Origin of the sequence: Streptomyces griseus subsp. griseus (assembly GCF_003610995.1) — a bacterium.
GTDB lineage: Bacteria > Actinomycetota > Actinomycetes > Streptomycetales > Streptomycetaceae > Streptomyces.
This window is the reverse complement of sequence record NZ_CP032543.1, coordinates 4358636-4413985: the sequence shown is the minus strand read 5'-3', so window position 1 is coordinate 4413985 and position 55350 is coordinate 4358636. Positions and strand designations below refer to the sequence as shown.

Genomic DNA, 55350 nt, shown 5'->3' with positions numbered 1-55350 from the left:
CCCGGCTCGTGCGGATCGGGTCCAGCGCGGCCGTCCAGAGCTCGGCCTCCACCGCCGGCATGCCCTGCGCGACCAGCCCGTCCCGGAAGGCGGCCTCCTCGACCGGGACGTAGGAGGCGGGCGTGCCGCCGGCCACCTTCGCGATCTCGTCCAGGACGTCGGTGACGCCCAGCGCGCGGGGGCCCGACAGCTCGTACACCTCGCCGTCGTGGCCGTCCTCGGTGAGCGCCGCCACCGCCACCGCGGCGATGTCCTCCACATCGACATACGCGGCCCTGCCGTCCCCGACCGGAAGGGCCAGCTCCCCGGCGCGTACGCCGTCGAGGAAGACGCCCTCGCTGAAGTTCTGGGCGAACCAGCCGGGCCGCAGGATCGTCCAGGCCAGGCCGGAGTCGCGCACGGCCTGCTCGCCCTTCAGGTGGGGGCCGCCGTCGAGGACGGAGTCGCCGAAGTAGCCAGGTACGTCGACACCCCGGGCGGAGAGCAGCACCAGCCGCCGCACCCCGGCGACGACGGCCCGCTCCACGAAGGCGGGTGTCGGGGAGGGCTCGGTGTCCAGCGGGACGATGTAGACGGCCTCGGCCCCCTCCAGGGCGGGCCCCCAGGTGTCCGGGGACTCCCAGTCGAACCGGGTCCCGCCGGACCGGGAGGCCGCCCGGGTCTCCACCCCCAGCTCACGGAGGCGGGCCACCACCCGGCGGCCGGTCTTGCCGGTGCCGCCGGTCACGAGGACCGGGGACGAGGGCCGGGTCGGGGACTGTGCGGGCGTCGTGTCTTCTGTCTGCGTCATGGGTCAAGCCTCACCGCAGGCCCCTGGCCCCGCCATGGCTCAGCGTCCGGGAGGGATGTCCGACCGTCCGGCACCCGGGGCGGAAACGGCCGAGGCCCGGATCCAGGGGATCCGGGCCTCGGCCGTGTGCCTTCAGTAGCGGGGACAGGATTTGAACCTGCGACCTCTGGGTTATGAGCCCAGCGAGCTACCGAGCTGCTCCACCCCGCGTCGGTGAACCCAACCCTACGCCACTTCGCACCCCTCCGTGACCAGCGGCGGCCCCCACCCCCGTACCCCCGGGAGCCTTTGCCTGCACGACCATTCCTGACGGGCCGTCAGTTCAGTAACCTGACAGTGCGTCAGCCAAATGCGCCTGCCCCACACGGACACCGGGCCGGCGGACCACGAGCAGGACCTTCGAGCAGGAGTGGCGGAACGATGCTTGGATCGACTCACGGCACCCTCACCACCGACTTCCGCGCCCGGGTGGTGGCCTGCGGCGAGGAGCCGCACGCCTCCGTCGTCAGCCTGCCCACCGCCACCCGGCAGGGCGGCCTCGACGTCAGCGGCCGGCCGTTGCAGCTGGCCGTGCCCGACCTGGACCGCTTCTTCCGGCCGCGCTCGGTGGCCGTCGTCGGCGCATCCGACACCGAGGGGCGCCCCAACACCGGCATCACCCGGCAGCTCATCGCCTGGGCCGAGCGGGTCGGGGCGCGGCTGCAACCGGTGCACCCGGCCCGCGACACCGTCTTCGGGCTGCCCTGCCTCCCCTCGGTCGCCGCCCTGCCCGAGCCGGCCGACCTCGCGGTCCTGCTGGTCGCCGACCCGCTCCCGGTGATCGAGGAGCTCGGCGAGGCCAAGATCCCCTTCGCCGTGGCCTTCGCCTCCGGGTTCGCCGAGACCGGGGAGGCGGGCGCCGTGGCGCAGGCCCGGCTGGCGGCGGCCGTGGAGCGGTCCGGCGTACGGCTGCTGGGGCCGAACACCAACCTGAACGCCTTCGAGGAGTTCCGGGACGACCTGGAGGGGCCCGCGATCGCCCTGATCACCCAGTCCGGGCACCAGGGCCGCCCCCTCCACGCCCTCCAGGAGCTGGGCATCCGGCTCTCGCACTGGGCGCCCACCGGCAACGAGGCCGACCTGGAGACTGCGGACTTCCTCGCGTACTTCGCCCAGCGCCCCGAGGTGGGGGCCATCGCCTGTTACGTGGAGGGGCTCAAGGACGGCCGTTCGTTCCTGCTCGCCGCCGACCGGGCCGCCCGCGCGGGGGTGCCGGTGGTGGCGGTGAAGGTGGGGCGTACGGAGGCCGGGGCCGAGGCCGCCGCCTCGCACACCGGGAAGCTGACCGGGGCGGACCAGGTGGTGGACGCGGCGATGCGGCAGTTCGGGGTGGTCCGGGTGGACGGCCTCGACGAACTCCAGGACACCGCAGCCCTGTTGGCCCGGGCCCGGCCGCCCCGGGCGGAGGGCGTCGCCGTGTACTCCATCTCCGGCGGCACCGGCGCCCACTTCGCCGACCTGGCCACGGCCGCCGGGCTGTCGCTGCCCGGCCTCTCCCCCGCCAAGCAGGACGAGCTGCACACCTGGATACCCGGCTACCTCAACGTGTCCAACCCCATCGACAACGGCGGCCACCCTGTCGGCGACCACCGCGGCCGGAAGATCATCGACGCCCTCCTCGCCGACCCGTCCGTGGGGGTCCTCATCTGCCCGATCACCGGACCGTTCCCGCCCATGAGCGACCGCCTCGCCCAGGACCTGGTGGAGGCGGCCGAAGCCACGGACAAGCTGGTCTGTGTGATCTGGGGCTCCCCCGTGGGCACCGAGGACGCCTACCGCACCACGCTCCTCGGCTCCTCCCGCGTCGCCACCTTCCGTACGTTCTCCAACTGCGTCACCGCCGTGAAGGCCTACCTGGACCACCACCGCTTCGCCAACGGCTACCGCTCCCCCTTCGACGAGGCCCCCCGCACCCCCTCCCCCTCCTTCCGCAAGGCGCGGGGCCTGATGCGGCCGGGCCAGCAGCTCAGCGAGCACGCGGCGAAGCAGCTGCTGCGCGCGTACGGGATCCGGGTGCCGCGCGAGCAGCTGGTGACCAGCGCGGCGGGCGCGGTCCGGGCGGCGGGCCCGGTCGGCTACCCCGTGGTGATGAAGGCCTCCGGCCCCCACCTCGCCCACAAGACGGAGCTGGGCCTGGTCAAGGTCGGGCTCACATCGGCCAGTCAAGTACGCGACGCATACCGCGAGTTGACCGACATCGCCCGCTTCGAATCGGTCGACCTGGACGGCATCCTGGTCTGCCAGATGATCGACCGGGGCGTCGAGATGATGGTCGGCGTCACCCACGACCCCCTCTTCGGGCCGACCGTCACGGTCGGGCTCGGCGGGGTCCTGGTGGAGGTGCTGCACGACACGGCGGTACGGGTGCCTCCCTTCGGCGAGAAGGACGCCCGGGACATGCTCGGCGAGCTGCGCGGCCGGGCCCTGCTGACCGGTGTGCGCGGCGGGGCGCCCGTCGACGTGGACGCGCTGGTGGAGGTGGTGCTCCGGGTCCAGCGGATGGCCCTGGAGCTGGGCGACGACCTGACCGAGCTGGACATCAACCCGCTGGTGGTGCTGGGGCGCGGCCAGGGCGCGGTGGCACTGGACGCGCTGGCGGTGTGCCGGTGAGCGCCGATCCCGTGGACGCGTCTCCGCGGTCCACCGTCCTCCACCGCACCACCGCCGACGGGGTCTCCTGGATCACCCTCAACCGGCCGGAGGCCATGAACGCCGTCACCTGGGAGCAGCGCGAGCGTGTCATCGCGCTGCTGGCCGACGCCTCCGCCGACCCCGCCGTACGGGCCGTCGTGCTCACCGCCACCGGGCGCGGCTTCTGCGCGGGCGCCGACCTGCGCGGCTCCCCCGCACCGACCCGGGGGCGGGTCCCCGGGGACGTCGCCCGGACCATCCGGCTCGGCGCGCAACGGCTCATCGCCGCCGTACTGGACTGCGAGAAGCCGGTGATCGCCGCCGTCAACGGGACCGCCGCCGGGATCGGCGCGCACCTGGCGCTCGCCTGCGATCTGGTGCTGGCGGCCGACACGGCCACGTTCATCGAAGTCTTCGTACGCCGGGGGCTCGTCCCGGACGGCGGCGGCGCCTATCTGCTGCCCCGGCTGGTGGGGCCGCAGCGAGCGAAGGAGCTGATGTTCTTCGGGGACGCCCTGACGGCGGCGGACGCGGAACGGATCGGGCTCGTCAACCGTACGGTGGGGGCCGGCGAGTTGGCCGGCCTCGCCGCCGAGTGGGCCGGGCGGCTGGCCTGCGGGCCCACCCGTGCCATCGCCCTGACCAAGCAGCTCGTGAACGACTCGCTCACCGCCGACCGGGCGACGGCGTTCGCCGCAGAGGCGGCCGCCCAGGAGATCAACATGACCACCCGGGACGCCGACGAGGGCGTCGCCTCCTTCGTGGAGCGGCGGACACCGGAGTACCGGGGGCGCTGAACGTCGTGCTCAGCGGCGCCCGACGGCGTACTGGGCCAACGTCCGCCGGTAGGGCGCCAGCCGGGAGGTCCGGCCGATCGTCAGGGCGCCGGTCAGGCGGCCCTCCCGGTGGTAGCTGACCTCCAGGCGCCGGGCCGCACGGTCGCACTCGTGGACCTTGGCCGTGTCGGCGAGCGCCGGGAGGCCCACCGAGCGGAGCCGGACCCCGTGGACGTCGGACCAGAAGGAGGGGACCTCGGCGAAGGGTGGGGCCGCGTCGCCCAGCAGCAGCGTACGGGCGGCCGCGGCGGCCTGTTCCACGGCGCCGGACCAGTGGCCGAGGGCGGGGGCCGCGCCGTCCGCCAGGGGCTGCGGGACCCGGGCCGCGTCGCCCGCCGCGACCACGCCGGGCACCACGCCGCCGTCCGGGAACAGGGCTCGCAGCCGGGAGTCCGTACGCACTCCGTCGGCCGCCTCGATCCCCGACCCGGCCAGCCAGCCGGTGGCCGGGGCCGCGCCCAGGGCCAGGACCGCGACATCCGCCGCGACGAGCCGGCCGCCGGCCAGGCGGGCGGCCCCGAGCGTGCCGTCCGGGCCGGTCCGGTACTCGGCGACCGTGGTGCCGGTGCGCAGGTCGATGCCCGCCTCCCGGTGCAGCATCCCCACGAACGCCCCGGCCTCCACGCCGATCGCCCGCTCCAGCGGTACGGCCGCGGCCTCCACGAGCGTGACGTGGAGACCCAGCGCCCGGCCTGCGGCGGCGACCTCACCGCCGAGGAAGCCCGCGCCCACGACGAGCAGCCTCCGCGCGGGGAGGAGCGCGGCCCGCAGCGCCGTCACGTCGTCGCGGCCGCGCAGGGTGAACACCCCTTGCCCCCGGCCGGGTTCGCCGGCCGTCGCGCCGGACCGGGCAGTAGCCCCGGTGGCGATCAGGAGGCCGTCGTAGGGCAGGCGGGTGCCGTCGGCGAGGGTGACGATCCTGCTGTACGGGTCCAGCCGCACCGCGGCCCTCCCCAGCAGCCAGCGGGCCCCGAGACCGTCGGGGACCGGGAGCCCGGTGTCGGCGGGGGCCGGCGCCGTCAGGAACTTCTTCGAGAGCGGCGGGCGGTCGTACGGGGCGTGCGGCTCGGCCCCGACGAGGGTGAGGTTTCCGGTGAACCCCTCGGCGCGCAGGGTCGTCGCGGCCCGCAGCCCCGCCAGCGAGGCCCCGACGATCACCACGTCACGCGGATGGCCTGCGGCGCTCACGGGGCGGCGGCCACGGTGATGGCGCGGACAGGGCAGGAGGCGGCGGCCTTCTCGGCCACCTCGCGCAGCCCCTCGTCCGGGGTGGCTTCGTACAGGAGGAAATCGTCGTCGTCGAACGAGAAGATCTCGGGGGCGGCGAAGACGCAACTGCCGTGGCTCTCGCAGAGATCCAGGTCCACGGTGATCCGCATGATGACTCCGTCAGAGGTAGGGGTACGCGGCGCCCGGCCGGGCGGGGCGCCACGTCACGTACAGCGACATCAGCCGGTCGTCGGCGGGTTGAAGCGGGAGTAGGCGGGCTCGGTCCAGCGCAGCGGGGAAGCCGCCGCGATCTCCCGTACGGCGGCGATCTCGAACTCCACCAGCCGCTGCGCCCCCGGCGTACGAGCCACCTCCTCCTCGTCCCACACCGTGCGGGCCGAGCCCGTCAGGTGCAGGGAGGTGCCGGTCTTCCAGCCGGGGACCAGGAGACCGGCGGCCGGGTTGAGTTCGAGGTTGCCCAGGGTCAGGAACATGGCGTTGCCCACGTAGTCGGGCCAGCGCAGGAGCCGGGGCGAGAGCACCTGGACGAAGCCGGGGTTGCCGCCCCGGTGCGAGGCGTCGGCGTCGCCCCGGTCGGAGGCGGTGGCGACGAAGAAGGTGTCGGCGGCCCGGAGCGTCCGCTGCTGCTCGGGGCTCAGCTCCGCGCTGTCGACTGCCGTACGGGGTACCGGAGTCGACGCAGCCGGGTGGTGGTCGCGTTTCTGGATGTACTTGGGGCAGTTGGAGATGACCTGGTCGAGTTCGACGCGCAGCCCGTCGCCGTCCCGGACCGCCCGGCCGTTCATCCGCATCCGGCGCCGGGTGGCCGGTTCGATGCCGATCATGCCGATCGGGACGGCATCCGCACCGAAGCCGCTTCCGGCTCCGGCTCCGGCTCCGGCTCCGGCTCCGGCTCCGGGCCCAGCTTCGGCCTCGGCTCCGGCTCCGTCCGTAGCCGCGACCCCGGCTCCCGTCAGGACCGCCGCGAGCGGGTCCTCCGGCGGGGGCAGCATCCCGATGTTCAGGGTGTGCGGTCCGGGTACGGTCAGGAAGCCCGGCTCCCCGGTGAGCTGCGTCGCCCAGATCCGGCCCCGCTCGTCCGCGCCTCCCACGACCACGTGGGGCTGGTCCGCCAGGAAGGCCACCGCCACATCGGGGACCGTGTTGCCGATGGCGCCCCGCGCGTGTCCGGCCTGACGGGCGAAGCCCGCCCGCTCCTGCACGGCGATCTCGCCGCGGTGGTAGCCGCCCGTGCTGCCCATGCCGCCCATGGTTCTGCCTTTCGCTGAGAGTGCGCGCGGATCGTCCCTGGCCGCCGCCTAGAAGAAGCCGCAGGTGGGAGCCCCGGAGGTCGGGGCGTCGGCCGGGTCGGCGCCCGTGGAGGCGTAGATCTCCAGGCGGATGCCGTCGGGGTCGGAGAAGAAGATGCCGCCCGACGTCCCGGTCTCCCCGTGCGGCACGACCCCGTCGTAGGCGAACGTGGCGCCGAGCGACCGCAGGACCTCCTCGGTGGCCCGGATCTCCTCGACGGTGTCCACCTGGAAGGAGAGGTGGTGCAGGCCGGGCAGCGCGGGGGCGAACATGCCCTCGCTCTGCTGCCACAGGGTCACCACGAGCCGGGAGTCCCGCCCGAGGAAGGCCCAGCGGCGGTCGCCGTCCTTGCCCTCGCCCAGCAGCTCGAAGTCGAAGACCTCGCGGTAGAAGGCGATCGAACGGTCCAGGTCGGTGACGTTGAGGCCGATGTGGCCGGTCCGCAGGTTCTTCGCCTTGCTCATGGATCGGTCCCCACTCTTTCGGTCGGGGCCGCGAGGCCACCTCGCAACCAGTAAAAGTGAATTTAAGGGTTAGAACGAGGGCCGTCAACCGGTGAAAATCTCTTGTCCGGTTAGAATCGAGGGAGACGCAACGCGACGGAAGGAACCCCTGCCGTGCCGCAACCCCCCGGGCCCGACCCCCGGCCACTCATCGGCGAACCGCTCGCGCTGGACCTGCTCAACACCCGCTGGATCGGCGCGGACGGCCCGCGTGACCTGCTGGAATCCGAGAGCGGCCTGGCGATCTGGCTGAACAGCGAGCAGGTACGCACCCACACGGCCCCCCTCGCCCCACCCGTCGGCCGCGCCACCCTGGACCGGCTGCTGGAGACCCGTAGGGCACTCGAAGCACTGACCGCGGCCGCCACCCGGCGGGAGCCGGCCGAACCCGCAACGGCGGCGGCGCTCAACGAGGCGCTCTCCCACGGGCGCATCCGCCGCACCCTGGGGCCCGACGGGCTGCCGGAGTCGACGGTGGAGCTGGACGATCCGACCTGGGGACCCGCCTGGCTCGCGGCCGACAACTGGCTCCACCTGGTGGCCGACCGGCCCGACCGCATCCGCCCGTGCGCCAACCACACCTGCGTCCTGCACTTCTACGACATCTCCAAGAACGGGACACGCCGCTGGTGTTCGATGGCCGGCTGCGGCAACCGGGCGAAGGCGCAACGCCATTACGCGCGCCGCACCGGCGCGTGAACGGGGCCCACCCGCCTGGCACATGGGTTCACATCTGACGATGCGTCAGCTCTAATGGCCGGGTGATGGGACACGCAGGCATGGCCGCCACCGCCGTCCGGTACCTCAGGTCCGTCGGCGCCGCCACGACAGCAGACCGGCCGCAGCCGCCTTCGCAGACGCTGCCCCGGCCGGATCTCAGGGCCGTCCGGGACGACGAGCGGCTCCCCGTCGACCCGGCCGAATTCCGCCGCGTACTGGGCCACTTCGCCAGTGGCGTCACCGTCGTCACCGCGCACGACGCGGACGGGCCGACCGGCTTCGCCTGCCAGTCCTTCGCCTCGCTCTCGCTGGACCCGCCGCTGGTGGCCTTCATGGTCGCCCGTACGTCGACGACCTGGCCGCGCATCGCCCGTGCCGGGGTCTTCTGCGTCAACATCCTGGGGGTCGAACAGGGCGCGCTCTGCCGGGGGTTCGCGGTGAGCGGGGCGGACAAGTTCGCGGGGGTGGCGTACGGGGAGGCCCCGGCGACCGGGTCACCGCTCCTGGGCTCCGTACCGGCCTGGATCGACTGCCGCGTCCACGCCGTCCACACCGGTGGTGACCACCTCATCGTGGTGGGCCGGGTGGCGGCGCTGGGGGCGGCGGCGGAGGGGGAGCCGCTGCTGTTCCACCGGGGGGTGTTCGGCCGGTTCAGCCGCTGATCCCCGCCCCGGAAACCGGCCGGTTCAGCCGCCGGCGGCCCCCGAAGCCGCCCTTGCCCGCCGGATCACCAGAGACATCAGCGCCGCGACCGCGCACAGCGCCCCCGACGCGTACCAGACCACGTCGTAACTGCCGAAGACATCCCGCGCGACCCCGCCGAGGAACGCCACGGCCGCCGCACCCACCTGGTGCGAGGCCAGCACCCAGCCGAAGACGATCGCGCTGTCCTCCCCGTACTGCTCCCGGCAGAGCGCCAGCGTCGGCGGGACCGTGGCGACCCAGTCCAGACCGTAGAAGACGATGAAGAAGATCATCGGCGGCCGTACGTCGGGCGCCATCAGCATCGGCAGGAACAGCAGCGAGATCCCGCGCAGGGCGTAGTAGACGGCGAGCAGCCGGCGGGCGTCGAAGCGGTCGGTGAGCCAGCCCGAGAAGATCGTGCCGACGACGTCGAAGATCCCGATCACCGCGAGCAGCGAGGCGGCGGCCGTGATCGGCATGCCGTGGTCGTGGGCGGAGGGGACGAAGTGGGTGCGGATCAGGCCGTTGGTGGACGCCCCGCAGATCGCGAACGTGCCCGCCAGCAGCCAGAACGGGCCGGTGCGCGCCGCCTGGAACAGCACCTTCACCGTACGGCGCGCGGCGCCCGGGGCGGGGCGGGCTTCGCCGCGTACACACCGCCGTACGGGGCGAGCCCCACATCGGCCGGGTGGTCGCGCATCAGCAGCCAGACGAACGGGACCACGACCAGGGCCGCCAGCGCGACGGTGATGGAGGCGGGCCGCCAGCCGTGCTCGTCGACGATCCAGGCGCAGAGCGGGAGGAAGATGAGCTGCCCGGAGGCCCCGGCGGCGGTGAGGATGCCGGTGACCAGGCCCCGGCGGGCGACGAACCAGCGGTTGGTGACGGTGGCGGCGAAGGCCAGCGCCATGGAGCCGGTGCCGAGGCCGACGAGCAGGCCCCAGTAGATCATCAGCTGCCAGGAGGCCGTCATCCAGACGCTGGCGAGCGCCCCGGCCGCCACCATGGTCAGCGCGGTCGCCACGACCCGGCGGATGCCGAAGCGGTCCATGAGCGCGGCGGCGAACGGCGCGGTCAGGCCGTACAGCGCCATGTCGATGGAGACCGCGAGCCCGATCTCGCCGCGCGACCAGCCGAATTCGGTGTGGAGCGGGTCGATGAGCAGCCCGGGGAGCGAGTTGAAGGCCGCGCCGCCGATGATCGTCACGAAGGTGACGGCGGCGACGATCCACGCCCGGTGGACGCGGGGGCGACGGCGGTGCGTCTCGCGCGGTGGCCCCTGCTCGTCGTCCTGGGCGGCGCTTTCGATGGTCTCGGTCACGGGGAACAGCTTCTTGGCCCGGCCGTTCTCCCGCGAGTGGCCGGAAGGACATGGTTCGCAGGGATCAGGCCACTCCTGCGCGGCCCGGCGTCGGGGTCCGGCGGCCCCTGCACATGCCATCGCCGTCGATCAGCGCGCGGCCGTCCGGCCGGGCACCTCGTATCCCGGTCCCGGTGCCGGGGGCGGTAGCTGTTCGTGGCGGGTGCGGTCCGCCGGCAGGCCACCGCCCATGTCCTGGAGGTCATCGAGATGCGGCGGGCCGAGGCCCGGCAGAGGACGAAGGCGTGGCGAGCCGCCGGGCCCCCACGTGGACGCCCCAGGCCGCCGCCGCGCCCACCGCGTACCAGAACAGGTCCGGGGCGTTGAACGTCGAGCCGAGCACCAGCCGGGCAGCGGTACTGCGGGCGGAGAGTTCGGCGGGGACGCCGGTGAGCTGGAGGAGTTCGACGGCCCAGCTCAGGGCGAGCGCGGTCCCGGCCACGGCGACGGGCCGCGCACGGGGCGCGCAGAAGGCGACGAGGGCGCAGAGCAGCACCGTATAGAGCGCGCTCCCGGCGTACTTGGCGAGGGCGCCGCCGTCCGCCCCGGCGCGCACACCGAGGCCGGCGGCGACCGTGACGACGGCGGCACCGGCCGCGAGCGCGCGGGCGCGAAGGGCGGAGCGCGGCTCCGGTGAGGCGGGGCCGGGCACGGTGGAGGCGGGTACCCGCGAGGCGGGGCCCGGTGAGGCGGGGCCGGGTTCCGGTGGGCTGAGGCCGGGCGCGGTGGAGCCGGGTACCCGCGAGGCGAGGCCCGGTGAGTCGGGGCCCGACGGCAGGCCCCTCACGCGAGCCCCATCCTCTTCAGCTGCCGGATCGGCCGGGCCACCAGCAGCACCGCCACCACCCCCACGTTGATCACGGCCGCCGCCACCAGCAGCTCCGGCGCGCCCACCGCCTCGGCCACCGGGCCGGCCAGGGCACGGCCCGCCGCGACCATCAGGAGCGAACCGGCCACATCGTAGGCGTGCAGCCGGTTCAGAGCCTCCGGCGGGACGTGCGTCTGGACCGTGGTGGACCACATGACCAGCCAGAAGGCGGCGGCCGCCCCCGCCAGCAACTGCCCCGCCGCCAGCACCGGCAGCGGCATCCCGAGGGCCAGCACCACCAGGTTCACCGCGACGAGGGGCAGCGCGACGGCCCCGGCCGCGAGGGGGTGGGACGGCCGCAGCCGCAGGGCCGTGAGCCCGCCGACGACGCTGCCCGCCCCGCTGACCGCCATCAGCATGCCGTACGCCCCCGAGCCGTGCTCCTGGGTGACCAGGACGGCGGTGAGCGGGAGCATCGGGCCGAGGACCGCGAAGCCGTAGACGGTCCAGACGGCGATCACCCCCCAGAGCCAGGAACGGGCCCTGAACTCCCGCCAGCCGTCGGCGAGTTCGGCGGTGAAGGTGCCGCGTACCGCGTCGTCGTGCGGGGCGGGGGCCAGGCGCATCAGGAAGAGGCAGGCGCCGGAGACCGCGAAGGTGGCCGCGTTGGCCGCGTAGACCGCCCCGGCGCTCGCGAGGCCGACGAGCACGCCCGCGAAGGCGGGGCCGGCCATGGTCATCAGCGCCTCGGAGACCCGCAGGACGGCGTTGGCGCGCTGGACGTCGGTGGCGACGCGGGGCACGGTCGAGGCGACGCCGGGCTGGAAGAGCGCGGCGCCGACCCCGGCGACGGAGCTGAGGACGTAGACCGACCAGAGCGGCGGGTTGCCCACGGCGAACGTGACGGCCAGCACCGAGGCGCCGATCAGCCGCAGCGCATCGGCGATGATCATCATGCGGCGCGGGGTGAACCGGTCCGCGAGCACCCCGCCGAACAGCACGAACACCGCCAGCGGCCCCATCCAGGCGGCCAGCGCGAACCCGACCGACGAGGCGGGGCGGCCCGCGCCCAGCAGCCCGGCGGTGAGGGCCACGGGGATCATGCCGTCGCCGAAGAGCGCGACCGTACGGGCCACGAAGAAGTAGCGGAAGTTACGGTTCCAGAGCCCGCCGGAACCGCCGGGGCCCCCGGGACCACCGAGGCCTATCGAGGCCGGGGAGGGCAGCGGCGGGAGCGGCGGCGGGGTTGGAGTGTCACGCGAGGCGTCGGGAATGGGCTCGGTCTCTGTCGGCTTCTCCATCACGTCGCTAACCTGTACCAGCCCATGGTCTATACCAGCCAGTGAGTTTCACCCGGTAGGACCGACCGGCGCCCTTCAAGGAGGCCCGCCATGCCGCACCGCGTCACTGTCCTGGCCCTGGACGGACTGCTCCCCTTCGAACTGGGCATCCCGGACCGGATCTTCGGCCGCTCCCTGGAGCCCGTACCGGGCAACAGGGGCAGGAAGCTGTACGAGGTCGTGACCTGCTCCATCCGCCCGCCGGGGCCGGTCCGGACCGACTCCGACTACGCGATCCTGGTGGAGCACGGCCCCGAGGCGCTCGCCACCGCCGACACCGTGGTCATCCCCGCCTCCTGGGAACTGGGCCCGGTCTTCGAGGAGGGCAGGCTCACCGAGGAGCTGGCCGCCGCCCTCGCCCTGATCCGGCCGGGCACCCGCATGGTCTCCATCTGCACCGGCAGCTACGTCCTGGCCGCCGCCGGCTACCTGGACGGCCGCCCCGCCACCACCCACTGGTCCTCCGCCGACCACTTCCAGCGCACCTTCCCGCAGGTCCGCGTCGACCCGGACGTCCTGTTCATCGACGACGGCGACGTCCTCACCTCGGCCGGGGTCGCCGCCGGGATCGACCTCTGCCTCCACCTCGTACGCCGCGACCACGGGTCGGCCGTCGCCAACGAGATCGCCCGGCGCACGGTCGTCCCGCCGCACCGGGACGGCGGCCAGGCCCAGTACATCCACCGCCCGGTCCCCGAACCGCAGTTCGCGACCACCACCGCGGCCCGCGCCTGGGCGCTGGGACGCCTCGACCGGCCGATCCTGCTGCGGGACATGGCCCACCAGGAGTCGATGAGCGTACGCACCTTCACCCGCCGCTTCCGGGAGGAGGTGGGCATCAGCCCCGGCCAGTGGCTGACCCAGCAGCGGGTGGAGCGGGCCCGCCACCTGCTGGAGTCCTCGGACCTGTCGATCGACCAGGTGGCCCGCGACGCGGGCTTCGGCACGGCGACCTCCCTGCGCCAGCACCTCCAGGCGGCCCTGGGCGTGCCGCCGACGGTCTACCGCCGCACGTTCCGCCGGGCCTCGGCGGACACCCCGTAGGCAGGGTTACGCGCTCCGCCGCAGCAGACTTTCCAGCTCGGCCGCGAAGAGCTGCTCCGGGTCGAAGCGCATGCCGGTGAAGTGGCCCGCCAGCTCCAGGGAGAGGACCCCGTGCATCCGGGTCCAGAAGGTCATGGCCAGGTGCAGGGCGGCGGGCGGGGCGGGGTGGGCGCCGGCCCAGTCACGGTGGTCGGCGAGGTGGGCGGCGAACGGGGCGTCCGGGGCGTCCTGGGTGAGTGCCGCGCAGGCGGTCAGGAGGGTCGCCATGATCTCGGAGGAGATGGCGGTGGTGTCGTCGGGCGCGTGGTAGCCGGGGACCGGGGTGCCGTAGAGGAGGAAGTACCGCTGCGGGTCCTCCAGCGCCCAGCCGCGCAGCACGTGCGCCAGCCCTGACAGGTCGGCACCTTCGGCGGCCGCGGTCCGCAGGGTGTCGGCGAGGCTGCGGTACGCGTCCCGGATGAGCTCGGTGATCAGCTCGTCCCGCCCCGCGAAGTAGCGGTAGAGCGCGGGGCCGCTCACACCCATCTGTTTGGCGATCGCGTTGAGGGAGAGCGCGGAGGCGCCCGCCGTGGCGATCTGCTCCCAGGCGTGTTCCTTGATCTCCGTACGGACCTGGGCGCGGTAGCGCTCGCGCGGGGTCGCGGCGTCGGGCTTCGCCATGGGGTGTCACCTTCTCCGGCCGCAGGGCTATCTATTCAAAGTTTCGTTAGAAGGTATCACGAAACCCGTTGACCCCTTCAGTGCGCGTGCGTTACAACTTCTAACGAACGAATCAAGTGCTCACCGATGGAGGCCCGTCATGCCCCGCGCCCGTGCTGCCCGTGCCCGCACCGCCGCTCTCCTCACCGTCCCGCTCGTCGCCGCCGGGGTCCTCGCCACCGCCGCCGCGCCCGCCGGAGCGGCCACCACCACCCCGCGCCCCGGAGCGCCCCTCACCTGCCAGGGCAAGGGCGTCGACGCCGAGGCCCTGGTCCGGGCCCGGGCCGAGACCGTCATCGACGCGCCGCTGAGCGCCGTCTGGAAGCTCCAGACGGACGTGGAGCGCTGGCCCGCCTGGCAGGCCCACGTCACGGGTGTGGACCGGCTGGACCACGGGCCCTTCCGCCCGGGTTCGGCGTTCCGGTGGACGACCCCGATCCCGCCGAACCCGGCGACTCCCGCCACCAGCCTGGACATCACCTCCACCGTCAAGCAGCTGAAGCCCAACTCCTGCATCCGCTGGACCGGTCCCGCCGTCGGTGAGGGGCTGCGCATCGACGGCGTACACGTCTGGAGCTTCACCAAGGTCTGGGGCGGAGTCCTCGTGCGTACCGAGGAGACCCACACCGGCGAACAGGTCGACGCGAACGTCCCCTTCGCGACCGAGATCCTCCAGCAGGGGCTGGATGGCTGGCTGGCCGATCTGAAGACCGCCGCCGAGGCGCGGTCCGGCGGCCACCGCCCGTGCTGAACCGGTGACCGGCGGGGTCAGAAGACCAGGACTCCCCGGGCCACCCGGCCGTGGTGGGCGTCGTCGGCGGCCTTGGCGAAGTCCTCAACCGGGTAGGTCTCGGTGATGAGTTCGTCCAGGAGAAGGCGGCCCTGCCGGTAGAGGTCCGCGTACAGGGCGATGTCCCGCTGCGGGCGGGAGGAGCCGTAGCGGCAGCCGAGGATCGACTTGTCCAGGTACATCGAGGAGACGGTGAACGACGCCTCGGCGGTCGCCGCCGGTACGCCGAGCAGGACGGCCTGGCCGTGCCGGTCCAGCAGGTCGATCGCCTGGCGGATCAGCTCGGTGCGGCCGACGCACTCGAAGGCGTGGTCGGCGCCCTCGGGGAGGATCTCCCGTACGCCGTCGGCGCTCGTCAGGAAGTGCGTGGCGCCGAACCGGCGGGCCACCGCCTCCTTCGCCGGGTTGCTGTCGACGGCGACGACGGTGAGCGCGCCCGCCAGCCGGGCCCCCTGGAGCACGTTGAGGCCGATGCCGCCGGTGCCGATGACCACGACGGTGTCGCCCCGGTCGACCTTCGCCCGGTTCAGTACGGCCCCGACGCCGGTGAGGACCCCACAGCCGATCAGGGCGGCGGAGGTGAGGGGCAGGTCGGCGGGGATCTTCACGGCCTGGACGGCGCGGACCAACGTACGTTCCGCGAAGGCCGAGTTGGAGGCGAACTGGAAGAGCTCCCTGCCGCCTCGCGAGAACGGCCTCCCCGGGCGGCCGATCGCCCGCCGGCACATGGTGGGCCGGCCCCGGTCGCACTGGGCGCAGGTCCCGCAGTTGGCGAGGGTCGAGAGCGCGACGTGATCACCGGGCCGTACGTGGCCGACGCCGGGGCCGACCGCCTCCACGACGCCCGCCCCCTCGTGGCCGAGCACGACGGGGACCGGGAAGGGGATCGTGCCGTCGATCACCGACAGGTCGCTGTGGCAGAGACCGGCGGCGGCCACCGCCACCAGCACCTCGCCGGGGCCGGGGTCGCGTATCTCCAGGTCGTCGACGACCTCGGTCCGTGTGCCGTCGAAGACGACGCCTCTCATCTCGGCTCCCTCGGTAGGCCGAGCACCCGCTCGGCGATGATGTTCCGCTGGATCTCGTCGGAGCCGCCGTAGATGGTGTCGGCCCGGGTGAAGAGGAACAGGTGCTGGGTGGGGGTGAGTTCGTACGGGTGGGTCGGTGACCAGGGGTGGGGGCCGACCGCCCCCGACTCGCCCGCCACCGCCAACGCCAGCTCGCCGAGCCGCTGGTGCCAGCCGCCCCAGAGCAGCTTGGCCACGCTGGGCGCGCCCGGGCCACCGGTGGCGCCGAGAGTGCGGAGGGCGTGGCGGCGCATGGTGACGAGTTCGGCCCACTGGCGTACGAGGCGGGCTCTGATGACCGGGTCCTCAGCGGCCCCGCTCGCCCGGGCGGCGGCGATCACCCGGTCCAGCTCCTGCGCGAAGCCGATCTGTTGGGCGAGGGTGGAGACACCGCGCTCCAGGGCGAGCAGGCCCATGGCGACCTGCCAGCCGTTGCCCTCCCCGCCGACCACCTCGGCGGCCCGGGCCCCGTCGAAGAAGACCTCGTTGAACTCGCTGGTCCCCGTCAGCTGGCGGATCGGCCGCACCTCGATCCTGCCCGGCTGGTCCATCTCCACCAGGAGGAAGGAGAGGCCGTGGTGGCGGGTGGAGCCGGGTTCGGTGCGGGCGAGCACGAAGCACCAGTCGGCGTCCTGGGCGAGGGAGGTCCAGATCTTCTGGCCGGTGACGGTGTGGCCGCCGGTGGTGTCCGGGGTGGCGGTGGTCCGGATGCCGGCGAGGTCGGACCCGGCGTCCGGCTCGCTGTACCCCTGGCACCAGAAGGTCTCGCCCCGGGCGATGGGGGGCAGGTGGCGCTGGCGCTGCTCCTCGGTGCCGTAGGCGATGAGGGTGGGCGCGAGGAGGTTCTCGCCGATGTGGCCGAGACGGGGTGGGGCGGTGGAGCGGGCGTACTCCTCGGCCCAGATGACTTGTCGGGTGAGGGGGGCGGGGTGGTTGCCGTAAGTTCGGCCGTCCTTGCCGGGTGGCCAGCCGATGCCGATCCATCCCGCCTGACCGAGTGCGCGTTCCCACGCGTGGGGGGTGGGGGCGTCGGTGAGGTGGGTGTTCAGCCAGGTGCGGGCGTGGGTGCGGAAGGTGTGGTCGTCCTCGGTGAACCCGAAGTCCATGCGTGCCTCCTAGATCAACCCCGTCCGGCGGTGGAGGGCCGGGGTCCAGCTCCCGCCCCGTCCTCAATCGCCGGACGGGCCGGAGGGCGCGTTCGGGCGGGAGCCGGACCGGGCCGCCGAGGCCATCTCCTCCACCCGCGCCAGCATCGGCATCGGGTCCACCCCCACCGTCCCCGGCAGGAAGTCCGCGATGCGTTCCGGGGTCCACGAGGACTCCCCGTAGGCCGCGCGCAGCTCCCTCGGCTGGGCCCAGACCGCGATCTTGGGGCCGGCGATCGTGTACACCTGGCCGGTGATCCGCTCCGCCCGCGCCCGCTCGCTCAGCAGGTAGACCACCAGCGCCGCCACGTCCTCCGGCTCGCCGATCTCGGAGAGCTCCATCGGCACCCCGGCCGACATCCGGGTCCGGGCCACCGGTGCCACCGCGTTGGCCGTCACCCCGTACCGGTGCAGGCCCAGCGCCGCGCTGCGGACCAGCGAGATGATCCCGCCTTTCGCCGCGCTGTAGTTGGCCTGGGAGATGCTCCCCTGATGGTTGCCGCTGGTGAAGCCGATCAGCGTGCCCCCGCCCTCCTGCTTCCGCATCACCGCCGAGGCGGCCCGGAAGACCGTGAAGGTGCCCTTCAGGTGCGTCGCGAGGACCGGGTCCCACTCCTCCTCGGACATGTTGAACAGCATCCGCTCCCGCAGGATCCCGGCCACGCACACGACCCCGTCGAGTCGGCCGTACTCCGCGAGCGCCGTGTCCACGATCCGCCGCCCGCCCGCCATCGTGGAGATGTCGTCGGCCACCGCGACCGCCGAGCCGCCCGCCGCCCCGATCTCCTCGACCACGGCCCGGGCGATCTCGCTGGTGGGCTCGGCCCCCTCCACCGAGACGCCGTAGTCGTTGACGACGACCCGCGCCCCCTCCGCCGCCGCGGCGAGCGCGACCGCCCGTCCGATGCCCCGGCCGGCACCCGTGACGGCGACCACCTTGCCTGCCAAGAAGTTCCCCATGCCCGGCCCCTTCCCGCGGTTTCTGACGGTCCGTTAGATTTTACGGGCAGTCGGACACCCCGGCACAAGACCCAGGAGGCCCCCATGTCCCTGCCGGCCGAGTTCCACGAACTCGCCAAGCGCGTGAACAACTGGGGGCGCTGGGGCGAGGCCGACGAGCGCGGGACGCTCAACCTGATCACCGACGCCGTCGTACGGGAGGCCGTCACCGCCGTCCGGAGCGGTCGGCGCGTACCGCTCGCGCTGCAGCTCCGGCACGGCGGCGTACAGAGCGGGTTGATCCCGGGGCGGATCGACCCGCTGCACACGATGGTCCAGATCAACCAGGAGATGTTCGGCCCGGGGACCGTCGCCACCAGCGACGACACCGTCACCATGGGGCTCCAGGCTGCCACCCACTGGGACGCCCTGACCCATGCGTCGCACAGTGGGCGGATCTACAACGGCCGCCCCGCGGACACCATCACGGCGCACACCGGCGCGCAGTTCTCGTCGATCGCCACCGTGGAGCACGTGGTGTCACGGGGGGTGCTTCTCGATGTCGCGCGCGCCCTGGGTGTGGACCGGCTGGACGGCGCGCACGCCGTCACGCCGGAGGACCTGGAGGCCGCCGAGGAGTTCGGAGGCGTTCGCGTACGGGCCGGGGACGTCGTCCTCGTACGGACAGGGCAGGTGCAGGTCGTCCTGGCCGGGGACCGGCACGCGTACGGCTACCCGTCGCCCGGGCTGTCCGTGCGCACGCCCGAGTGGTTCCACGCCCGGGACGTGGCGGCGGTCGCCAACGACACCCTGACCTTCGAGATCTTCCCGCCGGAGATCGAGGACCTGTGGCTGCCCGTGCACGCGCTCCACCTCGTCGAGATGGGCATGCTCCAGGGCCAGAACTGGGAGCTGGAGGCGCTCTCCACGGCCTGCGCGGAGGAGCGGCGGTACGCCTTTCTCCTCACCGCCGCGCCGGAGCCGTTCACCGGGGCCACCGGATCTCCGGTCGCCCCGGTCGCGGTGCTGTGACCCCGCGAGCCCTGATCACCCGGGGGCGGACGCTCAGACCAGGCCGGTCGCGTTGGTGAAGACGCGGGAGGGCGGCTCGCACACCTCGCCGCCCTGCACGACGACCTTCGGCGGCGCCTCCCGGCCCGCCACCGGAGCGCTCCGGTCCACCTCGCACCAGATCTGCTTCCCGGCGCCCTCCGGCTGCCAGCCCCAGCGGTCCGCGAGGCCGTCCACCAGCTCCAGGCCGCGCCCGTTGGTGTCCTCGCCCTCCGCGTGGCGCTGGAGCGGCGGGCGGTCGCTGGCGTCGGCGACCTCCACCCGCACGGTCCCGGCCCCGCCGGCACCGCCGCCCCCGCCGAACAGCATCCGCAGCACGGCGGGGCAGCCCGTGTGGACGACCGCGTTGGTGACCAGCTCCGAGATCAGCAGGATGAGCGTCTCCGCGAGCGGCTCGTCATCCCCTATCCCGGAACCGACCAGACGCGACCGCGCCCATCTACGGGCCCGCCCCACCTCTGCGGGATCCGGACCGACCTCCAGCTGAACCTGAAGCACCTGCACCGCTCACACCATCCGAACCGGCGGACACATCGCCTCGCGCCTCCTCAGGGTCACGGAACGTGATTCCCTTACGCGACAGCATGGTTGACGTACAGTCACCGCAACAAGCGCTTCGGGCATATTCCAGCGCGAAGGAGTACGCGTGGTGCATACTGTGCGACGCACGCTGCGGGGAGTCGAACAGGAGCGCGCAGAGACCGCGAGAATCGCTTCCCGGGCAGGCCCGGCACAGCTCCGGCAAGAGCCCTCGCCCCGGACCGGAGCCGCCGCACAGGCCGCCCCCGGATCGCCCGGTTCCAGAACCACTCGCATCCCACGGAGCGTACCCGAGCCCGGCGCCGACTCCACCCGGTGACGAATCACGCAAAGGACACAACCCGGTATCGACGCCGACCAACTGCACTGAGTCACCCTGCGCCCTCTGCTTCACCGGCCCGTCCTCCACCTGCTGCTGAACCGCTGTACAGCGGCTGTACGGGGCCCAGATCGGCGGCCAGAAGCTCCTCCGCCTCCGCCGCCGTGAGCCAGCGGGCGGCCCTGAGCCAGGCCCGTTTCAGGTGGAGGTGAACATCTGCCTCCCAGGTGAAACCCATACCGCCGTGGATCTGGAGGCAGTCCCGTGCGTTACGTACGGCCGCCTCGTCGGCGAGCAGCTTGGCCGCCGCGATCTCCACCGGGTCGCCGGTCAGCGCGGCCGCGTACAGCGCACTGCGGGCCGGTTCGGTGCGGGTGAGCATGTCGGCGCAGAGATGTTTGACCGCCTGGAACGAACCGATGAGCGAACCGAACTGTTCGCGCGCACCGGCGTGTTGAACGGCCATTTCGGTGGTGCGCGCGGCGCTCCCGAGCTGTTCGGCAGCAGTGAGAAGCGCGCCTGCGTGGCGAAGTGCGCCGGGGTACGCCTCACCGGGGCCCGCACCCGCCGGGTGCTCCTCCACGCGGTGCAGCGGCGCGAACGCCCCCTCCGCGCGCCGGCGCGCCTCCACTCGGTGCAACGGCGTGAGCGGATCCATCGACCGTACGGGCCGAGCCCCCGCCACCAACGCCTTCAGCTCCTCCCCCGCGACCACCCCGGCACCCCCCGCCACCAGCACCGCGTCCGCGCCCACCAGGTCCGCCACCGGCCGGTCGCCGCCCTCCGCGGCCGTCACCACCGCCTCCCCCTCCGCGGCCCCCTTCACCAGCCCCGCCGCCAGGTGTGTGGCCACCAGGGGCCCGGGCAGCAGTGCCCGGCCCGCCTCCTCGAAGAGCAGCACCGCCTCCGGCAGGCCGAGCCCGACCCCGCCCGCCTCCTCCGGCAGCCGCAGCGCGAAGAGGCCCGCCGCCCCCAGCTCCCGCCACAGCCCCCGGTCCACCCCGCCACCCCGCTCCACCGCCGCCCGCAGCCGGTCCCGGTCGAACACCGCGCCGAGCAGGTCGCGCATGCCGGATCGCAGGGCCCGCTGGTCGTCCGAGAGCTGGAGGTCCATGGCGGGTCAGCGCCCTTTCGGGAGGCCGAGGATGCGCTCGGCGACGATGTTCCGCTGGATCTGCGAGGTGCCGGCGGCGATCGTGTACGAGAGGGAGGAGAGCCGGTCCAGGGCCCATTCCCGGTCCAGGTCGAAGGCGCCACCCGCCCCCAGGGCCTCCGCCGCCGCCTCGTACAGCTCCTGGCGGAGTCCGGAGTACCGCAGCTTGAAGACCGAGCCGCCGATGCCGGGCACCCCGCCCGTACGCTCCGACTCCCCCACGTTCCCCTGGGTCAGCCGCCACAGGGCCCGGAACTCGGCGTTCAGGCGGCCGAGCCTCCGCCGCAGCACCGCGTCGTCCCACCGGCCGTTGCGGCGGGCCTCGGCGGCCACGGCCGCCAGGGTGCGGCGGCAGGCGACGACCTCGCCGACGAAGGCCGTACCGCGCTCGAAGGAGAGGGTGACCATGGTGACCCGCCAGCCGTCGTTCTCGGCCCCGACCCGGTTCCGTACCGGCACCCGGACCTCGTCGAGGAACACCTCGGCGAACTCGGTGGACCCGGCCAGCGTCCGCAGCGGCCGGACCGTGATCCCGGGCGCGTCCATCGGCATCGCCAGCCAGCTGATCCCCCGGTGCTTCGGCGCCCCCGGGTCCGTCCGCACCAGCAGTTCGCACCAGTCGGCCACCTCCGCGTGCGAGGTCCAGATCTTCTGGCCGCTCACCACGTAGTCGTCCCCGTCGCGCACCGCCCGCGTCCGCAGCGCGGCCAGGTCCGATCCCGCCTCCGGCTCGCTGAACCCCTGGCACCAGATCTCGTCCCCGCGCAGCACCGGCGGCAGCCAGCGGGCCCGCTGCTCGGCCGTGCCCTCGGCCGCGATGGTCGGGCCCGCGTGCAGCAGCCCGACGAAGTTCGCCCCGACATAGGGCGCCCCGGCCTTCTCCGTCTCCTCCAGGAAGATCAGGTGCTGCGTCGGGGTGGCGCCCCGCCCGCCCGCGTCCACCGGCCAGTGCAGGCCCGCGTACCCGGCGTCGTACAGCATCCGCTGCCAGGACGTGTCGTGGGCCCGGCGCGCGGGCCAGTCGTCGGGCGAGGGCTTCGGGGGCAGGCCGGGGAGGACCGCGGCCAGCCACTCCCGCAGCCGGCCCCGGAACTCCTCCTCGGCCTCCGTGTACACGAGATCCACGGGCCCGCCGCCTACTTGTCCAGGTCCAGGCCGAGCATCCGGATCGCGTTCCCGCGCATCAGTTTGTGGACCGTCTCCTCGTCCAGGCCCTTGACGTGGTCGAGGGCGACCTCCTTGGTGTGCGGGAAGGTCGAGTCCACGTGCGGGTAGTCCGTCTCGAAGGTGGCGTTGTCGCGGCCGACGACGTCCAGCGAGGCGATGCCGTGCTTGTCCCGGAAGAAGCAGCAGAACATCTGCCGGTAGTAGTACGTGGACGGCGGCTCGGGGATCAGATCGCGCACCCCGCCCCACGCCCGGTGCTCCTCCCACACGTCGTCGGCGCGCTCCAGGGCATACGGGATCCAGCCCATCTGCCCTTCGCTGTACGCCAGTTTGAGCTTCGGGAACTTCACCAGCACCCCGCTGAAGAGGAAGTCCATCATCGAGGCCATCGCGTTGTTGAAGGAGAGCGAGGCCTGCACGGCGGGGGGCGCGTCCGGGGAGGCGGCGGGCATCTGGGAGCTGGAGCCGATGTGCATGTTGACGACCGTGCCGGTCTCCTGGCAGACCGCGAAGAACGGGTCCCAGTGACCGGTGTGGATGGACGGGAGCCCGAGGTGGGTGGGGATCTCGGAGAAGGTGACCGCGCGGACCCCCCGCGCCGCGTTCCGCCTGATCTCGGCGACGGCCAGGCCGATGTCCCAGAGCGGGATGATGCAGAGCGGGATGAGGCGTCCGCCGCTGTCGCCGCACCACTCCTCGACCATCCAGTCGTTGTAGGCGCGTACGCAGGCGAGAGCGACCTCCTTGTCGTGGGCCTCGGCGAAGGTCTGGCCGCAGAAACGCGGGAAGGTCGGGAAGCAGAGCGAGGCCTCGACATGGTTGAGATCCATGTCCTTGAGGCGCTCGGCCGGGTCCCAGCAGCCGGGCCGCATCTCGGCCCGCGTGATCCCCTCCAGCGTCATGTCGTCGCGGTCGAAGCCGACGGCGGCGATGTTCCGCTTGTACGGGAACTTCAGGTCCTCGTAGATCCACCAGTCGGTCGGCGGCCCCTCCGGGTCCATCGTGATGACGTACTTCCCGCCCGTGTACGCCAGCTCGCCGATGCCCGCCGTCAGCGGCTGCGGGCCGCGCTCGCGGTACTTCGCGGGGAGCCAGGTGGAGAAGAGGTGCGCGGGCTCGATGACATGGTCGTCGACGCTGACGATCCGAGGCAGTTCCGTGTCCGTCATGGTGGGTCGTCCCCTCCGGCGCACCTGCCGACTACCCGCCCCCAGGTGCTTTCTGATGGTCCGTCAGATGCAGTTGCGGCACTCAGGCTAGCTCCGCACCCCTGGACCGACAAGGCGCGGAGCCCTACGCTCTGCGCAATATCTGACTGGCCGTCAGTTCGGAGGGATCCCTGTGACCGCCGTGAACGACGTGACCGAGACCGCCCATGCGCTGGGTGCCTCCCGCACCTTCTGGGAGCTGATCGAAGCCCGCGCCGCCCTCACCCCCGACCGCCCGGTCCTGCGCCAGGGCGACCGGGTCCTGACCTTCGGGGAGCTGCGGGACCGGGCCGAACGGGTCGCCGCCGGGCTGTACGGGATGGGTGTGCGGGCGGGCAGCGTGGTGGCCTGGCAGCTGCCGACCCGGCTGGAGAGCGCCCTGCTCTCCTTCGCCCTGACCCGGCTCGGGGCCGTACAGACACCGGTCATCCCGTTCTACCGGGACCGTGAAGTGCGGTTCGCCCTGAGGGAGTCGGGGGCCGCGTTCTTCGCCGTGCCGGGCGTGTGGCGCGGCTTCGACCACACCGCGATGGCCGAGCGGCTCGCGGCCGGGCTCGCCGACCCGCCGCGCGTCTTCCAGGCGTACGAGGACCACGACCTCCCCGACGGCGACCCGGCCGTCCTGCCGCCTCCGCCCGGCCCGGAGACCGGTGAGGAGGTGCGGTGGATCTACTGGACCTCCGGCACCACCTCCGACCCCAAGGGCGTGCTGCACACCGACCGCTCCCTGATCGCGGGCGGCTCCTGCCTCGCGCACGCGCTGCGGCTCTCGGCGGACGACGTGGGGTCGATGGCGTTCCCGTACGCGCATGTCGCCGGGCCCGACTACACGGTGATGCTGCTGCTGTACGGGTTCCCGGCGGTGATGTTCGAGCAGTTCGCGCTGCCGGAGGCCCTGGACGGGTACCGCAGGCACGGGGTGACCGTGGCGGGCGGGTCGACGGCGTTCTACGCGATGTTCCTGGCCGAGCAGCGCAAGGAGCCGGGCCGCCCGCTGATCCCCTCCCTGCGGCTGCTCGCGGGCGGCGGGGCGCCGAAGCCGCCGGAGGTGTACCACGCGGTGGTGCGGGAGATGGGGGTCCAGCTCACCCATGGGTACGGGATGACCGAGGTCCCGATGATCACCATGGGGGCGCCGGACGACACCCCGGAGAACCTGGCCCTGACCGAGGGGCGGCCGCCGGAGGGGATGGAGATCCGGATCACCGACGAGCACGGCAAGCCGCTCCCGTACGGCGTGGAGGGCGAGGTACGGCTGCGCGGGGAGGCGGTCTGCCGGGGGTATCTGGACACCGGGGCCACGGCCGCCGCCTTCGACGGGGACGGGTTCCTGATCACCGGGGATCTGGGCCGGCTCCAGGAGAGCGGGCACCTCACGCTCACCGGACGGCTCAAGGACATCATCATCCGCAAGGGCGAGAACATCTCCGCCAAGGAGATCGAGGACCTGCTGCACACCCACCCGGGCGTGGCGGACGTGGCGGTGATCGGGCTCCCGGACGCCGAGCGCGGTGAACGGGTCTGCGCGGTGGTGGAGCGGGCCCCCGGCGTGCCGGCGCCGACCCTGGCCGAGCTCTCCGCCCAGCTGCGGGGCGCCGGGCTCTCGGTCCACAAGGTGCCGGAGCAACTGGAGGTGCTGGACGCCCTTCCGCGCAACGAGACGCTGCGCAAGGTGCTCAAGTACCGGCTGCGGGAGCGGTTCGGCGGGAGCGCCTGAGCGGGGCTCCGGTGGGGCTGCCCGGGCAGGGCTCCGGCGGGGGCGCCTGAAGGAGGGGTTACGGAGGTGGCTGACCCAGCTCCGTAACCCTGTCGGCGGCTACTTGTCGTCCGGCTCGATCACCGTGAAGTACACGGCGAGCGCGGCCACCACATCGTTCTCGGCGATCAGCCCGTCCCGGTCGGTGTCCAGGCTCTGGGCCGCGATGCCCGCGATCTCGGCGCTGGCCCCGAGCACCTTGAGCGCCCGCTCCACGGAGGCCACCGAGGCCCGGCCGCCGCCGTTCTCGCTGTCGGCCACCGCGATCGCCGCTCGCAGGAAGGGGCGGGCGATCTCCGCGAACCGCTCGGGATTGTCCCGGAGCCGCTTCACCGCCCCGCCGACGAACTCCTCGCGGGTGACGCGCTGGTCCCCGTCCACATCGGCGATCCCCGCCATGCCCTGCCAGAAGGCCTCGGCCCCGGTGTAGAGGGCCTGGCCCTTGTCGCAGCGGGCCGTCGTACCGAACTCGGTGAGCAGACGGGCGGCTGCGGCGTTGAAATCGGCGCGATCGATGGTGCCGTTGCCGTCCTGGTCGAAGGCGGCGAAGCGGTGCGCGATCTTTCGCTCGTACTCTGCGCTGTCCATGCGGGGAGCGTACGTCGCCCGGAGCCTCCACGTGTCACCGAGCGACGCCTCCTGTGTGACAACCTCGCTTCAGCACCGAACGCTTTCGGCCGGTCACGCTGACGTCACCTGCTCGCCACCAGGGCGCTCAGGCCGTCAGCGGCTCGGACGTCTCGTCGATCGCCGACGCCGTGTCCGGGTAGACGTCGAAGAGCCTGCGCACGCCCAGCGCCCCCAGCACCTTGTTGACATGGGAGCCGTCCTCGGCGCCCCGGGCGGGGAGGATCAGCCGCAGCCGGCCGCCGCAGGACTTCATCAGGCGGCGGGAGGCGATCAGCACACCCACCCCGCTGGAGTCGCAGAAGAAGACGTCGGAGAGGTCCAGCACCACATCGTGCTGCCCCTCCGCCACCGCGTCGTGTACGGACTGACGCACGACGGGTGAGCTCACGAGGTCGAGTTCACCGTGTATGCGCAGCACGGTCCAGTCGCCCTGCTCGGTCTCGTCCACCTTCAGCGTCACGCGACTGGACCTCTCGTTCCGGGGCTCCCGGCAATCCGGAAGTTTCCGTTCCTCCTCGCGGCTGCCCAACCGCACATCCATGAAACACCGTGCCGGCCTCCGGGGCCCAGGGGGTTTCCGGTGGAAATGATCACTTCGGCCGGTTTCCCCTGCTCAGGGAAGCCGGGCCGGTGAGAACGGCCGAAATCGATTGGTGGGATTCCGGGAGTCCTTACATCGGACAGTTGCGGCAAAGGCAGGTGCGGGGCCCGCGCGGACGACTACATTCGGACAGCAAGGGCAGAGGCCGGATCACGAGGCATCGCAGAACATCACGGAGCTGGGCGACAGCGCCGGGGGCTGGGGGTTTCATGGCGAAGGACGCACCGCCCCGCTGGGACCGCAGGATGCAGCAGAGGCTGGCCCGCGGTGAGGCGGCGGCGCTCGGTGAGCTGTACGACCGGTTCGCCTCGCTCGTCCACAGCCAGGCGCACCGGATGCTGGACGACGAGGACGCCGCCGACCTGGTCACCCGCGAGGTCTTCGCCCAGGTCTGGGAGAACCCCGAGGCGTACGACCCGAAGCAGGGCTCCATGCGCTCCTGGGTCGCCAAGCTCACCCACCGCCACTCCGTGCAGCGGCTGCGGCGGACGGCCGCCGCCGCATACGCCCAGGAGCACGGCGAGGATGCCGTGCCGGACCCGGAGGAGCTGGAGCGGCGGGTGCGCAGCGCCACGGCGGCGGCCCGGGCCGACTACATCGTCTCCTCGATGCCCGTCTCCCTGCGGCAGGCGCTGGAGCTGGCGTACATCCAGCGCCGGGACTACCGGCAGGCCGCGGCCGACCTCGGGGTCACCGAGGACGAGGCCCGCCGCCGGCTCCGGCTGGGGCTCCAACTGCTCTCCACCGCCAACATCCGGCCGCTCGAAGGGTCCTCCCCACCCGGTTACGGACGCGTCCGGTGAGCGGCGACGGGCGCGAGGGCGACCGCCGCGACGACGAGGTGCGGGGCGCACGGCGCATACCGGGCCCGCGCGGTGCGGTGGACGACCTCGACCTGGAGGCGATGGCGCGCCCTGTGCTGCCGCCGCCGGGATCCCCCGCACCGGACGGAGCCGTACCGGGACAGGGGGCTACGGAGGCGGACGGGGGCACCGAGGCTGTGCCCGACGCCGTGACTGAGGGCGCCGCGCCCGGCGCCGGGCCCGGGAGCGTCGAGGCCGGGACCGAGGACGCCGTGACCGGGCGTGAGGACGAGGCCGGGCCCGGGGACGCCGTGGCCGAACCCGATGAGCCCGACGAGCCCGATGAACCTGCCGGCCCCGTGCCGTCCCTCCCCGTGACCGCCGCCTCCGCCCCGGTCCTCTCCCATCAGGTCCTCAAGGCCCTCCTCGGTGCCTGGGCGCTCTCCGCCTGCTCGGCCGAGGAGACCGCTGCCGTCGAGGAGCACCTCACCGAGTGCGCGCCCTGTGCGGACGAGGCGTTGCGGTTGCGGGACGCGGTGGGGCTGCTGCACACCGACGGCTCGCTGGACCTCGATCCGACGCTGCGGACCAGGGTGCTGGACGGCTGTCTGGGGCGCCGCCCGGCCCGCATCCCGATCCCGGAGTGGGCCACGGCGTACGACGCCGAGACCGCCCGGCTGGACGCACTGCTCCGCGACATCGGCGACTCCGAGTGGCACGCACCGGTGCGGCTCCAGTGGTTCGAGGAGGAGCGCGCGGTCACCCGCCGGACCACGGTCGCCGGGGTGATCGGCCACCTGATGGCCGTCGACGGGCTGGTCTCCGCCGCGCTCGGCCTGGAGGACCCGCTCGGCGCGGACGGGGTGACCGGCGGGGCCGAGGTGCCGCTCTCGCCGACCCGGCGCACCGAGACGTTCTGGGCGGCCACGTACCCGCCCGCCACCCGGGCGGTCCGCGAGCCCTGGCGCGACCTCACCCACGAGCTGATCCGTACGGCGTCGCTGGCCGCGCCGAACGTGGCCGAGCGCTCCGTCTCGTACGGCGATTTCGCCCTGCCGCTCCAGGACGCGCTGCTGGACCGGGCCTTCGAGTGCTGGGTGCACGGCACGGACATCGCGGAGGCGGTGGACTACCCGTACGGACCGCCGTCCGCCGCCCATCTGCACCGGATGATCGACCTGGCCGCCCGGATGCTCCCGGCCGCCCTCGCGGGGCGCCGCCGCGCCGGGCTCGCCGGACCGGCCAGGGACCTGGTGGCGCCCGGTGAGCCGGGCCGCTCGCTCCATCTGGAGGTCGAGGGGCACGGCGGCGGTGACTGGTACATCGCCCTCGACTCACCGGCCGCCGTCGGCTCGCCCGACCGCGCGGTGGCGCAGGTGGCCCTGGACGGGGTGGAGTTCTGCCAGCTGGTCGCGGGCCACATCTCGCCGGTGGAAGCGGCGGCGGGCCAGGAGGGCGACCGCGAGGCCATCCGCGACGTCCTGTTCGCGTCGGCCTCGCTCAGCAGGCTGTAGGCCGCGCGCGACCGGCGGGGCCGGCCGGAGCGGGCGCTTGTGACCCCGCACCGCCCCCGGGCTCGTACGCTTGCGCGATGCCCCACGCCTCCGGCCCGAACGGCCGCTCAGAACCGCCGACGACAGAACCGTCGCCGAAAGAACCGCTGACCGCCGACGCGGTGACACGCATCGTGCTCCGCCCGATCGCCAGCCCGCTGCCGCTGGGCTTCTTCGCCCTCGGCATGGGCAGTACGGTCCTGTCCTCCCTCCAGCTCGGCTGGGTGCCGACCGCGCAGAGCGGCATCCTGCTGCTCCTGGTGCTCATCTTCGTCGTCCCGCTCCAGCTCGTCGGCGGCATCTTCGCCTTCCTGGCCCGCGACGCGGGGGCCGGGACCGCGCTGCTGCTCCTCGGTGCCGCCTGGGCCGGGACGAGCGTGACCTCCCTGGACTCCCCGGCCGGTGAACCGGTGGTCGCCCAGGCCGTCTTCCTGCTGGCACTCGTCCCGTTCGTGCTGGCGCTCGCCGGGGCGGCGGTGCAGTCGAAGCCCCTGTTCGCCGTCCTGCTCACCCTGACCGCCGTGCGCTTCGCCCTGACGGGTCTCTATGAGGCGGGGCTCGGCAACGCCCTCCAGGTCGCCGCGGGCTGGACCGGCCTCGGCATCGGTGTCTACGCGCTCTACGGCGGCCTGGCGCTCCTGGTCGAGGACAACAAACAGCGCACCGTGCTGCCGCTCTTCCGCCGGGGCAAGGCCCGCGAGTCCATCGAGGGCGACCTGCGCGAACAGCTCACCGAGGCGCAGCAGGAAGCGGGGGTCCGCCACCAGCTGTGAACCACGGGGTGTCCGGCGGATCCTGGCCGGGTCCGTCCCGCCCGGCACCGCCTGTCAAGGCGTTGGCCCGCCGGCCCCCCTAGTTGAAGATCACCGTACGGCGGCCGTTGACCAGGATGCGCCGCTCCGCGTGCCACTTCACCGCGCGCGCCAGCGCCTGGCACTCCACGTCCCGCCCGATCGCGACGAGCTGGTCGGGGGTCACGTCGTGGCCGACGCGCTCCACCTCCTGCTCGATGATCGGGCCCTCGTCGAGGTCGGCGGTGACGTAGTGCGCGGTGGCGCCGATCAGCTTCACGCCGCGCGCGTGCGCTTGGTGGTAGGGCTTGGCGCCCTTGAAGCTCGGCAGGAACGAGTGGTGGATGTTGATGATCCGGCCGCTCAGCTGCTTGCACAGGTCGTCCGAGAGGACCTGCATGTAGCGGGCGAGGACGACCAGCTCCACGTCCTCCTCGCGGACCAGCTCCAGCAGCTGCGCCTCGGCCTCCGGCTTGTTGTCCTTGGTCACCGGGCAGTGGCGGAAGGGGATGCCGTACGAGGCGGTGAGCTCGGCGAACTCCGTGTGGTTGGAGACGACGGCCGCGATCTCGACGGGCAGCGCCCCCGTACGGGAGCGGAACAGCAGGTCGTTGAGGCAGTGGCCGAACTTGCTGACCATCAGCACGATCCGCATCCGCTCCGCGGCCCGGTGGATCTGCCACTCCATCCGGAAGGCCTCCCCGATGGCGGCGAAGCTGGCGCGGAGCTTGTCGACCGTGACGGTGGCGTCCGCCGAGAAGTGGACCCGCATGAAGAACAGCCCCGTGTCGTGGTCCCCGAACTGCTGGCTGTCCTCGATGTTGCAGCCGGTCATGAAGAGGTAACTCGACACGGCGTGCACGATGCCCTGTTTGTCAGGGCAGGCGAGCGTGAGGACGTACTGCTCGGGCAGCGCGGTGTCCGAGGCGGCCTGGGGGGCGGTGGGCTGCGGTGCGGTCATCCTCGTAGGGTGCCACAGCCGCCGGGGGCTAGGCGGCTCTGGTCATGATGCGGATGACGTCCAGGGAGCGCGGCGGGATGTCCGGGTCCTCGGCGTCGTTGGTGGCGAGCATCACATGCGCCTCGCGGGCCGCGCGGACCGCCTCCGGCCAGCCGTGGTGCTCCAGATAGGCGGAGACGGGGGCGTCCGCGCCGACCTGGTGCATGATCCGCAGCACCCGCAGCGCGGCGGTGTCGACGGCGGCGGCCTCGGCGGAGTCCCTGAACATGGTGCCGACGTACTTCTCGGCGGACCAGTTGTCCAGCCAGGTGTCCTCGACCAGGCGGTACACGGCGTCGGTGACGTCCCCGTACCCCTCCCGGCCGGCGAGCCAGCACTCGTGGTGGAAGACGGGGTCGGAGAGCATGTGCAGCGCCGAGCGCACGTTGGTGCGCCAGCGCCACCACGGCATGTCAGTGAGCGGCATGACGCCCATGGTGGAGGAGCGACGGCCGCGACGGGAAGAGTTCTCCGAACCTTGCTGCACGGTCGTCGATCGTACGTTCCTTCCCGGAGGGCCCGCGCGGGCCCCCGCAATTCACCTGGGCGTCACCGAGCGTTGAAGACCGCACACCGTGGCGTTACGCCGGGCGCGGGAGCGTTGCTGTCCATGACCGGACGGAGACGTACCGCCTTCCCCTGCCCCTTCCAGTTCGTCATCGGCACGGTCGCGGCCGGGGCGCTGCTGCTCTCCGGCTGCGGTGCGCTCCCCGGCGGATCGGGGGGCGCCGGGGAGCCCGTCACCGTGATGACCTGGGCGCCCGACCGGGTGGACGACGCCGACGCGGTGACCATGCCGGGCGTCCCCGCGATGGCCAGGACGTACGCACGCTGGGTCAACGAGCAGGGCGGCATCGACGGCCGCGAGCTGCGGGTGATCACCTGCGACGAGCGCGACACCGCGGCGGGCGCCGAGCGGTGCGCCCGGCAGGCCGTGGACCGGAAGGTGGCCGCCGTCGTCGGCTCGTACAGCCGGCACGGGCAGAGCGCCATCCCGGTGCTGGAGTCCGGCGGCATCCCGTACATCGGCGGTTACGGCGCCTCCGAGGAGGAGTTCCGCAGCTACCTCTCGTACCCGGTCAACGGCGGCCAGTCGGCGCTCCTGGCGGGCCACGGCCGGCAGCTGGCGGGCGGCTGCGAGCGGGTCGCGCTGGTGCGGCCCGACTCGCTCGGCGGCGCCCGGATGCCGCAGCTCCTCAACACCGGGCTGCTCGCCGCCCACCGGCCCGGCTCCACCGACATCCTGGCCCCGGAGAACGCCACCTCCTACGACGAGCAGGCCGCCAGGGCGCTGGACCGGCGGGAGGGCGGCAGCTGTGTCACGGCGGTGCTCGGCGCCGGCACGGAGACCTTCTTCGACTCCTTCCGCCGGCTGGAGCCGGAGGGCGAGCGGGTCAGGGTCTCCTCCGTGCTCGGCAGCGTCAGCCAGCCGCTCATCGACCGCACGGGCGGCCCCAAGAGCCCGTTCGAGGGGGCCTACGTCACCGGCTGGTACCCGGACGCGGGCGACGCCCGGTGGAACGGGATGCGCGAGGTGATCCAGAAGTACGCCTTCGGGGACAACCGCATCGACCCGGACGACACGGGCGTGCAGACCACCTGGATCGCGTACACCGTGCTGCGGGCGGTCGTCGGGACGATCGACGACGACGCGGTCACCGCGAACAAGGTCACGTCCTCGCTCAACCGGGGCACCGAGGTCGACACGGGCGGTCTGACCCCGGTGCTCCGCTGGCGGTTCAAGGACCTGCTCGGCACCTCGCCCTACCCGCGCATCGTCAACGCGGAGGTGACGTTCCAGGTGGTCCGCAAGGGGCGGCTGATCGCCCAGAAGAAGGGCTTCGTGGATGTCGCGGAGGCCCTGTCGGACGCCCGGCGGACGGTCGGCTGACCCCACGCCCCACGGTCCGGGCGGTCAGCTGCCCCCACGGTCCGGCCGGTCGGTCCGGTCAGAGCTCCACGGGGGTGTGCTTGGTCAGGCCGTACTTCCCGGCGATCGCGTTCCACAGCCCGGAGGCCTCCTGCTTGGCCTTGGTCGCCACACCGCTCTGCTCGTTGGCGCGGGAGGTCTCGCGGGTGGACCGGGCCTGGCCGTCCTTGCAGACGTGCTTGCTCTTCTTCGCCTGCCGGGCCCAGGCGGCGTAGTGGTCGTCGGCCGCGGCGGACGCCTTCCAGGCCCTGGTGAGCGAGGCGTTGAGCGCCTCGTGCTGCGGCAGCCGGTCCAGGGTGAGCCCCTCCAGCCGGGTCACCAGGTCGCGGCGCTGCTGGGCGGCGCCCTTGAGGTCGGTGTCCGCCTGGTCCAGATCCTTGCAGGACTTGATCTTCTCGACCGCGCTGATCACCGCCGCACGGCTGTTGTTGCTGTCGGCGAGCAGCTTGTCCAGCGCTTCGGCCTGCGGCTTCGCGGGGTCGGGCGCCGCCTTCGTGGTGGGGGTGGTGACCGGTGAACTCTGCGACGCGACCGGCTGCTTGTCGTCCTTGGCCCCGTCGTCGCCGCTCATGCTCCACCAGGCGCCCGCGCCGAGCCCGACGACCGCGCAGCCGACGACGACCGCGGCGATGAGGGGGATGTGGGCGGAGCGCCTGCGGGGGGCGTCGCCGCCGCCGCCGTCGCGCAGGGGAGGCTCGGCGGCCCCGTCGTTGCCGCGCAGGCCCTGGAGCCCCGACTGGTAGCCCTGCGGCGCCTGGGGCGGCAGCTGGCTGCCGGGCCCCGGGTAGCCGTAACCCTGCTGAGGCTGCTGGGGCTGGTCGTACCGCTGCTGGGGCATCTGCGTCGTGGCGTCCGCGGGGCTTTCGGCGCGGAACAGGTTGTCGAACTCGGCGGGCGGCTGCCGGTCCTCCGGCGCGCCCGGCCTGATCCCGTACGGGGCTCCGCCGGGGACCGGGGGTATGTACTGCGTGGCGTCCGCGTCCCCGCCGGCCGGGACCGGCGCGATGTACTGCGTGGCGTCGGCGTCCCCGCCCGGAAGGCCTTGGCCCGCCCCGCTCCCGGCGCCCGCTTCCGGGGGGAGCGGCTGCGCGTACGGCTGGGGCTGCTGCTGGGGCGGGTACTGGTGGCCCTGCTGCTGCGGGTACTGCTGGTGCTGCTGATTCTGCTGGTACGGGTCGGAGTGCTGGGGCTGGTGGGACTGCTGCTGGGGCTGGTGCGGCTGCTGGTAGGCCCCCGCGCCACCCTGCCCGTACGCCTGGCCGTACTGCTGGTCCTGGCCCTGGCCGTACCGGTCCTGCCCCTGCGCGGGCGGCAGCGGCTGAGCCTGGGGCTGCTGGGGATACCCGTACGCGCCCTGCGCCTGGCCGCCCGGCTGCCCCGGGGCGTCGGACTGCGGCCCCCAGGGCCGGCCCCACGGCTGACCGCCCGCGGGCACGGTCTGCCCGGCGTCCGGCCCGCCCTGCCGCCCGCCCTGGCCTCCGGTGTGCTCCCCCGGGATCCAGGGGGCACCGCCGTCGGAGGGCAGCACGACACCTTCGTGCGCGGGCCGTCCAGCGGGGAGCTCCTGCTCGCCGCCCTGTCCGCTCTGCGTCACCGGGACTCCTACGTGTGAACCAACGGAATCGTCGGCTCACGCTATCGGGTGGCCGCCCGCCTCCGCCAAGCGCGTGGTCCCCCTCACCACCCCTTCACAGGGCGGGTAACACCCAGCACCCGCGGGACGCTGTTAAGGGCCGCCCCGTCACAAGGGCCCGGCGCGACCTCGCACGAAGCTCCGTACGGCCCTCGTACGAAGCCCCGCGCCGCCGCCCGCAGGTAAGCCCCGTGGAACCCCGCGCGGCCCCCGCACACGCCCCCGCCCGCACGCGGCCCTCCGCGCCCGTCCTCACGCCGCCTGGAGCTCCAAGCGCTCGCCGAACTCCCGTACCGCCGGCTCCTGTCCGTACGGCGCCAACCGCTGCTGGAGGTCGTCGAGATACTCGGCTCCCCGGCTGGAGCGCACCGTCCCGAGCAGCTCCATCGCCCGCGTCCCCGTGTGGCAGGCGCGCTCCACCTCGCGCTGCTGGACCTGGGCCGAGGCGAGCAGCACCAGCCCGATGCCCCGGCGCCTGGCCCGGGTCTCCGGCAGGGTGGCCAGCGCCTCCTTGGCCCGCTTGGCGGCCTCCGGCGCCTGGCCGAGGTCGCGGTGGCAGTGGGCCAGCTCGTCCGCGAGGTAGCCGTGGTCGAAGTGGGCGATCCAGTCCGGGTCGTCGCCGCTCTCCGGGTCGGCCTGCTCCAGCGCTGCGACGGCCCGCGCCATCACCACCTGGCAGGTCCGGGCGTCCCCGAGCAGCGCGTGGCCCCGGGCCTCCGCCGCGTAGAACATCGCCTGGGCGCGGGGGGTGACCTGGCCGCGGGCCCCTTCCTGGGCGGCGCGGGCGAGTTGGGCGATCTCGCGCGGGTTGCCGAGCTGCGCGGCGAGGTGGCTCATGGAGGCGGCCAGCACATAGCCGCCGTACGCCCGGTCCCCGGCGGCCTGGGCCAGGCGCAGCGCCTGGATGTAGTAGCGCTGGGCGAGGCCCGGCTGACCGGTGTCCACCGCCATGTAGCCGCCGAGTTCGGTGAGGCGGGCGACGGCGGCGAACAGCTCGCGGCCGACCTGTTCGCGGTACGCCCCCGAAAGCAGGCCGGAGACCACGCTGTTGAGGTAGTGGACAAGGACCGGCCGGACATGGCCGCTGCCGAAGCGGTGGTCGAGGTCGGTGAGGGCGGTCGTCATCGCCTGCACCGCCGCCACGTCCGCCATCCCGACCCGGGCCCCGGCCACCCGTTCGACCTGGGGGTCCTTGCCGGAGATCAGCCAGTCGCGGCTGGGTTCGACCAGGGCGGAGGCGGCGACGGCGGAGCCGGTGAGCAGATCGCGGCGGCCGACGTCGCTGCGCCACAGCTCGCAGACCTGCTCCACGGCTCCGGCGACGGTCGGCGCGTACTGGAGGCCCACGCCGGAGGCCAGGTTCTTGCCGTTGGCCATGCCGATCTCGTCGATCGTGACCGTACGGCCCAGCTTCCGGCCGATCGCCTCGGCGATGATGCCCGGGGCCCGGCCCCGGGGCTGTTGTCCGCGCAGCCAGCGGGCCACGGACGTCTTGTCGTACCGCAGGTCGAGGCCGCGCTCGGCCCCGACCATGTTGACGCGGCGCGCGAGGCCCGCGTTGGAACAGGCGGCTTCCTGGATGAGCGTCTGGAGCCGTTCGTTGGGCTGGCGGGCTACGAGAGGCCTTGCTGCCATATTTCCCCCTGGAACAGTCTGAAAATACCTGGATCAGCAGATACACGGATACGCGATGATCGATGGAAGGATCACTGCCCGTCACGTGCACAAGAAATGCGCATATTCCATCGGCATTCGGTACGGGCATGGCGAGTTGCCCGGCCCTGCAGGGTGCTACCCGCCCATCGATCCACCCCCTCACGCGCGCCCCCGCCCGTGCTCCGATGCGCCCCGCGTGCAGGATCGATGCACCGCGACCGGGTCGCGCGCGCCCGTAACCCCCGGTGGTGCCGGGAGTTGTGCTGATCGTGGAAGAGCCCATCGGAGTCACGGAAGCCGCACAGGTCCCTCAGCAGCGGGGCGAGCACCTGCTCGACGCCGCGGTGCGGTACGCGGAAGAGCGCCACTGGGACGTGTTCCCCGGCACCTGGCTGGAGGCGGTGGAGGGCGGCGAGCGCTGCTCCTGCGGCGCGGCCACCTGCCCGCTGCCCGGCGCCCACGCGGACCGGCCCGACTGGGCGGGCCAGGCGACCGGCAGCGGGGCGGCGGCCCGGCGCATGTGGTCCAAGCAGCCGCGCGCCTCGGTGCTCCTGCCGACGGGGCGCACCTTCGACGCGCTGGAGGTCCCGGAGTCGGCCGGGTTCCTGGCGCTGGCCCGGATGGAGCGGATGGACCTCACGCTCGGCCCGGTCACCTGCACCCCGGACCGCCGGATGCTCTTCTTCGTGCTGCCGGGCGGAGCGGGCAAGGCCTCCGAACTGGCGCGCACGCTCGGCTGGAACGCGGAGGCGATCGACCTGACCGGCCGCGGCGAGGGCCACTACGTCGCCGCCCCGCCGACCCGGGTCGGCGGCCGGGGTGCCGTGCAGTGGGCCCGTAAGCCCACCCACGTCAACCGGTGGCTGCCCGATGTGGACGAGCTGATCAGCCCGCTGGCGTACGCCTGCGCACGCGAGGCGGCGGACGCCCGCGCCCGCGCCTCGTAGCGCGGGCGGCGGGATGCGCGCGTCGCGGCCCGGCCCTGCAACAGGGGTGTTTCAGGGGAAGGTTGGACGGCACGCACCTCCCCCACGGTCTGCGAGGACGGCACCACGGGACAGGGCGGCCGAGCCACGGCGAACGCGGTTCCGGTAAGGCCTTTCGTAGGGTGGTCCCCACCTAGCGGGGATATCGAAAGGCTGTGCCATGCCGGATCAGGCAGATGCGCGTGACGTGACGGAGACGGGCGGGGCGCGGACCGCGCCTCCAGCTGTGCGCGTACAGGGGCTGTGGAAGCGGTTCGGCGAACAGGTCGCCGTCTCGGGGATCGATCTCGAGCTGCCGGCGGGCAAGTTCATCGGCCTGGTGGGGCCTAACGGAGCGGGCAAGACGACGACGCTCTCCATGGTCACCGGGCTGCTACGGCCCGACATGGGCACGATCGAGGTCGCGGGCCACGACGTGTGGACGGACCCGGTCGCGGTGAAGTCCCGGATCGGGGTGCTGCCGGAGGGGCTGCGGCTCTTCGAGCGGCTCTCGGGGCGCGAACTGCTCGCCTACAACGGGCGGTTGCGCGGGCTGCCGGGTGACGAGGTCGACAAGCGGGCCGCCCAGCTCCTCGACGTGCTGGATCTCGCGGGTTCGCAGAACAAGCTGGTCGTGGACTACTCCACCGGTATGCGGAAGAAGATCGGGCTGGCCGCCGCTCTCCTCCACAACCCGGAAGTGCTCTTCCTGGACGAGCCGTTCGAGGGCGTCGACCCGGTCTCGGCCCAGACGATCCGGGGGGTGCTGGAGCGCTACACCCGGTCCGGGGCGACCGTGGTCTTCTCCAGCCATGTGATGGAGCTGGTCGAGTCGCTCTGCGACTGGGTGGCCGTGATGGCGGCGGGCCGGATCAAGGCGCAGGGCACGCTGGCGGAGGTGCGCGGCGACGCGCCGTCGTTGCAGAACGCTTTCCTCGAACTGGTCGGCGCGGGCGGCCGGAACACCACCGGCGACTCCCTCGACTGGCTGGGCGGCACCCGATGAGCGTGCTGGACGCCCCCGTCACCGCCGCCGCCCCGGCCGCGCCGACGACGGGCCTGACCTCCGTCTTCGTACGGCTCAAGCTGACGCTCCTGCGCAACGGGCTCCGGCAGTCGTCCGGGCGCAAGGCGGCGTTCATCGTCTCCCTCGTCCTCACGCTGCTGCTCGCGGCGGGCCAGGTCCTCGGCCTCGTCCTGCTGCGGGGCAACGCGCACGCGGGCACGGTCGTGGTGCTGCTGACGGCGGTCGTGGCGCTCGGCTGGGCGGTGCTGCCGCTCTTCTTCCCGAGCGGCGACGACACCCTCGACCCGACCCGGCTGGTGATGCTGCCGCTGCGGCCCGAACCGCTGGTCCGGGCGCTGCTGGTCTCCTCGATGGTCGGGATCGGGCCGCTGTTCACCCTCTGCCTGGTGGTCGGTTCGGTGCTCGCGCTGGCACACGGGCCGGCGGGCGTGGTGTTCGCGGTGCTCGCGGTCCCGCTGACGCTGCTGCTCTGCGTGGCGCTGTCGCGGGCCGTCGCCACCGCCAACGTGCGGCTGCTCAACTCCCGCAAGGGCCGTGACCTGGCGGTGCTCAGCGGGCTGGTGATCGCGGTGGGCATCCAGTTCGTCAACTTCGGCGCGCAGCGGCTCGGCCAGGCCGGGGGCCTCTCGGCGCTGGAGCCGGCCGGGAACGTGGCGCGCTGGCTGCCTGGCGCCTCGGCGATAGCGGCGGTGGACGCGGCGTCGGACGGTTCGTACGGGGTGGCGGTCCTCCAGCTGCTGATCACGGCGGCGGCCCTGGTGGCGCTGGTGTGGATGTGGCAGCGGGGGCTGGTGAAGCTGATGACCGCGCCGGACGGGTCGACGCTGGCCGCCGCCGGGCCGTCCCGTAAGGAGTCGGGCCGCACGGGCCTGTCCGGGCTGCTGCCGGAGGGGCGTACGGGCACGGTCGTGCAGCGCAGTCTGCGGTACGTGGCACGGGACCCGAAGACCAAGGCCGCCTGGGTCACCGCGCTGGCCATCGGCGCGATCGTGCCGCTGCTCAACGCGCTCCAGGGCACCGGGTCGGTCTACTTCGCCTGTTTCGCCGCGGGGATGCTCGGCATGCAGATGTACAACCAGTTCGGCCAGGACACCTCGGCCTTCTGGATGGTGGCCCTCACCATCTCCTCGACCCGGGACGCGTACCTCGAACTGCGGGCGCGGGCCTGTGCGCTGCTGCTGATCACGCTGCCGTACACGGTGCTGGTCTGTGTGGTGACGGCGGCGGTGCTGGGCCGGTGGCAGGCGCTGCCGGGGGTGCTCGGCCTCTCCTTCGCGCTGCTGGGCGCGATGCTGGCGATCGGGGCGGTGGGCTCGGCGCTGTTCCCGTACTCGATCCCGCAGGAGGGCGCGTTCAAGAACGTGGCGCCCGGGCAGGGCGGGCTGGCGTGGATCTCCATCATCAGCGGCATGCTGGCCGCGCCGGTGCTGGCCGGTCCGGTGATCGCGCTGACGGTCTGGCTGCACATCGCGGACCACCACGACGCGCTCTGGCTCGTGGTCCCGGCCGGTGCGGTGTACGGGGCGTTCATCGGGTGGGCGGGGCTGCGCATCGCGGCACCGCGCACGGCGAACCGGCTGCCGGAGATCCTGACGGCGGTCAGCAAGGGCTGAGCGGCGGGGGTGTCAGGAGGTGTTACGGGGCGACCGGCTCCCGGTCGCCCCGGGCATCCTCGGCGAGCTGTTCCAGGAACGGCTCCACCGCCGCCCGCCACCCCTCCGGCTGGTCGTAGTGGACGAGGTGGCCCGCGTCGGCCACCTCGGCGTACTGGCCACGCGGCAGGACCCGCACCATCTCCTGCGCCTCGGCCCGCCCCAGCTCACCGTCGAGGCCGCGCAGCACGAGGGCGGGGCAGCGCACCTGCGCCAGCTCCTCCCAGTGCGCGTCGTAGACCCAGGTGGCGCGGGAGCTGAGCATCTGGCTGCGGGAGAAGACCGGGCGCCAGCCGTCCTCCTTCTCCGCCATCACCTCGGCGTAGAACTCGCCGCGCAGGGGGTTCGGCCGCTCCACCCAGGGATCGTCCTCGCCGAACCACTTCCGTACGTCGGCGAGGGTGGCGAAGGGCAGCGGCCAGGACTCGAACCAGTCGCTCCACTCGCGCTGCGAGGCCGCCCCGAGGGCGGAGGCCCGCATGTCGCAGATGACGACGGCCCGGACCAGATCGGGTCTCTTGGCCGCGAGCTGCCAGCCGGTGAGCGCTCCCATGGCGTGGCCGACGACAGTGACGGGGCCGAGGTCCAGCTGTTCGATCGCGGCCTCTGCGTCGGCGACGTACGCATCGCGGGTGTACGGGCCGTCGGCGGGCTTGTCGCTGCGGCCGTGGCCCCGCTGGTCGAGGCCGACCGCCCGGTACCGCTCGGCGAGCCAGCGGGCGGTGGGGGCCCAGTGGGAGGCCCGGCCCATCAGCCCGTGCAGCAGTAAGACGCCGGGGGCGCGGTCCGCTCCCGCACCGTCCGTCCCCGCACGCTCCTTGGGCGGGTCCGCGAACTCCCACGCCGCGAGGCGTACGCCGTCGGATCCGGTCACATCGATGCGCCGCACCATAGTCCTGGCACCCCCTTCTGGTCCTCGATCACCGTGGGTCCTCGATCGCCGCGCGGACGCGGGTCACCGCGTGGTCGCGCCACGCCAGACTATCGAACTCTTATTCGAATACAGGGATCCGCCGCTCAACACCCCACGTTCGAGTGACATGCGACGAGGATTGCCGTCAGCCGCCCGGGGGAGATCTTCAACGGGAGGCGGACCGCTCGGGGACAGGGGTCCGTGGGGAACGACCTTGAGAGCTCGGGGCTCCAGGTCGACCAGGGGGAGGACCGACCCCGGCGCCCTCGGGCGCCGGGGTCGACCGCTGTCCGTGACAACGATGGCGAAAGACGGTCGAGCGGTCACCGAACCATCCCTGACCAGGGCATCCGGGACCGTGGCAGCCACCGGACGGCGGACGTGCCGGTACGACGGGCGCATTCCCTGCTCCCTCCCCGACCATGCCGGCCGCATCCGGTCCGGCACCCTCAGGTCATATGCCTGGCTTCAGCCTGGCACGCCCCGGCCCGCCCCGCTGCGATTCCGCCCCATTCCAGCCGGCCCGGCACCACTCCGGCCCGTCCGGCGTTGGAGGACGGAACCCTCGGCCGGGGTGACCGGTGCCCCGACGTCCTCGGACCCCACACGGGGACCCGGAAACCGGCGCCGGAGGCGTCAGCGCTTGGCGACGAACACGTGCGAAGCGACGTCCGCGTCCAGCTCCGCCGCCTCCCCGCTGGACCCGACCAGCACCCCACCGGGCGACTCGGTCACGCTGACCACCGACCCGGGCTGGACCCCGGCCCGCCGCAGCGTGTACATCAGCTGGGCGTCCGTCTGGATCGGCTCCCCGATCCGCCGGACGACCACGGTCTTGCCCTCCGCGCCCGGGTCAAGCTCGGCCAGGCTCACCATGGAGTCGTCCAGGAACGGGTCGGCCTCCGCCTTCTCGCCCAGCTCCTCCAGGCCCGGGATGGGATTCCCGTACGGAGACTCCGTCGGGTGGCGCAGCAGCTCCAGCACCCGCCGCTCCACGGCCTCGCTCATCACGTGCTCCCAGCGACAGGCCTCGGCGTGGACCTGCTCCCACTCCAGGCCGATCACGTCGACCAGCAGGCACTCGGCGAGCCGGTGCTTGCGCATGACGCGGGTGGCCAGGCGCCGGCCCTCCTCGGTCAGCTCCAGATGGCGGTCCCCCGCGACCTGGACCAGGCCGTCGCGCTCCATGCGGGCCACCGTCTGGCTGACGGTCGGACCGCTCTGGTCCAGCCGTTCGGCGATCCGGGCGCGCATGGGCACCACGCCTTCCTCTTCCAGTTCGAGGATGGTGCGGAGATACATCTCCGTGGTGTCGATCAGTCCGGACATACGTGCCCCTCGATGCTGTGACTAGAAAACGTCGTGCGATGGCCCTGCACCAATTCTGACGCATAGCAACGACAACCGTGCCGCCCCGGCCCAAGACCGTGCGACGGACGCCGCCGGGCGCTATTGACAGGCCACTGGTCCAGACCGCAACGTGATCGGCGGCACAGCCATTCCCGCCTGGCAGAAACCCGTCGAAAGGGCCCCACCCGATGAGCGACAGCAAGCTGGCCGGTCAGTTCTTCGATGCGGCGATCGGCCTGCTCCAGCGGGTGCGGGACGAGGAGGCGGGCTCCATCGCGGCGGCGGGGGCGGCGATCGCGGACACCGTCGAGGCGGGCGGCCGGCTCTTCGCGTACGGCGCCGGGCACTCCTCCCTCGCCGCCCAGGACGTCGTCTACCGGGCGGGCGGCCTGGCCCTGATGAACCTGCTCACGGTGCCCGGCACCACCGGTGTTGACGTCATGCCCGCCACCCTCGGCTCCGCCCTGGAGCGGGTGGACGGCCTGGCCTCGGCGGTCCTGGACTCCAGCCCGGCGACCGCAGGCGACGTGCTCGTGATCATCTCGCTCTCCGGCCGCAACGCGCTCCCGGTCGAGATGGCCCAGAACGCCCGGGCCCTCGGGCTCAAGGTCATCGGCGTCACCTCGGTGGCGTACGCGGAGAACACCCGCTCCCGGCACACCTCGGGCGGCTTCCTGCGCGACCACTGCGACATCGTCCTGGACAGCAAGATCGCGATCGGCGACGCGGAGCTGACCTCCCCCGGCATCGAGGCCCCCTTCGCCCCCGCCTCCACCGTCGTGACCAGCGCGATCATGCAGTCGATGATGGCGGCGGCGGCCGAGCGGCTGGTGGCCCGCGGCGTCGAGCCGCCGCTCCTGCGCTCGGGGAACGTGGACGGCGGTCACGACTGGAACGGCCGGGTCATGACGGAGTACCGCGAGCGGATCTTCTACCGCCACTAGGCCCCTACGCACAGGTGGGCAGCGTCACCCGGGCCGTGAGCCCGCCGCCCGGGTTCGCCGTGGCGCCGACGTCCCCGCCGTGCGCCCGGGCCACCGACGCCACGATGGAGAGCCCCAGCCCGGCGCCCTCGCCGGGTGCGTGGCGGCGGGCCTGCGCACGGCGGAAGGGTTCGAACAGCAGCGGCAGGGCCGCCGGGTCGACCACGGGCCCCGTGTTGGCGACCTCCAGGCCGCCCGGCCCGACCCGGACCCGTACGGTCCCGCCGGGGTGGTTGTGGCGCAGCGCGTTGGCGACCAGGTTGTGCACGAGGTGGTCCAGGAGGACCGGGTCCCCCAGCACGCTCACCGGCCGGGCCGCCACCTCGACGGTGACCTCCCGCTCCGCCGCCTCGGCGGCCACCGCCTCGGTGACCGTGGCGGTGGTGGCGTCCAGGGCGACCCGTTCGCGCCGCCGCAGCCCCTCGTCGGAGACCGCGAGGAGCAGCAGGCCCTCGATGAGCTGCTCGCTGTTGTCGGCGGTGTCGATGAGCTTGTCCCGGATCCAGGCGACCTTCTCCGGCGGCGGGTCGTCGGCGAGCCCGATCTCGGCGGCGGCCCGCTGCACGGCGAGCGGGGTGCGCAGCTCATGGGCGGCGTTGGCGGCGAACCGCTGCCGGGCGGCGACCAGTTGCTCGATCCGGTCCAGCATCCCGTCGAAGGTGTCGGCCAGCTCCTTGAGCTCGCCGGGCGGGGCCTTGAGGGCGATCCGTTCGTGGAGGTTGGAGCCGGAGAGCCGGCGGGCCCGGGCGGTGATGACGCCGACGGGCCGCAGCACCCGGCCCGCCATCCACCAGGCGAGGGCGACGGAGAGCGCCGAGTAGACGGCGAGGGAGAGCGCGGAGACGGTGAGGAGCCGGCTGAGCGCGGCGTCCCCGGCGGCGGTGGAGACCTTCTGGACGACGGCGTACTGCCCGGGTTCGACGAGGGTCACCGCCAGGTCGGTGGCGGGCAGCGCGGGGCCGGCCGTGGCGCCCGCCCGGGCGGTCGGGACGGCCGGGGAGACGGCGGCCATGACGCTGCTGTAGAGCCCTTCGCTGACCAGCACGTAGACGAGCCCCATGAGCAGGACTCCGGCCAGCACCAGCATGCCGCCGTAGAGCGCGGTGAGCCGCGCGCGCTCGCTGTTCACCGGGCACCGCCGCTTCCGCCGCTCACCACGGGGCCGTCCCCGATGCGGTACCCGGCCCCCGGCACGGTCTCGATCACGGGTGGCGCGCCCAGCTTCGCGCGCAGCTTGGAGAGGGTGACCCGTACCGCGTTGGTGCGGTAACTGGTGTCCTCCTCCCATACCTCCTCGATCAGGTCGTCGCCGCTGACGACGGCGCCCTCGGCCCTCAGCAGGGTCTCCAGCACGGCGAACTCCTTGCGGGAGAGAGAAAGGAAGCGGCCGTCGCGGCAGACCTGGCGGCGGGCGGTGTCGAGGGTCAGCCCGGCGCGCTCCAGGACCGGTGGGAGGGCCGGGCGGGAGCGGCGGCCGAGCGCGAGGACCCGGGCGAGGAGTTCGTCGTACGCGAACGGCTTGGTCAGATAGTCGTCGGCACCGAGCCCGAGGCCGGCCACCCGGTCGCGGACGGTCCCCGCGGCGGTGAGCATCAGGATCCGGGTCAGCAGCCGCGCGCCGACGACTCTCCGGCACACCTCGTCGCCGTGCAGCCCGGGCAGGTCGCGGTCGAGGATCATCACGTCGTACGCGCCGAACCGGAGCTTCTCCAGCGCGGTCGGCCCGTCCGGGGCGACGTCCACCGCGACGGCGTCCCGACGCAGCCCCTCGGCGATCATCTCCGCCAGGAATTCCTCGTCCTCCACCACCAGCACGCGCATGGGCCCTGTGTACCCGAAAGCGATGTTTCGCCGGTGTAAGCACCGGCGCTGAGAGAAACGAAACCGCCTCCTCGCCCACGCTCGGTCCGTCCCCCACCGACGTCCCGAGGAGCCCTTCATGACCGCTCTCGCCACCCGGCGGCGCACCGTCGCCGCCGCCTGCCTGCTCGCCGCGACCCTCGTCCTGTCCGCCACGGCCTGCACGGACGACGGCGGCGGTGGCGGTGGCGGCGGGACGAAGGACAGCGGATCGGGCGCCACCACGGAGAAGACGGACGAGGACCAGGCGCTGGAGTACCGCACGTGCCTCCGCGAGCACGGTCTGAACATTCCCGAGCCCAAGCCGGACGAGAACGGTCTCGGGATGACCATCGACGGCGGGTCGAAGAGCCGGAAGGAGATGGAGAAGGCGTTCAAGGCCTGCCAGGGCAAAGCGGTCGGCGGTGGTCCCAGGGAGATGACCCAGGAGGAGAAGGACAAGGCGGTCGCCTTCGCACGGTGCATGCGGAAGAACGGCTTCGACATGCCCGACCCGAAGTTCGAGGGCGGTGCGGCGCAGGCCCTGCCGGCGCCGAAGCCGCAGGAGATGAAGAAGTTCGAGAAGGCCGCCAAGGCGTGCGAGAGCGAGGGCCGATGAGGCGCGGACGGGCCGTGGCGGCGGTCGCGGCGGTCCTCGCGGTGACGGCCGGGACGATCGCGGTCACCCAGCTCGGCGGAGACAGCGGTACGGACCCGGCGGGCGCGAAGAACGCCGGGCTGCCGCCGGCCACCGCCCCGGTCGAGCGCGGCGACCTGCGCGACAGCGCCCAGGCGGACGGCACCCTCGGCTACGACAAGCAGCGCAAGATCAACGCGGGCGCGGCGGGCACGCTGACCTGGGCCCCGCGCACCGGTTCGACCGTGAAGCGGAACGAGCGGCTGTACGAGGTCGACGGCCGGGCGGTCCGGCTGATGTACGGGTCGGGGCCCATGTACCGGACGCTGAAGCCGGGCGACAAGGGCCGGGACGTGGAGCAGCTGGAGCGCAATCTCGCCGCCCTCGGCTACACCGGCTTCACCCCGGACACCGAGTACACCGAGCTGACAGCGGCGGCCGTCAAGCGCTGGCAGAAGGCGAACGGCGTCAAGCGGACGGGCACGGTGGGGCCGCAGGACATCACGTTCGCCCCGGGGAAGGTCCGGATCAGCAGCGTGGAGGCGGCGGTCGGCGATCTGGCCCAGCCGGGCGCCCCGGTCCTCACCACGACCGGCTCCGAGCGCATCGTGACCTTCGAACTGGACGTGGTGGAGAGCCAGTTGACCAAGGCGGGCACGGAGGTGAGTGTCGATCTGCCGGACGGCACGAGCGCGCCCGGCACGGTCTCCTCGGTCGGCCGGACGGCGAAGCCCGGCAAGGACCCGCAGGACACCGGCCCGAAGGTGACCCTGACGGTCTCCTTCGACAAGCCGGACGACGTCGGCGGCTTCGACCAGTCACCGGTCACCGTGAACCTCACCGGCGAGACCCGCAAGAACGTCCTGACCGTCCCGGTGAACGCGCTCCTGGCCCTGCCCGGCGGCGGCTTCGGCGTGGAGGTCGTACGGAACAGCAAGGTCCGCGAGGTGAAGGTGGAGCTGGGCATGTTCGCGGAGGGCCGGGTCGAGGTGTCGGGCGGCGGGCTGAGCGAGGGCATGAAGGTCGGGGTGCCGAAGATATGAGCGGTACGCACGCGGTCGACGGCACGCACGAGCGCGGCGGCACGCAGGCGGGCGGCGGCACGCACCAGGTCAGCGGCACAAACGCGGTCGGCGGCACGCAGGCAGTCGACGGCACGCACCAGGTCGGCGGCTCGCACGCGGTCGAGGACGGGGCCACGGTCGTCGGACTCCGGGGCGTCACCAAGGAGTACGCGGGCGGGGTCACCGCCCTGCGCGGGGTGGACCTCACGGTGCGGGAGGGCGAACTCCTCGCCATCGTCGGCCCGTCCGGCTCGGGCAAGTCCACGCTGCTGCACATCGTCGGCACCCTGGACCGCCCCACCGCCGGCTCCGTCCACATCGCGGGCCACGACGTGGCGGCCCTGACCGACCGCCGCCTCTCCGCCCTGCGCGCCCAGCACGTGGGCTTCGTCTTCCAGGCGTTCCACCTGGTCCCGGGCGTCTCCGCGCGCGACAACGTGGCGGAGGGCCTGCTCTACTCGGGCCTCCCCCGCTCCGTACGCCGCCGCAAGGCCGCCGAGGCGCTGGACCGGGTCGGGCTCGCGGACCGCCTGGACCACAGGCCGCACCAGCTCTCGGGGGGCCAGAAACAGCGGGTCGCCATCGCGCGGGCGGTGGTCGGGGAGCCCGCCCTGCTGCTGGCCGACGAGCCGACGGGGGCGCTGGACTCGGCGTCGGGCGCGGCGGTGATGGAGCTGCTGCGGGACCTGAACCGGGAGGGGGCGACGATCGCGGTGATCACGCACGACACGGAGATCGCGGGGAGCCTGCCGCGCGCGGTGCGGATCAGGGACGGCGAGGTGGTGGCGGACGTACGGAACCCGCCTGCGGTCCCGTCGGCGGCGGCGGGGGCGGAGCTGTGAGCCGTACAGGCCGGGGACGGCTGAAGGCAGCCCGCCTGGGCCCCCGGGACGTCCTCCACGTCGGCTCGTCCGGCCTCCGCAGCCGCCCGATGCGGGTCGTCCTCTCCGCGCTGGGCATCGCCATCGGCATCGCCACGATGATCTCGGTGGTCGGCATCTCCGCCTCCAGCCAGGCCCAACTCCTGCGCGAACTCGACAAGTTGGGCACCAATCTCCTGGTCGCCTCGCCCGGCGACTCGATGTTCGCCGGAGAGGACGTACGGCTGCCCGAGGGCTCCGTCGGGATGGTGGGCCGGATCAAGGGGGTCCAGGAGGTCGGGGCCACCGCCGACCTCACCGCGACCGTCCGCCGCAACGAGCGGATCGACGAGGGCGATACGGGCGGGATCACGGTCAAGGCGACGACGGCCGGCCTGCTCCGCGTCCTGCGCGGCGAGGTGCGCAGCGGCAGCTGGCTCAACGCGGCGACCGGCCGCTACCCCTCGGTGGTGCTCGGCCATGTCTCGGCCGAACGCCTGGGGGTCACCAGGCCCGGACAGCAAGTGTGGCTGGGCGACCGGTACTTCACCGTCACCGGCATCCTCGCCCCGCTCCCCCTCGCGCCGGAGATCGAACGTTCCGCACTGGTCGGCTGGGAGGGCGCGAAGCGGCTGCTGGGCTTCGAGGGCCACCCGACGTCGGTGTACGAGCGGTCGGACGACGCGGCGGTGCAGGACGTACGCAAGGTCATGGCGGCGACGGTCGACCCGCAGAACCCGCAGAACGTGAAGGTCACCGACCCGTCGTCGGCCCTGCGCGCGAAGGCGGCGACCGAGGGGGCGTTCAGCAGTCTGCTGCTGGGGCTGGGCGGCATCGCACTGCTGGTCGGGGGCGTCGGCGTGGCCAACACCATGATCATCTCGGTGCTGGAGCGCCGGTACGAGATCGGGCTGCGCCGCTCGCTGGGCGCGACCCGGGGCCAGATCCGGATCCAGTTCGTCACGGAGTCCCTGATGCTGTCGGGCCTCGGCGGCCTGGCGGGGGTGGCGCTGGGCGCGGCGGCGACGGGGGTGTACGCGCACTCCGGCGGGCTGCCGTGGGTGGTGCCGCTCTGGGCGGTCGGCGGGGGCTTCGGCGCGACGCTGGTGATCGGCACGGTGGCGGGCCTCTACCCGGCGGTCCGGGCCTCCCGCCTCTCCCCGACGCTGGCGCTGCACGCGGCGTAAGGGCGCCTGGGGCCTGTCATCAGACTGCCGTCCGCCGCGCGACGGCGGTCTTACGGCAGGCCCCACAGGTGCGGTTCCTCCTGCCCGGACCGCACCCGGAAGGCTCTCTCAGGTGGCCGCCCGCCGCACCGCCTGCGCCAGGTCGACGGCGCCCGCGACCCGGGCCGCCACCGTCTCGGCGTACGCCGTGTCCGGGCGTTCGAAGGCGGCCCGGTTCGCCGCGCGGAGGAACGTCAGCACGCCCAGCGTCCGTCCCCGGCTCCGGAGCACCGTGCACAGGGCGTGGGCCGCGTCCGGGGGCCAGCGCCGCTCCACCGCCCAGGCCGCCGCCCCGCCGTCGGCCCCGGCGCCCGCGCTCGTTCGGACCGATCCGGTGCGCTCGGCGGCCTGGAGGGCGGGGTGCCCAGGGCCGTACCGGACGGGGATCGCGCCGCCCGCGACCAGCAGGCAGGGGCCGGGCGCGTCGGCGGGGGTCGCGGCCGTACGCACCAGGCGCTCGCCGCTCTCCGCCGGGGCGCTCTCCGGGCGGGCGCCCTCGGTGAGGTCGAGGAGTACGTGGTCGGCGAACCCGGCCAGCGCGAAGTCGAGGAGGGAGGTCGCCGCCTCCATCGGGTCCTCGCACTCGGAGACCGTACGCGCCGCCCGGTGCAGCTGACCCGCCCGGAACCGCTGCCGGTCCGCCTCCTGCTGCGCGAGCTTCCTGGCCGTCACATCCCGGAACATCCACCCCACCCCGAGCGGAACCGGCTCCTCCGTCAGCGGTGAGGCCAGCCGGAGGAACCCGCTGCGCCAGCACCGCCGCCGCTCGCCCTCCGCCGTACGCAAGGTCACCCACAGCTCGGCCGGCGGCCCCGGGGCGCCTTCGGCGAGCACATGCTGGAGGGCCGCCTCCAACTCCTCGACGCCCTGGACCACCAGCTCGCCGAGCGGGCGGCCCAGGAGCGTGGTGCGGCCGCCGCCGAGCGCGCGGGCGGCGTACGCGTTGACCACGGTCGGGCGGAGGTCGACGTCGACGAGCACCACGCCCCACGACGCGTCCTCCAGCAGCGCCTCGCTCAGCGCGATGGCCCGCTCCAGGTCGATCTGGGCGTGCACCTCGCTGAACGCGCAGTACACCCCGGCCGGCTTGCCGTCCCCGCCCAGCACCCGGGCGGACTGGGTCCGCACGAGGACCCGGCTGCCGTCCTTGCGCAGCAGCGCGAACTCGTGGACCTGGCGTCCCGGCGCGTCCATGGCGGCCATGAGCCGCCCCTGCACCTCGTGCGCGTCGGCCCGGCGGACCGCCCACCCGGCGAAGCCCGTACGCCCCACGGCCTCCTGGGCGGACCAGCCGAGGATGCGCTCGGCCTCGCGGTTCCAGTGGGTGACCACGCCGCCCGCGTCGAAGGCGCAGAGGGCGGCGTCCATGCCATCGAGGAGGGCGGCGAGCAGCTCGGCCCCGGGGCCGCCGCCGGCGGGCTCACCCTCGCCGGGCGCGGGCGGCTCGGGGCGCAGGGGCTCGCCCGTGCCGCCGCCGGCGCCCTCGTCCGGTCCGAGCGCGTCGGTGGTCCCGCTGCTCCTGGAAGCACCCACTCCGTACCCCCCGCAGAACGTGTCGGCCGTTTCCCCGCGCGTCACCGCGCGTATTGCTGCACGTCAGACCATTCAACTCGAACGTGACCCAGCGCACATCCCACTTCGCCAAATAAATGGGTTGAACGGCCGCCGGAGTCGCTCGTAGGCTTCCCAGCACACAGGAAAGGAGGTGTTCCGGAAGTGATTTCTCTTCGGACTCGTGAGGTGGCTGCGGGCTGACGCCCGTTGTCACGCACTTTCGCAGTGCATGGCCGGACGCCGGCCAATACCCAGCAGTCACCGACCCGCAGGCTCGCCGGTAAGTCCGGCCGGCTCCTCCGTGCACGGAGGACCCAGAGCCTGCGGGTTTCTGCGTTGTCCGGCTTCCCCGCCTGCTACGGGCAGAGCCGCTCGACCCTCCAGGCCCCGTCCTCACTGACGTACCGCAGCCGGTCGTGCAGCCGGTTGCCGTGCCCCTGCCAGAACTCGATGGCCTCCGGGACGACGCGGAAGCCGCCCCAGTCCGGCGGGGCGGGCACCTTCTCTCCCTCCGGATAGCGCGCGGCCAGCTCCTCGTACCGCTTGATGAGCTCCTCGCGGGAGGAGATCACGGTGGACTGGTCACTGGCCCAGGCGCCGAGCTGGGAGCCGTGCGGCCGGGTCCGGAAGTAGCCGACGGTCTCCTCGCGGGAGACCCGGGAGGCGGTGCCGGTGACGATGACCTGGCGGGCCATGGGGTGCCAGGGGAAGAGGAGCGAGACGTACGGGTTGGCGGCCAGCTCGCGGCCCTTGCGGGAGCCGTAGTTCGTGAAGAAGACGAAGCCCCGGTCGTCGTACTGCTTCAGCAGGACGGTACGCGAGGAGGGCCGGCCGTCCGGGGTGGCGGTGGAGACGACCATCGCGTTGGGCTCGTGGAGCACGCCGCCGACGGCGACCTGGCGGAACCAGCGGGCGAACTGGTCCATCGGGTCGGGGCTGAGATCGGACTCGGTGAAGTCCTCGGAGCGGTACTGCTCGCGCATGGCCGCGGGATCGGTGGTGGAATCGTCGGGAAGGGGTCCCGAATCTTCGGGGCGGGGTCCCGGGGAGGCGTCTGATGTGGGCACGGGACCATCCTGCCGCAGCGGACCGTCCTGCCGCAGTGGCGGAGTGTGCCCGGCGGGGAGGGCCCGTAACCACGCAGCGCCGAAATGGGGTCCTGTGCCGGATGTCACGCTTCCCCGCTCCGTGGGAACCCGCCAATATCTTGGGGCAGGCCTCATAGGGCCCTGGGGCCGCAGGAGCAGTCGCCCATCCGCCGCCGAACTGAGGGAGCCGCCTGATGTCCGACTTCGTACCCGGTCTTGAGGGAGTCGTCGCGTTCGAAACGGAGATCGCCGAACCGGACAAGGAAGGCGGTGCGCTCCGGTACCGCGGGGTCGACATCGAGGATCTGGTCGGCCATGTCTCCTTCGGCCATGTCTGGGGCCTGCTGGTGGACGGGGCGTTCAACCCCGGCCTGCCGCCGGCCGAGCCGTTCCCGATCCCGGTGCACTCGGGTGACATCCGGGTCGACGTGCAGTCCGCGCTGGCGATGCTCGCCCCCGTGTGGGGCCTGAAGCCGCTGCTGGACATCGACGAGGCGACGGCCCGGGACGACCTGGCACGGGCGGCGGTGATGGCCCTGTCGTACGTCGCCCAGTCGGCCCGCGGCCAGGGCGTGCCGATGGTGCCCCAGAGCGAGATCGACAAGGCGCAGTCCGTCGTGGAGCGGTTCATGATCCGCTGGCGCGGCGAGCCGGACCCGAAGCACGTCAAGGCGGTGGACGCGTACTGGACGTCGGCGGCCGAGCACGGCATGAACGCCTCGACGTTCACGGCCCGGGTCATCGCCTCGACGGGCGCGGACGTGGCCGCCGCGCTCTCCGGTGCGGTGGGCGCGATGTCGGGCCCGCTGCACGGCGGCGCCCCGTCCCGGGTCCTCGGCATGATCGAGGAGATCGAGCGTACGGGCGACGCGACGGCCTATGTGAAGGGCGCCCTGGACCGGGGCGAGCGGCTGATGGGCTTCGGCCACCGCGTCTACCGCGCCGAGGACCCGCGCGCCCGCGTGCTGCGCCGCACGGCCCGCGAGCTGGCGGCGCCGCGCTTCGAGGTGGCGGAGGCGCTGGAGAAGGCGGCCCTGGAGGAGCTGCACGCGCGGCGCCCGGACCGCGTGCTGGCGACGAACGTCGAGTTCTGGGCGGCGATCGTGCTGGACTTCGCAGAGGTCCCGGCGCACATGTTCACGTCGATGTTCACCTGCGCCCGCACGGCGGGCTGGTCGGCGCACATCCTGGAGCAGAAGCGCACGGGCCGCCTGGTGCGCCCGTCGGCGACGTACGTGGGCCCGGGCACCCGGAACCCGCGCGAGATCGACGGATACGCCGACATCGCGGACCTCGCGGGCTGAGTGCGGCGGGGCGGGGCCGGTGAATGTGCCGGTACGGGGTAGTCGTACCGGCACATCTGAGCGCATCCCTTGCGCGGCGCATCCCTAATGCGCATCTCCGACCGAGGAGGCCCACCGTGACCACCCTCCCCCCGCCGCGACCGACCCTGACCCTGTCCAGCACGGTGATCGAAGCCCCGGACGCGGCGGAGCTGGCGGACTTCTACCGCCGTCTGCTGGGGTGGGAGCCCGTGCAGGAGGAGCCGGACTGGGTGAAGATCCTGCCCCCGGGCGGCGGCGCGGGCCTGAGTTTCCAGACCTCGAAGCCGTACGTCCCCCCGGCCTGGCCCGCCTCCGCCGGCGACCAGCTGATGATGCTGCACCTGGACTTCGAGGTGACGGACCTGGAGGCGGGCGTGGCCCACGCGGTGGCGGAGGGCGCGACCCCCGCGGAGTTCCAGCCCCAGCACGACGTACGGGTGCTGTTCGACCCGGTGGGCCACCCGTTCTGCCTGTTCGTGAGCGACCAGGTCCCGGGCGGGACACCGGCGATCAGCCCCGAGTGGGTGGCGGAGCAGGCCCGGGACATCAGGACGCAGGACCGGGTGACAGCGGCGGACGCGGTGGCTCCGAAGCGGCCGGAGCCGGATGCGGCGTCGTAGCGTCGGGAGCGCGGGTTCCCGGCGCCGCTTCCCGGAGGACTGCTTTCAGGAGTTCCTCCACTCACGTTCGTATCCGCGAAGCGACTCTCTGCGGACAGCGTCGCGAAGCAGCACGCCGCAGGCCCGACGAACCGGCGCGACCAGCGTGGCACCCCACCCACGCGCACGGCGAGTCGTCGCTCGGGTCACCCCCGGTTCGGACGGATGACCTCGCGCGGGTCTCGTAGCCACACCTGCTGCCCCCGGTCGGTCACGGTCAGCCCGAACTGCTCAGCGTCGGGTCGCCCGACCGTCTCGTACTCCCACCAGACCTGTTCGATCTCCTCCCAGAGGAACCCGGGTCCGTACTGCCACACCTCCTCCCCGGTGGCGGCGGTCGCGGCGGCTCCGTCCTCGCGGGTCGCCCATACCTGGACGCCTTCGGGGGTGTTCTGGTGGATGAGGCGCACGCCGGGCAGCCGGGCTCCGGCGTACAGGGCGAAGCCGAGGTCGAGGAGGCGCGCGGGGTCCGGGCCGGCGGCACGGGCCCTCCCCTTGCCGTGGACGTCGTGGAGGTCGGGAGCACGGTGGGAGCGCATCGGCATGTACGTCGCCCCACCGCAGAACGGCCCGACCGCCGTGCCGTCGCCCTGGACATGGAGCTGGACCAGGGCCCCGGACCAGAACTCCCGGGCCAGCGGGGCCACAAGGATGCCGCCGGGTCTCACCTGCCGGAGGAGCGCGTACGGGACATGGCGCAGGGCGCAGGTGGCGATCAGCCGGTCGACCGGGCCCAGGCCGGGCCAGGGCTGCTCACCGTCCCCGACCCGCAGATGCGGCCGGTACCCGGCCTGCTCCAGCGCCTCCGCCGCCTGCCGGGCCACCCCAGGGTCCACCTCGGCGCTGTGGACCAGGTCGTCGCCGAGCCGCTCGCAGAGCAGCCCGGCGACGTACCCGGTGCCGGTGCCCACCTCCAGCACCCGCTGCCCGTCCTCCACGCCCAGCAGCCCGAGCATCCGGGCCACCATCGACGGCATCGAGTTCGACGACGTCGCCACCCCGGGCCCGCCCTCGGCTCCGTCGTCCAACTGCGTGACGACCGGCTCGTCGCTGTTGACCAGGGTTAGCCACGCATCGATCCCCACGACGGGCACACACCGGTCGGGCAACTGCCGCCAGACAGCGGCCGGGACGAACCGGCTCCGCGGCACAGCCTCGAACACCCGCCGCCACCGGGCATCCAGCAGCCCCCGGTCGGCAAGGTCCTGGACCAGGTCCGGGTAGGTGGGGATGTGCTGTGCGGTACTCACGACTGCGGGGCGTACTGGGGGCGACTGCCGTCCGGAGACGGCTTCGGCTCCTCAGGCGGCGTCCACGGCTTGTCCGACGGCGGACCACCATGCTTGCCGTCACCCATCGACTCGGTGCTACTGCTCATCATGCATCTCCTCTGTGCGGTGCGGTTGTTCAGTTCTCGACGCGGTGAACTCGGTAGATCCCGTACGGCGGGAAGAGGTCGACGCGACGCGGACAGCGGCCCTCGGCGCACTCCCGGCACAACAGGTCCCGGCCGTTCGTGGTGTGTCGTACGGCGGTGACCGGCGCGCACCAACAGGCCTCGCAGGTACGGACATCCGTGGCCGACAGGCTGATGCTCATCCGGCTTCGCGGAGGGCGGCAGCGGTCACGTGGCACGGGCAGGCGCAGCCCGGCTGCCGGCAGATCGCGTGGGTGGCCGCCAGGTCCGAGACCGAGGCACCACGGCAGACGACGCTGTACGGGCCGTCCGCCCCGGCCGCCAGCTCGCCCCGGAAGGTGTCCACTCCCCCGGCCGGATCACCCCCGGCAATCGGCTCACCACGCCAGAGCAGCGTCACCCCGTGCTCCGGGCAGTAAGCACCGGTGCCGTCCTCGATCGGGAAGTCGTGGGCATCGCCCTCCGCGAAACACCTCACCTGCGGGCCTCCCGCCAGGCCCGGCCGAGCCTGGCCGCCGTCGGACACGAGACTCCGGAGCGGCAAGTGGCGCAGTGCTGGGTGTGCCCGAGCCAGGTCCTGTAGGCAGTTTCGCCCGGAGCAGTGGTCTTCACGAGGCGTCCTCAGCGCAGGTGGAGCATTCGCAAGTGGGGTATCGGGGCGCGTACTCCGGTCTGTCCAGTGGCTTCACTTCGGCTTCCGGACGGATCACCCGGGCACCGCCCTCGCGGTCCACCTCGTACACCTTGATCGTCATCACCACGACAACACCCTTCCACTACGCTCAGCTGCTGAGGCGTCACTCTGACTACGACGGTAGAGAGCAGGGGGCGTCGCTTGAACTGACCGCGAGTACGGGTATGCGGCTGCAGTCGACAGGCAGGGGGGACAGCATGGACAACGCCTCACGGACCGCCCTGACCGGTGGTCGGGGAATGCCGCAGAGGAGCCGTGGCGGCACCGTGTCCGGGTATGTGTTTCGCCTGATCCGCGAGCAGTTGGGCCACACCCAGGATTCCCTCGCGGAGCACCTGAGGCTTTCGCCCGACACCATCGCGGGCTGGGAG

General features: G+C 73.1%; 53 protein-coding genes, 1 tRNA gene and 1 pseudogene (2 of these 55 only partly in view). 23 read left to right on the top strand and 32 right to left on the bottom strand.

Annotated elements, in window-relative coordinates; genetic code table 11:
* Positions 1 to 790 carry the 5' portion of an NAD(P)H-binding protein gene (locus D6270_RS19915; RefSeq protein ID WP_109164210.1) on the bottom strand. The gene continues 101 nt to the left of window position 1, outside the view, so 790 of the gene's 891 nt are visible here — the first part of the coding sequence; the start codon lies at positions 788 to 790; the stop codon falls past the left edge of the window.
* Positions 791 to 926: 136 nt separating this feature from the next.
* A tRNA-Met gene (locus D6270_RS19910) sits at positions 927 to 1000 on the bottom strand.
* 210 nt (positions 1001 to 1210) lie between these two features.
* Between D6270_RS19910 and D6270_RS19905 the strand changes: the two genes are divergently transcribed.
* Both D6270_RS19905 and D6270_RS19900 read left to right on the top strand, forming a co-directional pair.
* Positions 1211 to 3439, top strand: coding sequence for an acetate--CoA ligase family protein (locus D6270_RS19905; protein ID WP_109164211.1), 2229 nt, complete (start codon positions 1211 to 1213; stop codon positions 3437 to 3439).
* A complete protein-coding gene (locus D6270_RS19900) occupies positions 3436 to 4257 on the top strand; it encodes an enoyl-CoA hydratase/isomerase family protein (RefSeq protein WP_109167354.1) in 822 nt (273 codons plus the stop codon). The genes D6270_RS19905 and D6270_RS19900 overlap by 4 nt, the downstream gene beginning before the upstream one ends.
* A 9-nt stretch (positions 4258 to 4266) precedes the next feature.
* Here the strand turns inward: D6270_RS19900 and D6270_RS19895 are convergent, their stop codons facing one another.
* From D6270_RS19895 to D6270_RS19880, 4 genes are all read right to left on the bottom strand, one after another.
* Complete coding sequence (locus D6270_RS19895; protein WP_225976910.1) at positions 4267 to 5484, bottom strand: NAD(P)/FAD-dependent oxidoreductase; 1218 nt, start codon at positions 5482 to 5484, stop codon at positions 4267 to 4269.
* Positions 5481 to 5675 carry a ferredoxin gene (locus D6270_RS19890; protein ID WP_109164213.1) on the bottom strand — a complete coding sequence of 65 codons (195 nt, stop codon included), beginning with the start codon at positions 5673 to 5675 and terminating at the stop codon, positions 5481 to 5483. The genes D6270_RS19895 and D6270_RS19890 overlap by 4 nt, the downstream gene beginning before the upstream one ends.
* Positions 5676 to 5744: 69 nt before the next feature.
* Complete coding sequence (locus D6270_RS19885) at positions 5745 to 6767, bottom strand: pyridoxamine 5'-phosphate oxidase family protein (protein ID WP_109167355.1); 1023 nt, start codon at positions 6765 to 6767, stop codon at positions 5745 to 5747.
* A gap of 57 nt (positions 6768 to 6824) precedes the next feature.
* The gene (locus D6270_RS19880; RefSeq protein WP_109164214.1) at positions 6825 to 7280 is read right to left on the bottom strand and encodes a VOC family protein; all 456 of its coding nucleotides are present in this window, start codon (positions 7278 to 7280) and stop codon (positions 6825 to 6827) included.
* Between the two features lie 153 nt (positions 7281 to 7433).
* On the opposite strand from D6270_RS19880, the gene D6270_RS19875 reads away from it, so the two are divergent.
* Positions 7434 to 8018: a CGNR zinc finger domain-containing protein gene (locus D6270_RS19875; RefSeq protein ID WP_109164215.1), complete on the top strand. Its 585-nt coding sequence runs from the start codon at positions 7434 to 7436 to the stop codon at positions 8016 to 8018.
* Positions 8019 to 8098: 80 nt separating this feature from the next.
* Positions 8099 to 8701 carry a flavin reductase family protein gene (locus D6270_RS19870; protein WP_109164216.1) on the top strand — a complete coding sequence of 201 codons (603 nt, stop codon included), beginning with the start codon at positions 8099 to 8101 and terminating at the stop codon, positions 8699 to 8701.
* 24 nt (positions 8702 to 8725) lie between these two features.
* Here the strand turns inward: D6270_RS19870 and D6270_RS19865 are convergent.
* The 3 genes and pseudogenes from D6270_RS19865 to D6270_RS19855 form a co-directional block, all read right to left on the bottom strand.
* Positions 8726 to 10044 (bottom strand): annotated as a pseudogene (locus D6270_RS19865) (MFS transporter).
* Between the two features lie 241 nt (positions 10045 to 10285).
* The gene (locus tag D6270_RS19860; protein WP_109167357.1) at positions 10286 to 10735 is read right to left on the bottom strand and encodes a ribosomal maturation YjgA family protein; all 450 of its coding nucleotides are present in this window, start codon (positions 10733 to 10735) and stop codon (positions 10286 to 10288) included.
* A 131-nt stretch (positions 10736 to 10866) separates the two neighbouring features.
* Positions 10867 to 12192, bottom strand: coding sequence for an MFS transporter (locus tag D6270_RS19855; RefSeq protein ID WP_109164217.1), 1326 nt, complete (start codon positions 12190 to 12192; stop codon positions 10867 to 10869).
* A 90-nt stretch (positions 12193 to 12282) separates the two neighbouring features.
* Between D6270_RS19855 and D6270_RS19850 the strand changes: the two genes are divergently transcribed.
* On the top strand, positions 12283 to 13275 hold the full coding sequence (locus tag D6270_RS19850) for a GlxA family transcriptional regulator (RefSeq protein ID WP_109164218.1): 993 nt from the start codon (positions 12283 to 12285) through the stop codon (positions 13273 to 13275).
* A 6-nt stretch (positions 13276 to 13281) separates the two neighbouring features.
* On the opposite strand, the gene D6270_RS19845 is transcribed toward D6270_RS19850, so the two are convergent.
* The gene (locus tag D6270_RS19845; RefSeq protein WP_109164219.1) at positions 13282 to 13935 is read right to left on the bottom strand and encodes a TetR/AcrR family transcriptional regulator; all 654 of its coding nucleotides are present in this window, start codon (positions 13933 to 13935) and stop codon (positions 13282 to 13284) included.
* A gap of 139 nt (positions 13936 to 14074) precedes the next feature.
* Here D6270_RS19845 and D6270_RS19840 point away from each other — a divergent pair, with 139 nt between their 5' ends.
* Positions 14075 to 14725, top strand: a complete 651-nt coding sequence (locus D6270_RS19840) for an SRPBCC family protein (protein ID WP_109164220.1) — start codon at positions 14075 to 14077, stop codon at positions 14723 to 14725.
* Positions 14726 to 14742: 17 nt separating this feature from the next.
* Here the strand turns inward: D6270_RS19840 and D6270_RS19835 are convergent, their stop codons facing one another.
* The 3 genes from D6270_RS19835 to D6270_RS19825 form a co-directional block, all read right to left on the bottom strand.
* Complete coding sequence (locus D6270_RS19835; protein ID WP_109164221.1) at positions 14743 to 15792, bottom strand: Zn-dependent alcohol dehydrogenase; 1050 nt, start codon at positions 15790 to 15792, stop codon at positions 14743 to 14745.
* Complete coding sequence (locus tag D6270_RS19830) at positions 15789 to 16937, bottom strand: acyl-CoA dehydrogenase family protein (RefSeq protein WP_109164222.1); 1149 nt, start codon at positions 16935 to 16937, stop codon at positions 15789 to 15791. Before D6270_RS19830 ends, D6270_RS19835 begins: the two co-directional genes overlap by 4 nt.
* A gap of 63 nt (positions 16938 to 17000) precedes the next feature.
* A complete protein-coding gene (locus tag D6270_RS19825; protein ID WP_109164223.1) occupies positions 17001 to 17936 on the bottom strand; it encodes an SDR family oxidoreductase in 936 nt (311 codons plus the stop codon).
* 84 nt (positions 17937 to 18020) lie between these two features.
* Here D6270_RS19825 and D6270_RS19820 point away from each other — a divergent pair, with 84 nt between their 5' ends.
* Positions 18021 to 18947 (top strand): cyclase family protein, encoded by a 927-nt coding sequence (locus D6270_RS19820; RefSeq protein ID WP_109164224.1) that lies wholly within the window; start codon positions 18021 to 18023, stop codon positions 18945 to 18947.
* 33 nt (positions 18948 to 18980) lie between these two features.
* Here the strand turns inward: D6270_RS19820 and D6270_RS19815 are convergent, their stop codons facing one another.
* From D6270_RS19815 to D6270_RS19795, 4 genes are all read right to left on the bottom strand, one after another.
* Positions 18981 to 19490, bottom strand: a complete 510-nt coding sequence (locus D6270_RS19815) for an ATP-binding protein (RefSeq protein WP_109164225.1) — start codon at positions 19488 to 19490, stop codon at positions 18981 to 18983.
* 407 nt (positions 19491 to 19897) lie between these two features.
* Complete coding sequence (locus D6270_RS19805; protein WP_109164227.1) at positions 19898 to 20959, bottom strand: acyl-CoA dehydrogenase family protein; 1062 nt, start codon at positions 20957 to 20959, stop codon at positions 19898 to 19900.
* Between the two features lie 6 nt (positions 20960 to 20965).
* Entirely contained in the window at positions 20966 to 22123 is a 1158-nt protein-coding gene (locus tag D6270_RS19800; RefSeq protein WP_109164228.1) for an acyl-CoA dehydrogenase, read from the bottom strand.
* Between the two features lie 11 nt (positions 22124 to 22134).
* Entirely contained in the window at positions 22135 to 23334 is a 1200-nt protein-coding gene (locus D6270_RS19795; protein ID WP_109164229.1) for an amidohydrolase family protein, read from the bottom strand.
* Positions 23335 to 23506: 172 nt separating this feature from the next.
* Here D6270_RS19795 and D6270_RS19790 point away from each other — a divergent pair, with 172 nt between their 5' ends.
* On the top strand, positions 23507 to 25090 hold the full coding sequence (locus tag D6270_RS19790) for a class I adenylate-forming enzyme family protein (protein ID WP_109164230.1): 1584 nt from the start codon (positions 23507 to 23509) through the stop codon (positions 25088 to 25090).
* A gap of 99 nt (positions 25091 to 25189) precedes the next feature.
* Here the strand turns inward: D6270_RS19790 and D6270_RS19785 are convergent, their stop codons facing one another.
* Both D6270_RS19785 and D6270_RS19780 read right to left on the bottom strand, forming a co-directional pair.
* The gene (locus D6270_RS19785; protein WP_109164231.1) at positions 25190 to 25717 is read right to left on the bottom strand and encodes an EF-hand domain-containing protein; all 528 of its coding nucleotides are present in this window, start codon (positions 25715 to 25717) and stop codon (positions 25190 to 25192) included.
* Between the two features lie 127 nt (positions 25718 to 25844).
* Positions 25845 to 26219 (bottom strand): STAS domain-containing protein, encoded by a 375-nt coding sequence (locus tag D6270_RS19780; RefSeq protein ID WP_109164232.1) that lies wholly within the window; start codon positions 26217 to 26219, stop codon positions 25845 to 25847.
* 350 nt (positions 26220 to 26569) lie between these two features.
* Between D6270_RS19780 and D6270_RS19775 the strand changes: the two genes are divergently transcribed.
* The 3 genes from D6270_RS19775 to D6270_RS19765 all read left to right on the top strand — a co-directional run bounded on the left by D6270_RS19775 (position 26570) and on the right by D6270_RS19765 (position 29489).
* Positions 26570 to 27163 (top strand): sigma-70 family RNA polymerase sigma factor, encoded by a 594-nt coding sequence (locus tag D6270_RS19775; RefSeq protein ID WP_109164233.1) that lies wholly within the window; start codon positions 26570 to 26572, stop codon positions 27161 to 27163.
* The gene (locus D6270_RS19770; RefSeq protein ID WP_109164234.1) at positions 27160 to 28677 is read left to right on the top strand and encodes a zf-HC2 domain-containing protein; all 1518 of its coding nucleotides are present in this window, start codon (positions 27160 to 27162) and stop codon (positions 28675 to 28677) included. Before D6270_RS19775 ends, D6270_RS19770 begins: the two co-directional genes overlap by 4 nt.
* 77 nt (positions 28678 to 28754) lie before the next feature.
* Positions 28755 to 29489, top strand: a complete 735-nt coding sequence (locus D6270_RS19765) for a GPR1/FUN34/YaaH family transporter (protein ID WP_225976909.1) — start codon at positions 28755 to 28757, stop codon at positions 29487 to 29489.
* 79 nt (positions 29490 to 29568) lie between these two features.
* Here D6270_RS19765 and purU read toward each other — a convergent pair whose 3' ends face one another.
* The gene (gene purU, locus D6270_RS19760; RefSeq protein WP_109164236.1) at positions 29569 to 30468 is read right to left on the bottom strand and encodes a formyltetrahydrofolate deformylase; all 900 of its coding nucleotides are present in this window, start codon (positions 30466 to 30468) and stop codon (positions 29569 to 29571) included.
* A 28-nt stretch (positions 30469 to 30496) separates the two neighbouring features.
* The gene (locus tag D6270_RS19755) at positions 30497 to 30943 is read right to left on the bottom strand and encodes an SCO4402 family protein (protein ID WP_109164237.1); all 447 of its coding nucleotides are present in this window, start codon (positions 30941 to 30943) and stop codon (positions 30497 to 30499) included.
* Positions 30944 to 31117: 174 nt separating this feature from the next.
* On the opposite strand from D6270_RS19755, the gene D6270_RS19750 reads away from it, so the two are divergent.
* The gene (locus D6270_RS19750) at positions 31118 to 32398 is read left to right on the top strand and encodes an ABC transporter substrate-binding protein (protein ID WP_109164238.1); all 1281 of its coding nucleotides are present in this window, start codon (positions 31118 to 31120) and stop codon (positions 32396 to 32398) included.
* Positions 32399 to 32456: 58 nt separating this feature from the next.
* On the opposite strand, the gene D6270_RS19745 is transcribed toward D6270_RS19750, so the two are convergent.
* A complete protein-coding gene (locus D6270_RS19745) occupies positions 32457 to 34031 on the bottom strand; it encodes a hypothetical protein (RefSeq protein ID WP_109164239.1) in 1575 nt (524 codons plus the stop codon).
* 291 nt (positions 34032 to 34322) lie between these two features.
* Positions 34323 to 35705, bottom strand: a complete 1383-nt coding sequence (locus D6270_RS19740) for an NsdA family TPR-like regulatory protein (protein ID WP_109164240.1) — start codon at positions 35703 to 35705, stop codon at positions 34323 to 34325.
* A gap of 281 nt (positions 35706 to 35986) precedes the next feature.
* On the opposite strand from D6270_RS19740, the gene D6270_RS19735 reads away from it, so the two are divergent.
* The 3 genes from D6270_RS19735 to D6270_RS19725 all read left to right on the top strand — a co-directional run bounded on the left by D6270_RS19735 (position 35987) and on the right by D6270_RS19725 (position 39331).
* Positions 35987 to 36673, top strand: a complete 687-nt coding sequence (locus D6270_RS19735) for a bifunctional DNA primase/polymerase (protein ID WP_109164241.1) — start codon at positions 35987 to 35989, stop codon at positions 36671 to 36673.
* A 199-nt stretch (positions 36674 to 36872) separates the two neighbouring features.
* Positions 36873 to 37697: an ABC transporter ATP-binding protein gene (locus D6270_RS19730; RefSeq protein ID WP_109164242.1), complete on the top strand. Its 825-nt coding sequence runs from the start codon at positions 36873 to 36875 to the stop codon at positions 37695 to 37697.
* Entirely contained in the window at positions 37694 to 39331 is a 1638-nt protein-coding gene (locus D6270_RS19725; protein WP_109164243.1) for a transporter, read from the top strand. The genes D6270_RS19730 and D6270_RS19725 overlap by 4 nt, the downstream gene beginning before the upstream one ends.
* 22 nt (positions 39332 to 39353) lie before the next feature.
* Here the strand turns inward: D6270_RS19725 and D6270_RS19720 are convergent, their stop codons facing one another.
* Positions 39354 to 40262, bottom strand: a complete 909-nt coding sequence (locus tag D6270_RS19720; protein WP_109164244.1) for an alpha/beta fold hydrolase — start codon at positions 40260 to 40262, stop codon at positions 39354 to 39356.
* Between the two features lie 657 nt (positions 40263 to 40919).
* Positions 40920 to 41612, bottom strand: a complete 693-nt coding sequence (locus D6270_RS19715; protein WP_109164245.1) for an iron-dependent transcriptional repressor DtxR — start codon at positions 41610 to 41612, stop codon at positions 40920 to 40922.
* A 209-nt stretch (positions 41613 to 41821) separates the two neighbouring features.
* Here D6270_RS19715 and D6270_RS19710 point away from each other — a divergent pair, with 209 nt between their 5' ends.
* Entirely contained in the window at positions 41822 to 42577 is a 756-nt protein-coding gene (locus D6270_RS19710; RefSeq protein ID WP_109164246.1) for an SIS domain-containing protein, read from the top strand.
* A gap of 4 nt (positions 42578 to 42581) precedes the next feature.
* Here the strand turns inward: D6270_RS19710 and D6270_RS19705 are convergent, their stop codons facing one another.
* On the bottom strand, positions 42582 to 43745 hold the full coding sequence (locus D6270_RS19705; protein WP_109164247.1) for a sensor histidine kinase: 1164 nt from the start codon (positions 43743 to 43745) through the stop codon (positions 42582 to 42584).
* Positions 43742 to 44437: a response regulator transcription factor gene (locus D6270_RS19700; RefSeq protein ID WP_109164248.1), complete on the bottom strand. Its 696-nt coding sequence runs from the start codon at positions 44435 to 44437 to the stop codon at positions 43742 to 43744. The genes D6270_RS19705 and D6270_RS19700 overlap by 4 nt, the downstream gene beginning before the upstream one ends.
* A gap of 118 nt (positions 44438 to 44555) precedes the next feature.
* Between D6270_RS19700 and D6270_RS19695 the strand changes: the two genes are divergently transcribed.
* The 4 genes from D6270_RS19695 to D6270_RS19680 are packed head-to-tail and all read left to right on the top strand — an operon-like array spanning position 44556 to position 48203.
* Positions 44556 to 45074: a hypothetical protein gene (locus tag D6270_RS19695; RefSeq protein ID WP_109164249.1), complete on the top strand. Its 519-nt coding sequence runs from the start codon at positions 44556 to 44558 to the stop codon at positions 45072 to 45074.
* Positions 45071 to 46135 (top strand): efflux RND transporter periplasmic adaptor subunit, encoded by a 1065-nt coding sequence (locus D6270_RS19690; protein WP_204117083.1) that lies wholly within the window; start codon positions 45071 to 45073, stop codon positions 46133 to 46135. The genes D6270_RS19695 and D6270_RS19690 overlap by 4 nt, the downstream gene beginning before the upstream one ends.
* On the top strand, positions 46132 to 46998 hold the full coding sequence (locus tag D6270_RS19685) for an ABC transporter ATP-binding protein (protein ID WP_225976908.1): 867 nt from the start codon (positions 46132 to 46134) through the stop codon (positions 46996 to 46998). Before D6270_RS19690 ends, D6270_RS19685 begins: the two co-directional genes overlap by 4 nt.
* Positions 46995 to 48203: an ABC transporter permease gene (locus D6270_RS19680; protein WP_109164251.1), complete on the top strand. Its 1209-nt coding sequence runs from the start codon at positions 46995 to 46997 to the stop codon at positions 48201 to 48203. The genes D6270_RS19685 and D6270_RS19680 overlap by 4 nt, the downstream gene beginning before the upstream one ends.
* A gap of 108 nt (positions 48204 to 48311) precedes the next feature.
* Here the strand turns inward: D6270_RS19680 and D6270_RS19675 are convergent, their stop codons facing one another.
* Both D6270_RS19675 and pdxH read right to left on the bottom strand, forming a co-directional pair.
* Complete coding sequence (locus tag D6270_RS19675) at positions 48312 to 49775, bottom strand: PAS domain S-box protein (RefSeq protein WP_109164252.1); 1464 nt, start codon at positions 49773 to 49775, stop codon at positions 48312 to 48314.
* A gap of 377 nt (positions 49776 to 50152) precedes the next feature.
* Entirely contained in the window at positions 50153 to 50779 is a 627-nt protein-coding gene (pdxH, locus tag D6270_RS19670) for a pyridoxamine 5'-phosphate oxidase (protein ID WP_109164253.1), read from the bottom strand.
* 299 nt (positions 50780 to 51078) lie between these two features.
* Here pdxH and D6270_RS19665 point away from each other — a divergent pair, with 299 nt between their 5' ends.
* Together D6270_RS19665 and D6270_RS19660 are read left to right on the top strand one after the other, a co-directional pair.
* Positions 51079 to 52188 (top strand): citrate synthase 2, encoded by a 1110-nt coding sequence (locus D6270_RS19665; protein WP_109164254.1) that lies wholly within the window; start codon positions 51079 to 51081, stop codon positions 52186 to 52188.
* 116 nt (positions 52189 to 52304) lie between these two features.
* Positions 52305 to 52829, top strand: a complete 525-nt coding sequence (locus D6270_RS19660; RefSeq protein ID WP_109164255.1) for a VOC family protein — start codon at positions 52305 to 52307, stop codon at positions 52827 to 52829.
* A gap of 185 nt (positions 52830 to 53014) precedes the next feature.
* Here the strand turns inward: D6270_RS19660 and D6270_RS19655 are convergent, their stop codons facing one another.
* The 3 genes from D6270_RS19655 to D6270_RS19645 all read right to left on the bottom strand — a co-directional run bounded on the left by D6270_RS19655 (position 53015) and on the right by D6270_RS19645 (position 54763).
* Positions 53015 to 54118 carry a methyltransferase domain-containing protein gene (locus D6270_RS19655; protein WP_109164256.1) on the bottom strand — a complete coding sequence of 368 codons (1104 nt, stop codon included), beginning with the start codon at positions 54116 to 54118 and terminating at the stop codon, positions 53015 to 53017.
* Complete coding sequence (locus D6270_RS33680) at positions 54115 to 54246, bottom strand: hypothetical protein (RefSeq protein WP_264081516.1); 132 nt, start codon at positions 54244 to 54246, stop codon at positions 54115 to 54117. The genes D6270_RS19655 and D6270_RS33680 overlap by 4 nt, the downstream gene beginning before the upstream one ends.
* A gap of 217 nt (positions 54247 to 54463) precedes the next feature.
* Entirely contained in the window at positions 54464 to 54763 is a 300-nt protein-coding gene (locus tag D6270_RS19645) for a hypothetical protein (RefSeq protein ID WP_109167359.1), read from the bottom strand.
* Between the two features lie 413 nt (positions 54764 to 55176).
* Between D6270_RS19645 and D6270_RS19640 the strand changes: the two genes are divergently transcribed.
* Positions 55177 to 55350, top strand: the beginning of a protein-coding gene (locus tag D6270_RS19640; protein ID WP_109167360.1) for a helix-turn-helix domain-containing protein. The gene runs 945 nt beyond the window's last position; the window shows 174 of its 1119 coding nt (coding positions 1-174); it begins with the start codon at positions 55177 to 55179; its stop codon lies beyond the right edge, outside the window.

What these genes read in the sequence shown, in the direction of transcription:
- D6270_RS19905 (WP_109164211.1), top strand. Translation starts at nt 1,211, where the DNA reads ATGCTTGGATCGACTCACGGCACCCTCACCACCGACTTCCGCGCCCGG.
- D6270_RS19890 (WP_109164213.1), bottom strand. Translation starts at nt 5,675, where the DNA reads ATGCGGATCACCGTGGACCTGGATCTCTGCGAGAGCCACGGCAGTTGC.
- D6270_RS19885 (WP_109167355.1), bottom strand. Translation starts at nt 6,767, where the DNA reads ATGGGCAGCACGGGCGGCTACCACCGCGGCGAGATCGCCGTGCAGGAG.
- D6270_RS19880 (WP_109164214.1), bottom strand. Translation starts at nt 7,280, where the DNA reads ATGAGCAAGGCGAAGAACCTGCGGACCGGCCACATCGGCCTCAACGTC.
- D6270_RS19870 (WP_109164216.1), top strand. Translation starts at nt 8,099, where the DNA reads ATGGCCGCCACCGCCGTCCGGTACCTCAGGTCCGTCGGCGCCGCCACG.
- D6270_RS19855 (WP_109164217.1), bottom strand. Translation starts at nt 12,192, where the DNA reads ATGGAGAAGCCGACAGAGACCGAGCCCATTCCCGACGCCTCGCGTGAC.
- D6270_RS19850 (WP_109164218.1), top strand. Translation starts at nt 12,283, where the DNA reads ATGCCGCACCGCGTCACTGTCCTGGCCCTGGACGGACTGCTCCCCTTC.
- D6270_RS19845 (WP_109164219.1), bottom strand. Translation starts at nt 13,935, where the DNA reads ATGGCGAAGCCCGACGCCGCGACCCCGCGCGAGCGCTACCGCGCCCAG.
- D6270_RS19840 (WP_109164220.1), top strand. Translation starts at nt 14,075, where the DNA reads ATGCCCCGCGCCCGTGCTGCCCGTGCCCGCACCGCCGCTCTCCTCACC.
- D6270_RS19835 (WP_109164221.1), bottom strand. Translation starts at nt 15,792, where the DNA reads ATGAGAGGCGTCGTCTTCGACGGCACACGGACCGAGGTCGTCGACGAC.
- D6270_RS19830 (WP_109164222.1), bottom strand. Translation starts at nt 16,937, where the DNA reads ATGGACTTCGGGTTCACCGAGGACGACCACACCTTCCGCACCCACGCC.
- D6270_RS19825 (WP_109164223.1), bottom strand. Translation starts at nt 17,936, where the DNA reads ATGGGGAACTTCTTGGCAGGCAAGGTGGTCGCCGTCACGGGTGCCGGC.
- D6270_RS19820 (WP_109164224.1), top strand. Translation starts at nt 18,021, where the DNA reads ATGTCCCTGCCGGCCGAGTTCCACGAACTCGCCAAGCGCGTGAACAAC.
- D6270_RS19805 (WP_109164227.1), bottom strand. Translation starts at nt 20,959, where the DNA reads ATGGACCTCCAGCTCTCGGACGACCAGCGGGCCCTGCGATCCGGCATG.
- D6270_RS19795 (WP_109164229.1), bottom strand. Translation starts at nt 23,334, where the DNA reads ATGACGGACACGGAACTGCCTCGGATCGTCAGCGTCGACGACCATGTC.
- D6270_RS19785 (WP_109164231.1), bottom strand. Translation starts at nt 25,717, where the DNA reads ATGGACAGCGCAGAGTACGAGCGAAAGATCGCGCACCGCTTCGCCGCC.
- D6270_RS19775 (WP_109164233.1), top strand. Translation starts at nt 26,570, where the DNA reads ATGGCGAAGGACGCACCGCCCCGCTGGGACCGCAGGATGCAGCAGAGG.
- D6270_RS19765 (WP_225976909.1), top strand. Translation starts at nt 28,755, where the DNA reads ATGCCCCACGCCTCCGGCCCGAACGGCCGCTCAGAACCGCCGACGACA.
- purU (WP_109164236.1), bottom strand. Translation starts at nt 30,468, where the DNA reads ATGACCGCACCGCAGCCCACCGCCCCCCAGGCCGCCTCGGACACCGCG.
- D6270_RS19755 (WP_109164237.1), bottom strand. Translation starts at nt 30,943, where the DNA reads ATGGGCGTCATGCCGCTCACTGACATGCCGTGGTGGCGCTGGCGCACC.
- D6270_RS19750 (WP_109164238.1), top strand. Translation starts at nt 31,118, where the DNA reads ATGACCGGACGGAGACGTACCGCCTTCCCCTGCCCCTTCCAGTTCGTC.
- D6270_RS19740 (WP_109164240.1), bottom strand. Translation starts at nt 35,705, where the DNA reads ATGGCAGCAAGGCCTCTCGTAGCCCGCCAGCCCAACGAACGGCTCCAG.
- D6270_RS19730 (WP_109164242.1), top strand. Translation starts at nt 36,873, where the DNA reads ATGCCGGATCAGGCAGATGCGCGTGACGTGACGGAGACGGGCGGGGCG.
- D6270_RS19725 (WP_109164243.1), top strand. Translation starts at nt 37,694, where the DNA reads ATGAGCGTGCTGGACGCCCCCGTCACCGCCGCCGCCCCGGCCGCGCCG.
- D6270_RS19720 (WP_109164244.1), bottom strand. Translation starts at nt 40,262, where the DNA reads ATGGTGCGGCGCATCGATGTGACCGGATCCGACGGCGTACGCCTCGCG.
- D6270_RS19715 (WP_109164245.1), bottom strand. Translation starts at nt 41,612, where the DNA reads ATGTCCGGACTGATCGACACCACGGAGATGTATCTCCGCACCATCCTC.
- D6270_RS19710 (WP_109164246.1), top strand. Translation starts at nt 41,822, where the DNA reads ATGAGCGACAGCAAGCTGGCCGGTCAGTTCTTCGATGCGGCGATCGGC.
- D6270_RS19700 (WP_109164248.1), bottom strand. Translation starts at nt 44,437, where the DNA reads ATGCGCGTGCTGGTGGTGGAGGACGAGGAATTCCTGGCGGAGATGATC.
- D6270_RS19695 (WP_109164249.1), top strand. Translation starts at nt 44,556, where the DNA reads ATGACCGCTCTCGCCACCCGGCGGCGCACCGTCGCCGCCGCCTGCCTG.
- D6270_RS19690 (WP_204117083.1), top strand. Translation starts at nt 45,071, where the DNA reads ATGAGGCGCGGACGGGCCGTGGCGGCGGTCGCGGCGGTCCTCGCGGTG.
- D6270_RS19685 (WP_225976908.1), top strand. Translation starts at nt 46,132, where the DNA reads ATGAGCGGTACGCACGCGGTCGACGGCACGCACGAGCGCGGCGGCACG.
- pdxH (WP_109164253.1), bottom strand. Translation starts at nt 50,779, where the DNA reads ATGCGCGAGCAGTACCGCTCCGAGGACTTCACCGAGTCCGATCTCAGC.
- D6270_RS19665 (WP_109164254.1), top strand. Translation starts at nt 51,079, where the DNA reads ATGTCCGACTTCGTACCCGGTCTTGAGGGAGTCGTCGCGTTCGAAACG.
- D6270_RS33680 (WP_264081516.1), bottom strand. Translation starts at nt 54,246, where the DNA reads ATGAGCAGTAGCACCGAGTCGATGGGTGACGGCAAGCATGGTGGTCCG.